Origin of the sequence: Variovorax sp. dw_954, from assembly GCF_018449755.1 — a bacterium.
Lineage (GTDB): Bacteria > Pseudomonadota > Gammaproteobacteria > Burkholderiales > Burkholderiaceae_C > Variovorax.
Genome location: NZ_JAAVVD010000002.1, coordinates 508,673 through 564,588, shown reverse-complemented (window position 1 = coordinate 564,588; position 55,916 = coordinate 508,673). Strand labels below are relative to the sequence as shown.

Genomic DNA, 55,916 nt, shown 5'->3' with positions numbered 1-55,916 from the left:
CCGAAGGCCGAGTTCGCCAGCCAGAACTGGTACGACGTGTGGTACCCCAATCTCGCGCCGTCGGCCGAGACCATGAAGCTCGGCCAGGAAGCGCAGACCCCCGCGCAATGGACCGCCTTCACCCGCGCCTACAAGCGCGAGATGGCCGAAGCCGACGCAAGCCGCAGCCTCGACCTGCTCGCCGCCCTGTCGCACCAGACGGCGCTGGCGGTCGGCTGCTATTGCGAGGACGAGTCGCGCTGCCACCGTTCGCTGCTGCGCGGCCTGCTGCAGGAACGCGGCGCGGACATCGGGACGGACTGACGCCCGCGCGCGCTTTACCCGTTTTTCCCGCGCCGCTCCAGCGCATCGAAGGACAGGATGTCGATCCTGCCGTAGCCCAGCGCGATCAGCCCCTCCCGGGCCAGCGCGCCGAGCTCCCCCGAGAGCGTCTGCCTCGTCACGCCGAGCATCATCGCCAGTGCCTCCTGCGAGAGCGTCACGCGATCTCGCGCCTCCAGCGATTGCGTCGCGTCGCCGCGCGCCAGCGTGCAAAGCCGCCGCGCCACGCGCGCACGGAGGTCGCGCAGCGTGGCGTCTTCCATCAACGCGTAGAGAAAGCGCACCCGCGCCGCAAGCAGGGCCGCCATGGCATTGGCGAACACCACGTCGCGCATCAGTTCCGCGAAAGCGTCCGGCGGCACCACCAGCAGGTCGAGCGCCGTCAGCGCCGTGGCATCGTGCGTGCGCGGCGAACCATCGATCAACGAGATCTCGCCAAACCAGTTGCCGGGCTCGATCACCGAGAGAATGGCTTCGCGCCCGTCGTGCCGCAGCGTCGAAGCCTTCACCATCCCGCGCGCAAGCCCGTACAGGCCGGTGCCCGCGACCGTGACCGGATCACCCTGCCGGAACAGCATAGCGCCGCGCTGCCAATGCGTCAGTTCGGCCGCGCCGAGCAGGGCTTCCCGCTGGGCCGCGGGCATGCTGGCAAACCAGGGATTGGCAGCCATCGTGTCGCGGTGCGCGACAGGCAGGCGCGGTTTTGGAAGCGAGGACATCAGAGGCATCAATGGCATCGGCCAAGGGTTTACGTGCATCTCACACTGTCCATTTTCAGACAGTTTGTGCGCGGCCCGAGGCCTACAGTCTCCGCACCCCACGCAAAGGAGATCCATCCCATGAACGCCAACACCCAATCCGAAATCCAGAAGCTCGTGTCCGCCGAGGAATGGCAACTGCGCGTCGACCTCGCCGCCTGCTACCGCCTCGTCGCGATGTACGGCTGGAGCGACCTGGTCTTCACGCACATCAGCGCACGCGTGCCCGGCCCGGAGCATCACTTCCTCATCAACCCCTACGGCCTGATGTTCGACGAGATCACCGCGTCCAGCCTGGTCAAGGTCGACAAGGACTGCAACAAGGTCATCGACTCGCCCTACCCGGTGAACCCGGCCGGCTTCGTGATCCACAGCGCCATCCACGAAGTGCGCGAGGACATCCAGTGCGTGCTGCACACACACACCATGGCCGGCGTCGCCGTCAGCGCACAGAAGAACGGCGTGCTGCCGATCAGCCAGCAATCCACCTTCGTGCTGGCCTCGCTGGCCTACCACGGCTATGAAGGTGTGGCGATCCGCGACGACGAGAAGGCACGCCTCCAGAAGGACCTCGGCGACGCCAACTTCTACATGCTGCGCAACCACGGCCTGCTGACCTGCGGCAAGACCATCGCAGATGCCTTCCTCTCGATGTACACCTTCGAGAACACCTGCAAGATCCAGATCGCGGCGCAGGCCGGCGGTGGCGAGCTGACGCAGGTCGACCCACGCATCGTCGAAGGCGTGGGCCATGCGATGAAGGTGCAGACGGGCGGCATGGGCGGCAGCTTCGTCTGGCCGTCGCTGATCCGCAAGCTGGATCGCGTCGATCCGAGCTACAAGGACTGACGGGCACGCGGACGGTACCCTCATCGTCACGCACTGAGCCTGGCGAGCGGCTACAAGCGCATTGCCGCTGCCATCTCCTCGGTGGTGACCCTGAGCCCGTTGAAGGCGGATTGACAGCTTGGGGCCATAGGATCTGTCTTCACACATTCAAGGAGACAAGATCATGGCCCCGCGCAGTTTCAATCTCACCCGCCGTGCGGCGCTTCTTGGCGCGGCCCTCGCGCTCGCTGGCTGCGCCGGCCTCGGCGCCGGCCAGTCCGGCGCCGGCAGGACGATCAATGTCATGACCTCCGGCGGCTTCACCGCCGCCTACAACGAACTCACGCCGGCCTTCGAGAAATCCACCGGCTACAAGGTGCAGACAGCCTATGGCGCATCGATGGGTGCGGCGAGCGACTCCATTCCCAGCCGGCTCTCGCGCGGCGAGCCGGCCGACATCGTCATCCTCGCGCGGCCCGCGCTGGATGCGCTGGTCGCGCAGGGCAAGGTGATCGGCGGCAGCCAGGTCGACCTGGTGCGTTCGTCGATCGGCTTCGCAGTGCGCAAGGGTGCGCCCAGGCCGGACATCAGCACCGTCGACGCGCTCAAGCGCACCCTGATCGCAGCGCCGTCGATCGCCTACTCGGCCAGCGCCAGCGGCACCTACTACGAAACCGAGATGCTGAAGAACCTTGGCATCGAAGAACAGGTCAAGCCCAAGAGCAAGCGCATCCTGAGCGAGCGCGTCGGCACCATCGTGGCGCGCGGCGATGCGGCGCTGGGGCTGCAGCAAGTCAGCGAACTGCTGCCGATCGAGGGCATCGACTTCATCGGCGTCCTGCCGCCCGCGGCGCAGCGGGTGACCGTGTTCTCGGCTGGCGTCTCGACCAGCAGCAAGGATCCGGCGGCGGCGCGCCAGCTCATCGGCTTCTTCACCAGCCCGGGGGCGGCGCCGACGATCCGCGAGACGGGGCTGGAGCCCATCGCTGCGGCACCCTGAGCCCGCGCGGCCCGGCCCCACTCCGGCGCACGGGTTTGCGTCGAGATGGCCATGCAGCATCGACTCGAAGGGCTAAACTCGCCGGCCCTGCTCCGCATGGAGCCCGCACCAAGCGACGCATGACAGACCCAGAACTCGCCCTCGCCTTCGCACCCGGCGGCGCGCTGCGCGCCTCCATCAACCTCGGCAACCCGATCCTGGCGAACCGCGACAAGTCGACCGGCGAGCCGGTGGGCGTGTCGATCGACCTGGCGCATGCGCTCGGCGAGCGGCTTGGCGTGAAGGTCGAGCTGGTGGTGTTCGAAAAGGCCGCGCAGTCCGTCGACGCCGTGCGCAATGGCAAGGCCGACATCGGCTTCTTCGCCGTCGACCCGGCGCGCAGCGAAGGCCTGAGCTTCACCGCGCCCTATGTGCTGATCGAGGGCAGCTACCTCGTCCGGCAGGACTCCGCGCTGCAGGACAACGCACAGGTCGACCACGACGGCCTGCGCGTGGCGGTCGGCACCGGCAGCGCCTACGACCTGTTCCTCACGCGCGAACTGAAGCACGCGGCCATCGAACGTATCGTTCACGTCCCGGATTGCCTGGCGGCATTGCAGGAGGGTCGGGTCGATGTCGCGGCCGGCATCCGCACCATGCTGGAGGGATGGGCGACACAGCAAGCGGACCTGCGCCTGTTGCCGGGCCGCTTCATGGTCATCCAGCAGGCCATGGGCATGCCGGCCAACCGCGGTTCGGGCGCCGCATCGGCGCTTGCCGCCTTTGTCGAGCAGATGAAGGCGAGCGGCTTCGTGGCTGAATCCCTGAAGCGGCACGGCATCGTCGGCGGCACGGTCGCACCGCCTGCGCCCTGACCCCTTCGAAAGCCACGGCAACGCGCGCGTCCTGGTCCGCGCGTAATCCCTGATTTTCTTGACGGCTGAATGTCAGCTTGGGTTTCTACGATGGACCCAAACCACTCCAACAGCCCGAAAGAGAGCCATGTCCACCACCACCCTCGCCCGCGGCGCTCCACAGACCGTTTCGACGTCGAAGCTGGGCGCCGTGCTGCGCGTCACAAGCGGCAACTTCCTCGAACAGTTCGACTTCTTCCTGTTCGGCTTCTACGCCACCTACATCTCGAAGTCCTTCTTCCCGGCCAGCAGCGACTTCGCCTCCCTGATGCTGACCTTCGCGGTGTTCGGCGCCGGCTTCCTGATGCGGCCGCTGGGCGCGATCATCCTGGGCGCCTACATCGATGAAGTCGGCCGGCGCAAGGGCCTGATCGTGACGCTGGGCATCATGGCCTGCGGCACGGTGCTGATCGCCTTCGTACCCGGCTACGCGACGATCGGCCTGCTGGCGCCGGCGCTCGTGCTGCTCGGGCGGCTGCTGCAAGGCTTCTCCGCCGGGGCCGAACTCGGCGGCGTGTCGGTCTACCTGGCCGAGATGGCGACGCCGGGCCACAAGGGCTTCTACACCTCGTGGCAGTCGGCCAGCCAGCAGGTCGCGATCGTGCTGGCCGCGGCGCTCGGCTTCGCGCTGAACGAGTCGATGTCGCCCGAGACGCTGGCCGACTGGGGCTGGCGCGTTCCCTTCTTCGTCGGTTGCATGATCATCCCGTGCATCTTCGTGCTGCGCCGCTCGCTGCAGGAGACCGAGGCCTTCCAGGCGCAGAAGCACCATCCGGGCACGCGCGAAGTGTTCCAGTCGATGGCGCAGAACTGGCGCATCGTGCTCTGCGGCATGCTGCTGGTGGCCATGACCACGACCACCTTCTACCTGATCACCGTCTACACGCCGACCTTCGGCAAGACCGTGCTGCACATCAGCGCCCGCGACGCGCTGATCGTCACATTGCTGGTCGCCGTCTCCAACTTCATCTGGCTGCCGATCGGCGGCGCGATCTCCGACCGTATCGGCCGCAAGCCGCCGCTGTTGGGCGTGACGGTGCTGGCCATCCTGACCGCCTATCCGGCGATGCACTGGCTCGCCGCAGCGCCCAGCTTCGGCCGCATGCTGGACGTGCTGCTGTGGTTCTCGTTCCTGTTCGGCATGTACAACGGTGCGATGGTGGTGGCGCTTACGGAGGTGATGCCGGTGCAGGTGCGCGTGGTCGGCTTCTCGCTGGCCTACAGCCTGGCCACGGCCGTGTTCGGCGGCTTCACCCCGGCCATCTCGACCTACCTGATCGACGCCTTGCAGGACAAGGCCGCGCCGGCCATCTGGCTCAGCGTGGCTGCGGCCTGCGGGCTGGCGGCGACGCTGATGCTGTACCGCAAGGGTGGCCACACCGACTGAGGAGACCTGACGGATGGCCTTGGCTCAGATGCCCAGTGCATCGCACATCGCGTCGGGCGACAAGCGTGCGGGCGGCTTCGGCCAACCACTGTCCAGCAACTCGACCATCTTCGCGTTGCGGGGCGCCGTGCGGCCATGGGCCTGCGCGAGGCGCACCACTTCGCCGCACAGGGCATCGACCTCGGTGCGCCGGCCCAGTGCCAGGTCGTCCGCCATGCTGGAACGCGCCTTGGCATCGATCTTGAGCATCCGTGCCGCGACGATGCGGAACAGCCAGTTCGGCAACCGCAGCAGCGTGGGCAAGCGCCGCGCGGGCACCGCAGCCACCTGCGCCGGCTCGATGCCCGCCGCCTCCAGCGCGCTGATCGCTTCCTCCATCAGCGCCGCAAAGCAACGACGGTAGCCGTGCTGCAACAACTCGTCGCGCAGCGGCAGGCCCGACAGCGCGTTGACCGGGTTGTTGAGGTTGATCAGCAGCTTGCCCCACTGGACCGCGCGCAGGTCGGCCAGCAGGTCCAGCGGCACGCCGGCCTTCTCGAAGGTGGCCAGCCAGGGCCTCAGCGCGGCATCTTCGACCGACATGAGCCGGCCGGTCGTCCCGCGATGGAAAGCGCCGGGCGCGAGTTCCGCGATGTTGTAGGGCACCATGGAAGGCAGGACCGTCAGCCGCGGCGCTGCCTTCGACGCGATGGCCGCATTGGAGATACCGTTCTGCAGCGAAAGCACCATGATGCCAGCCGGCAGCGCAGCGCCGAGTTCTGCGGCCGCCTCCGCCGTCGCGCCGCTCTTCACGCACAGCAGCACGATCGAAGGTGTCGCGCCCACTGGCACGGCTTGCGCGAGTTGTATCGCGCCGGCCTCGACCTTGCGCGTGTTGCCTTCCAGATCGGTGAGCGTCAGCCCATGCTGCGCCACGGCGTCCAGCACACGCGCACGCCCGACCAGCGTCACCGGAACGCCCGCCGCCGCCAGGCAACCACCGACATAGCAACCGATGCTGCCGGCGCCCATCACGAGCACCGAACCTGCGGGCGCGCCAGACACACCCATCGTGGCTGCGGATTGCGGGCCCCCAGCCCGGTCCGAGGCGATCACGCAGCGCGCTCGGCCACCCAGCCCTGCACCGACTTCAGGGCCGCCGCGAGGCCGCTGGGATCGGTGCCGCCGGCCATCGCCATGTCGGGCTTGCCGCCGCCCTTGCCGCCGACTTGCTGGGCCACAAAGTTGACCAGTTCGCCCGCCTTGACGCGGCCCATCGTGTCGGCCGTGACGCCGGCCGCGAGCTGCACCTTGGCGCCGTCGACGGCGGCCAGCACGATGGCAGCGGTCTTCAGCTTGTCCTTGAGCTTGTCCATGGTGTCGCGCAGCGTCTTGGCATCGGCGCCGTCGAGCTTGGCGGCGAGCACCTTGATGCCGTTGACGTCCACGGCTTGCAGCACGAGTTCATCGCCCTTCGACGATGCCAGCTTGCCCTTCAGCGCGCCGACTTCGCGCTCCAGCGCGCGCACCTGGTCGAGCACCTGGGTGAGCCGGCCTTGCAGGTCCGTCGTCGGCGTCTTGAGGGTCTGCGCCACCGTGTTGACGGTCGACTCCAGGTCTTGCAGATAGCTCAGCGCATTGGCGCCGGTGATGGCTTCGACGCGGCGGATGCCGGCTGCGACGCCGCCTTCCCTGGTGATCTTGAACAGGCCGATGTCGCCGGTGCGGCTCACATGCGTGCCACCGCACAGTTCGCGGCTCGTGCCGATGTCGAGCACGCGCACGGTCTCGCCGTACTTCTCGCCGAACAGCATCATCGCGCCGGTCTTCTGGGCCGACTCGATGTCCATCACCCGCGCCTGCGTGGCGACGTTGGCGAGGATCTCGGCGTTCACGCGCTTCTCGATCTCGAGGATCTGGGCTTGCGTGACCGCTGCGCCGTGCGTGAAGTCGAAGCGCGTCTTGTCGGCATCGACCAGCGAGCCCTTCTGCGTCACATGCTCGCCGAGCACTTCGCGCAGCGCCTTGTGCATCAGGTGGGTCACGCTGTGGTTGCGCATGGTCGCGGCCCGGCGCGCGCCGTCGACCGCGGCCTTGACCGTGTCGCCGACCTTCAGCGTGCCCTGCGTCTGCGTACCGTGGTGGCCGAACACGTCGGCCTTGATCTTCTGCGTGTCGTCGACGCCGAACTGCACGCCTTCCGCACTCAGCACACCCTGGTCGCCGACCTGGCCGCCGCTCTCGGAATAGAACGGCGTGTTGTCGAGCACGACGATGCCGGGCTGGCCTTCCGTCAGTTCATTGACCGAGGCGCCTTCGAGGTACAGCGCGACGACCTTGGCCTGTTCTTCCAGATGCTCGTAGCCGGTGAAGACGTTGCCCGCGCCGGCGTACTCGACGTTGCGGTCCATCTTGAACTTGCCCGCCGCGCGGCCCGCGGCCTTCTGCTTTTCCATCGCGGCTTTGAAGCCGGCTTCGTCGACTGCCACGTCGCGTTCGCGGCACACGTCGGCCGACAGGTCGAGCGGAAAGCCGAAGGTGTCATGCAGCTTGAACGCCACTTCGCCCGGCAGCACCTTGGCGCCGCCAGCCAGCGCCGCGTCGAGGATCTCCATGCCATTGGCCAGCGTCTCGAAGAAGCGCTCTTCCTCTGCCTTGAGCGTCTCGGTGATGCGCTTCTCGTCCGCCACCAGCTTCGGATAGGCCTCGCCCATCAGCGCCACCAGGTCCGGCACCAGCTTGTGGAAGAACGGCTTCTTCTGCCCCAGCTTGTAGCCATGGCGGATCGCGCGGCGGATGATGCGGCGCTGCACATAGCCGCGGCCTTCGTTCGACGGGATCACGCCGTCGGCCACGAGGAATGCGGTGGCACGGATGTGGTCGGCAATGACGCGCAGGCTCTTGTTGTCGAGGTCCGTCGTGTGGGTCTCGCGCGCCGCAGCCTTCACCAGCTTGTCGAAGATGTCGATCTCGTAGTTGCTGTGCACGTGCTGCAGGATCGCAGCCAGGCGCTCCAGGCCCATGCCGGTGTCGACGCAGGGCGCGGGCAGCTTCTTCACGCTGCCGTCGGGCTGCATGTCGAACTGCATGAACACGTGGTTCCAGATCTCGATGAAGCGGTCGCCGTCTTCATCGGGGCTGCCCGGGGGGCCGCCGGGGATGTGCGGGCCGTGGTCGTAGAAGATCTCGGAGCACGGTCCGCAGGGGCCGGTGTCGGCCATCATCCAGAAGTTATCGGAGGCGTACCTGGCGCCCTTGTTGTCGCCGATGCGGATCACGCGTTCGGGCGGCAGGCCGATCTCTTTCGTCCAGATGTCGTAGGCCTCGTCGTCCTCGTGGTAGACGGTGGCCAGCAGGCGCTCGGCCGGCAGCTTGTAGACCTGCGTCAGCAACTCCCAGCCCCACTTGAGCGACTCGCGCTTGAAGTAGTCACCGAAGCTCCAGTTGCCCAGCATCTCGAAGAAGGTGTGGTGGCGCGCGGTGTAGCCCACGTTCTCCAGGTCGTTGTGCTTGCCGCCGGCGCGCAGACACGCCTGCACCGAGGCCGCGCGCTTGTAGGGGCGCTTGTCTTCGCCGAGGAAAACGTCCTTGAACTGGACCATGCCCGAGTTGGTGAACATCAGGGTCGGGTCGTTGCCGGGCACCAGCGGGCTGGATGCCACGACCGTGTGGCCCTTCGAGGCGAAGAAGTCGAGGAATGACTTGCGGATGTCGGCGACAGAAAAAGTGGTCTGGGTCATCGGGACTTGCTTCCGACGTCAGGCGCAGGATTTGCGCCTAACTGGTTGATTTTTTTGAACATTCGATTATAGGTTTCGCCCCCTTGGCAGGCCGCCCGCGACCCTGGGTAGGGGCATTGCCGCAAGAGCCGGGCCCGGGCTTCGACCTCTGTCGGGACTTCTTAACACTTTCAGCGTATTGCGAACGTTGAGAAACCAGTATTGGCGTTCATTCGCTACGATCCCACCCTATGTCTCAAAACTCGCCCGATCCGGGCGCCCAATACAGCGTGCGGCCCGTCGACGAGGCGGGCTTCACAACCAGTCGGGTCGCCAGGCTGCAACACAACTTCCATGAACACCCGATGCTGCAATTGCCGGCATTGGCCCAGTTGGCGAAGTCCCTGGAGCCCTTGAAGCAGTGCCGCTTCGTGCGTCGGAACATCACGCAGGGCTCGAGCTTCAAGCACGACTACCAGCATCCGGACGGCCTGAGCATCGACGAGGTGTTCGAACGCATCCATGAGCCGCACTCCTGGATCGCGCTCTACAACATCGAGGCCAACCCCGACTACGCCCACCTGCTCGGGCAGATCGTTGACACGGTGCGTCCGCAGATCGAGCGCGAGCAGCCGGGGATCTTCCTGATCAACGGCTTCATGTTCATCTCCGCGCCGCCATCGGTCACGCCCTTCCACATCGACCGCGAGAACAACTTCTGGCTCCAGCTGCATGGCCGCAAGACCATGAACGTGTGGGACCACACCGACCGCGAAGTGGTGGATGCCGCGACGGTGGAAGACTTCATCGTCGACAAGACGCTGAGCCGGGTGCGCCTGAAGGAGGAGTTCCGCCCGCGCAGCCATGAGTTCGACACGGGGCCAGGCGACGGCGTCTACTTTCCCAGCCTGTCGCCGCACATGACCCGCTCGGAGCCCGACTGGGTGACGCCCGGCAACGGCGTTTCCGTGTCGCTGGGAGTCACGTTCTACACCTCGGTCACGCGCCAGCATGCCCGCGTCTACCAGGTCAATCGCCTGATGCGCAACGCCCTGAAGCTGCAACCGCGCGAACCCGGCGAGTCGGCCTTGCGCGACGGCCTCAAGGCCAGCCTGGGCGGCCTGGTCGGCGCGGCGCACTACCGCCGCACCGGCGCCGAGGCGCCACCCGGCGTCTACTGAGCCTTCCGGGCAGGACTTGGCGCGGCCTGGGCCCGCGCAATCAAGCTGGTCGGGATGGCAAGACCACTTCGCCCGGGGACCGGCCCCACTGCGGCATCAAAAACTCGCTGCCAGCCCGAGCGATACGCCCGAGACGTTGTTCCCGAACACATAGCGCACCACCGCGCGCAGCCGCGTGACGAAGACATCGTGCGCGCTGGTGTCCAGTTCGAGCCCGAGACCCAGCGTGGTCAGGCGGTCGAAGCCCAGGATATCGGCCTGGCTGCCGAGGTAGCGCGAGTGCGAAAACTCCAGCACATAGCGCAACGGCCGGTCCAGCGCCATCAGCCCGGTGGGTGCGCGGTAGCGGGCCCAGACATTGGCGGTGCGCGCCGAGGCGCTGCCCTGCAAGGACGGGTTGTCGACACCGTAGGTTTTCAGGCGGATGTCGGTGTAGCGCAGCTCCACGTCGACCTCGTAGTCCTCCCGGTAATGCTCCCAGTCGAGCATGACGGCGCCGCCCAGGCCATAGACATCGAGACGTCCGCCGTTGATGAACTCGATCTGCCGGTCGGTGACATGGTTCACGTAGGCCTGCGCAACGCGCAGGTCGCTGGCCACGGTGCCGAGCGAAAAATTGAAGATCGGCCTGAAGGCGAGCTCCGACGTGATCGGGAAATCCCAGCCAATGCCGCCGGTTCCGCTCAGGGTGTTCCATCGGGTCGGCAAGCGGCGCGATTCGGTGCCGTCGCTGGCGACGAAGACCGGGTCATAGCGGCTGTAGGCCGCCGCGCCCTCCAGGTAAAGGGGAAACGACTTGCTGAAGGTGAAGCCCCCGCCCAGCTGCGTCATGAAGATGCCGTTGCTATCGCTGCTGGCGTTCTTGATCGACAGGTTGCTGGAGGTGAGGTCGGGCACCACTGAATACGACATCAGCGCCAGCACCCCATTGGCCTGGTCCTGCACCCTGGGCCCCAGGATGTTGAGGTTCTGAGCCCACACGCCTGCGGGCGACACCGCGCACGCAACCATTGCCAGGCCGCACCAGAAACGAGCAGACATTCTTCGATTGCCCTCGAGCGTTGTTGTTGGTTGTAAGACCGGCATGCTAATGGCAAGGCGCATGCCAAGCCAAGCCTCCCCAAAGACTAGTTGACCTTGCCGAGCTGCTTCGACAGCTCGTGCAGCGTCTGGCGCAATTCCTCGAAGCGCTCCTTGCCGAGCAGCGCGGCCCACTCTCCCTCGACGGTGGCCACGCACTCGCGGATTTGCTCGATCAGGCGCCAGCCTCTGGCGGTGAGGTGAACGACACGCGTGGCCACGTCGGCCCCGTCGCGCCGCTCGATCAGGTCCTGCCGCTCCAGGCTCGCAAGCACGTAGTTCATGGCTTGGCGCGTCATGTCGCACCGGCGCGAAAGCTCGGCCGGACGCAGGCCGTCCGGTCCTGGAAACAGGAACACGCGCAGCTCCGTCATCGTGACCTGGAAGCCATGTGCCTGCAGCGATTCGAGCATGCGGCCGACCATCACCTCGTGCGGCAGGCGCAGCAGCGAACCGATCATCGGGGTGATGACCAACGGCTTCACGTTGCGCACGCGGGTCGTCTTTCTGGTGGTTGACATTTGCGTAAAGTATTTGTACTGTTGCGTACAGATTTTTTACACGAGGAGTGTGCCATGAGTGAAGCCATTGCGTCCACGGAACAGGAAGTCATTCACGTCGGCCAGATCGAGATCCGCTACCTGCACGAGGCCGGCAGCGGCCGCCAGATCGGCTGCTTCGAAATGCTCGTTCCACCGGGTTCCAACGTGCCGCCGCCCCACAGCCATTCGGCCAACGAGGAGTTGGTCTATGCGCTGGAGGGGATCCTGCGCTACTCCGTGGGCGGCGAGACCCGCGACCTTCGGCCCGGCGACTCGATGACGACACCGCGCGGCGTGGTCCATGCCTTCAGCAATCCGCATGCCGCCCCGGCGCGTGCGCTGGTGATCAACACGCCGGACATCGGCGCGGCGTACTTTCGCGAAGTCGGCGCGATCATCGGCGCCGGCGGGCCGCCGGACAAGGCAAAGCTGATGGCGACGATGCAGCGCTTCGGGCTGGTGCCCGCCGCGCCGCCGGGCTGAGGAGCCGCAACTTGCAGGAAGAACGGCCTGCGCAGCAGGAATTCCACGACCTCGATTCGGGCCCGGCGCCTTCTGCATGGCCAACGAAAAAGCCCCTTGCGGGGCCTTGGCGCGGATTCGATTGGAGCGGGTGAAGGGAATCGAACCCTCGTATGAAGCTTGGGAAGCTGCCGTTCTACCATTGAACTACACCCGCGTTGGCCACAATTCTAGCGGCTGTCCCGAAGGTCACCTCGACGTCGTGGCGGTTGCGTTTGCACAGGGCTGTCGATTGACCGCACGCTGGTCCAGGGACTCGCCGGCATGCTGCTCATCGGTGCGGCGTCGTGCTGCCTGCTGCGCCGCGACAGGCCGCGCACGCCCGTCACCCGTGCGCCGGCAACGCGGGCATCGCGCTCTGCGCTCTGGTCCCTGCGGCCTCGCCTGCTGGGCGTCAAGCTCCGGCGCCGGGCCTGGACCGCGGCGCTGGCCGTGACCGGCGTCCAGCTGATGACGGTCCGGTAGCGATGCGCCGGCATCGCCGGAACGACGCCAGCACGCCCCGCCTCGTTTCAGTGCACTGCTACGCGGGGACCTGACAGCGCCGGCCGCTTGCTGCCGACCACCACGAACATCAGGATGGCGGCGAGGACGTAGCAGGCCGCCACCACATACATGCTCATGTTCCCGTTGCCGGTCGCCTTGGTCAGGGCGGCGTTCATCGACGGGGCGACCGACGGGCCGAAGGCGCCGAGGCTGCTGATGAGCGCGATGCCGCCGGCGGCCGACGCCTTTGGCAGGTATTCGGTCGCGGCGGCCCAGAACAGCGGGGTGGTCGCGGCATAGACCGCCGTCAGCGACAGGCCGGCCATCGAAAGTTGCAGGTTGCCTTGCGTCATGGTCATCATCCAGAGGCCGCACGCAGCCAGCAGCGCCGCGACGCCGAAGTGCAGGCGACGGTCCCTGAGCTTGTCGGAACTGCGGCCGAACAGCACCATGCTGAACACGCCGACCATGTTCGGAATGGCCGACAGAAGGCCCACCGTGAAGAGGTCAGCGACGCCCCCGCTCTGGATGAGCGTGGGCTTCCAGAAGACGATCGTGTAGGCGCATCCCATCAGCAGGAAATAGACCAACGCGAAGGCGTAGACCTTCGGGTCCCGCAGCAGCTGCCCGAACGAATGCCCCTTGTTGTCACCGGTGCTGGCATCCTGTTCCAAGTTGTAGTTCAGGAGCGCCTTTTCGCTGTCGCTCAGCCATTTTGCGCCGGCAGGCCTGTCGTCCAGCCAGACATAGATGATCACGCCGAGAATCGTGGCGGGCAGCCCCTGGACAAGGAACAGCCACTGCCAGCCATGCCAGCCGTTCATGCCTTCCATGTACTTGAGGGTCGCGCCCGAGAGGGGCCCTGCGGCAATGCTGATCAGGCTGGTGGCCGTCATGAAAATGGCGATCACCTGTCCACGCCGCACTGACGGATACCAGAAGGTGAAGTACAGGATCACGCCCGGAAAGAAGCCCGCTTCGCAGGCACCCAGCAGGAAGCGCACGATGTAGAACTGCGTGGGCGTGGTCACGAACATCATGCCCGCCGCCATCAAGCCCCAGAGGACCATGATGCGCAGCAAGGTCTTGCGTGCTCCGATCTTGACCAGCAACAGGTTGCTGGGCACCTCGAAGATCAGGTAGCCGACGAAGAAAATTCCGGCGCCCAGCGCGTAGACCTCGTCGCCCCAGGGCAGGGACTTCTTCATGCCGAGCTGGGCATACCCGATGTTGACGCGATCGAGGTAGGCGATCATGTACCCGAACAGAAGAACGGGAATGAGCCGCCAGCCTATCTTTCTGTACAGGGCTTCCTGCCGGCTGGGATCGGCCGTCGAGGATGCCCTGCCGTCGGCACCGTGGTGGATATGGTGCTCAATTTTTCCTCCTCCTGATGAAAGCCGCCTCTCCGGGCGGCGAATGAAGGGCGCCTGCGACGACGCCCGGAACTACATGAGCGGGATGTGCCCGAGTGCGGCGGCAAGCGGCGCCGTCCGCGCGCTCGCGGTCAGTGGGATTGGGGCGGGAGGTGGGATCGAGCTTGCCGCAGGCACCCCGAAGGCGCGCGGGCCGACCCGGCGCAAAGACACCGGTCGCTGTTCCTGACGATGAATTTCATGCAATGCCTCCTCTTGCGCCGTGCCGATCAAGTCGACCAGTGCCGTGTTCTTGGTGTCGTGATTTCGACGAGACGAGCGTCTCGAAAACCGCAACCTCTGTCAAGAAGGCCGAGCCTAGGACCTCGCGTTCAGCCTTTTGTGACTTCCACCTGACTCACGACCGCCTTCGCGCACAGGGCGCTCCTTCGTTCGAAGGATGCAAGCGTCGGCGGGGCGGATCGCGCTGCGGTGCGCGACTCCCGCGATTGGAACTCACGTACAGCTGGGACCAGAACAAGTGCGCCGGCCTGTCCAGCGACAGGGCGTGACCAACCGAGCGCCGCTTCCACCGCCGCGGCACACATCAGCGGACACACCCCACGCCACCGACTCACTCGGCCATTCGGCCAGTTGACCCGCCGCGAGCGAAGTGACAGATTGTGACTTGCGGGCACAAACTGTTGAACAACGCGTGCAAACGTGGCCGGTGTGTTCGCCATAGGAGTCAAACATGCTGGGTGAATTCGTTCCAAGGAGCGTGGCTGCAAAACTGGCAGAGCGGGGACGCGGCCTGCCGGAACACTTGATCGATTTCTCGCCGGACACGGTCAGGGCGTCCTACAACCGGCAACCCTTCCTGGTCAGCCATCACCTCGACGAGCATCCCGCCTTCAGGCTGCCGTCCCTGTTCGCGCTGTGCCGGCGCCTGCCGCCGAGCGAAGTGAAGTACCGGGTCGGCGTGATCCCGGCTACCGCGGATTTCGACTCCTCCTACGCGCGCTTCAGCAAGGGCCTTTCACTGGACGATGTGCTCGACCGTTTCGAGCAATCCAGGGCCTACATCTGCATCTACAACCCGGAGCGCGACCCGGCGTACCGGCCGATCCTGGAGGGCCTCCTGTCCGAGGTGGCGGCAGCCATCGACGAATGTGATCCGGTCATCACCTGGTATTCGACCTACATCTTCATCTCGACACAGGATTCGGTCACGCCCTATCACATGGACCGCGAGATGAACTTCCTGATGCAGGTGCGCGGCACGAAGACAGTGGCGCTGTGGGACCCCGCCGACGACGAAGTCATGAGTCCGGCGGACAAGGACCGGCTGCTCTCGATGTTCGGCAGCCAGCGGGCCACCTATTCGCCCTCCTTCGAATCGAAGGCGATGACCTACGAATTGCGGCCGGGGCTCGGCGTGCACCATCCCTTCATCGCGCCGCATCGGGTGACCACGGGCGCCGAGTTGTCGATATCGCTGGCCTTCACCTTCCGCACCCAGAAATCCGACAAGCTGACCAGCGCGCACGCGTTCAATTACATGTTGCGCCGTTGCGGCTGGCTACCAGCGGAAGTGGGGCACAGCGCGGTCGCCGACGAGATCAAGGTGGTGGCCTCGAATGCCGCGAAGGTGCCGATCAGCCTGCTGCAAAGGGCCTGGCGCGCGCGGCGCATGGCCACCTGAACGCAAGACCTACTTGTCGAGCCAGGGAGCGTCGGGCCCCGCTGAAGGATCGGGCCTCGCGAACAGCGACAGCTGGGCCCGCTTCTGCCACTCGAGCATGCGCGTACGGGCCTGCGCGAGTTCGTCCGCCGGCACGTTCTGCACCGGCGTCGCTTCGACCGGGTCCTTGTCGAGATCGAAGGTCAGCATCGGCGTGCCGTCCAGCGGGTAGAGGTATTTGCGTGTGCCACGGCGCGTGCCCAGCATGGAGCCGGTGATGCTGCTGGTGAAGTAAAGATCCCGATTCGCATCCACTGGCACCAGCAGCGACTGCCCTGGAAGCCGCGCCCCTTCGATCTGGTAGCCGAGCAGTTGGGCGATCGTGGGAAGAATGTCGATCTGCTGCCGCGCGCCCTGCACTCTCGTCCCCTTCAACCCGGGCACGCCGGGCGCATAGACCACGAAAGGAATGCGCACGCCTTCCTCATAGAGGATGTTGAACGATTGCTTGGCGTCGTGCTCCTCGAGCATCACGCCGTGGTCCCCCAGGAACACGAAGATCGTGTCATCGAGGACGCCGAGTTTCGCGTAGCCGTCCATCAGTTGGGCCAGCACGCTGTCGATGTAGGCCAGGCAGTTGTAGTAGGCCTGCAGAGAGGGCTTGTCCACGCCCTCGAAGTGGATCTTCTTCCACGTCGACGGAGTCCTGAAATCATGGTGGCCGACGTTCGTCATGATGGTTGTCATGAACGGTCGCTTCGCCTGCACCTGCGTCGCCGTCCAGGCCATGATCGGATCGACTATCTTCTCGTCGGCGATCCCGAAATAGGTCGGCCATTCATCGCCCGGCTTGGCAAGGTCGCGCTCTGATTGGACGTGCTCGAAGCCAATGGACCGGATGACTTGCGGGTCGCTCAGGAACTGAATGTCGGTCGGCGTGAAGAAGCTCGTGGCATACCCCGCCTCGCGCAGTGCCGACGGCAGCGACCGGATGCGCGGATGATTCTCGTTGGCGGCCGCCCATCGCGCCGTGCCTTGGTTGGCCAGCGGGTACTGCCCATCGAGCACCGCCACCCAGGCCATCGTCGTGCGCGGCGATACGACGCTCATGTCCTCGACCATCAGGCCTTGATCGGCCAGCCGCTTCAGGAACGGCATGGTGGGAAGCTGCGGCGTAGTCACGGTGCTCGACTGCGCGCGGATCGATTCCATCATCACGACGACCACGTTCTTCCGCTGCGTCTTGTCGGTGGCCTTGAACGTCATGCCCGCGCTATACCAGGGCGGCCTGCCGGTACGCTGGAATTCCTTTTCCACGTTGACTTCGGCTTCCGATGCTGCCGACGGCATGGCCGTCCTGGCCAGGGTGACCAGCGTCCCCTCGGCATAGCGGTGTACCTCCATCACAGCGGGAGAAGGCGCCGGAAGCAGGAGCGCCAGCGTCCCGACCAGCGCAATGGCGCCGCCAACGTACGCCTGCGGCCCGGTGACCACCGGTTGGCGCACGAGCGCACGTTGGCGCCAGGTCCAGGCCAGCGCGAGGACGACGCCGCCCACCAGCCCCACCACGCGGAAAGAGGTCACCTCCGACTTGACCAGGGGCACCATGTCTTGCGCGTTCTGCAACGCAAAAAGCAGCACCATCGTGTTGGCCGGCTGGCCCGTGGCGAACTGATAGGCCAGGTCGATACCCACCAGCGCGCACAGCGCGATGACGATGACCTGCAGCAGGGTGATCGTGGCCGTGTGCGCGATGCGCGGGGCGAGCCGGATCACGGCGCCGAACACCAGCACCGTGGCGGCAATCGACAAGGCATCGCGCCAAAGACAGACCGCCAAGGCCCAGCATTGGACGACAGCGGTGCTCGCCCACCTTGCCAACACGGGCAGCACACTCGTTCCCGGTTGACGCAAGGTAAAGGCAAGCGCGAGCCCGAGCATCACGACAAGAGCGACAGGCGGGATGACCCAGCGCTGGCGCCGGAAGAACAAGCGCTGAATACACCAGCCCACGAACAAGGCGGCCAGGAAGCGCAGTGGCTGGAACCACGCCAGCCAACCCGCGATGGCCATCGGGCCAAGGTCTCCCTTCGGCACCCCGTAGAGCCCGTCCATGACAAGGAGGGTCTTGGCAAAGGCCAGCCATGCGGCCAACGGAATGACCAGAAGAAATGCGAGCTTCCACGGTCCCATGCGTTGCGCGGTGCTATTTGCCAGTTCCCCGCCCGTCGAAGGCGGACGAACGTGCGCACCCGGCTGCGAAATACTCATTCCTGTTTACTCATTCCTGTTGCTCCCGAACAGCGCGGCACACGCCGATCGGAGCGTTGACGAGACGGGCCGGCAATCCTACAGGCGAAGTGTCAACAGAAAGTTCACAGAGGTAACGACGCCGGTAACCATCGCGCAATAACGCACGAGCTGGCTCCGCCCTTGCCTCGCTGATGCATCCAGCCGGTTCGACAGCTCGAAGGGGCAGCCGTTGTCGTGATTTTGACCACAGACCGGGCAGCGTTTTCACCTAACTGTCGCCACCGTTCGCATCAGGTGCTTGCGCACTGCATAGAGTGCTTGCCAATGCGTGCGATCAGACACGCCGTGAACAGGGGGGAACCAATGTATTCAATCGACACCGCCTCGGCAGAGGCACGAGCCCATGTATCCGACGGAATCGAGCTGGCGTATCAGGAGTTCGGCAGGCGTTCTGCCATGCCTCTGCTTTTGGTCATGGGGCTTGGCGGATCGATGGTCGCGTGGGACGACGAGTTCTGCCAGGCGTTGGCTGGACGTGGCTTCCGGGTGATCCGCTTCGACAACCGTGACTGTGGCCACTCCACCCGGCTCGATGACTGCGGCGTTCCCGACATGGCCTGCATGTTTGGCCAATTGGCAGCCGGCTTGCCCGTGCAGGCTCCCTACCTGCTCCCGGACATGGCCGATGACGCCGTTGGCCTGCTCGATGCGCTGGGAATCGACAGCGCGCATGTGGCGGGTGTGTCGATGGGCGGGATGATCGCCCAGGAGATGGCCATCCGGCACCCGCGGCGCGTCAGCACGCTGACGTCCATCATGTCGTCCACCGGCAAGCCCGGCCTGCCCCCGGCGCGGCCGGAGGCGATGGCGGCATTGATGACGCCCACACCGTCGGACTGGCCCGGCTACCTCGCGCGCCACCGGCGGGTCTGGTCGGTGCTTTGCGGCTACAAGTACCCGCTCGACCCCGTGCGCAGCGAGGCCATGGCGCAGCGTCTCTTCGCGCGCGGTCCCCATCCCGCAGGCACCGCGCGCCAGTTGGCTGCCGTGCTGGCGTCCGGAAACCGCAAGCCGGCGCTGGCCGAGGTGCGCATTCCCACGCTGGTCATGCACGGCAGCGACGACGCGCTGGTGCCCATGGCCTGCGGCATCGACACTGCGGAGGCCATTCCCAAGGCGCGGCTGCGCATCCTCGAAGGCATGGGACACAACCTGCCCTTCGAATTGTGGCCAGCCATCATCGACGCCATCGCGGAACAGGCGGGCGCGCCCGGGACGCCGGCGCCGCACATGACGAATCAACAGGTACTCCAGGACTGAAGAGAAAATGATCCCGATGATCGGACAACCCAGGTTCCAGCAACTCAACGGCGAGGACGCGCGGCTGCTTGCATCGGAAGCGCCGCATGCGCGCGCCCATGCCACGCTGGTCCACATCTACGACCCTTCGACGGCGCCGGGCGGCATGGTCCGATTCAAGGCCGTCTTGGCGCAGATCGAGAGCCGGCTGCATTGCGCACCGGTGTTCCGGCAGAAGCTGCTGCACATGCCGATGGAAGTCGACCGGCCGTACTGGGTGGACGACGAGAGCTTCGACATCGAATCGCACGTCAGCCATTCGGCACTTCCCAAGCCGGGCGACTGGCGCCAGTTCTGCATCATGGCCTCGCGCATCCATGCACGCGTGCTCGACATGGACCGCTCGCCCTGGGAGATCCATGTCATCGAAGGGCTCGACACGCTGCCCGGACTGCCGCCCGGCTGCTTCGCGCTGCTCACCAAGCTGCACCACACCCTCATCGGCATGGACGGCACCGACGGCATCACCGCGCTGATCCACGATCACACGGCCCAGGTCGCGGTCGCCCCGCCGCCGGTGCCGTGGTTTCCGCGGCCCGCGCCACGCAGCGGATCGCTGTACCTGCGCCCCCGCCTCGGCACGCTCAAGGACCCGGCTGCCTTCGCGTGGCCCGTGATGCGCGCGTTCGAAGGACTGAGTTCGATGTCGCGCGTGATGGTGCACGGCATGCTGGAAGCGCCGGCAGCGAACGCCGTGTCACGGTTCAATGCCGTCGTGTCCGCGCGCCGCGTCTTCGAGACCCGGCTGTTCGAACTCGAGACTTTCCGCCAGATGCGCGGACTGGCACGCGACGCGGCCGTCAACGATTGCGTGCTCGCGGTGTGCGGCGGCGCATTGCGGCGCTACCTGGACCAGCACGGCGAACTGCCTGAACTGAGCATGTCGGCGGTCGTCCCCTATCTCAACATGAACGCGACCTACGCCCAGTCGCAGCGCTACAAGATCGGCCGGGTGCGGGTCGACCTGGGCACCACCATCGACGATCCGGCCGAGCGCCTGGCGCATATCTGTGCACAGACCTCCAGCTTGCGCGCTCGCGCGGTGGGCGCACGCGACCTGATCGATGGCGACAAGCATTCGTCGTCGGCCACGCTGGCCCTGTCGGGCAAGGTGCTGAGCATGGCGCAGTCGGACCAGCGCCAACTGGCGCCGCTGGCCAACTGCTCGATCATCAATGTGCCGGGGCCTTCCACGCCGCTGTACCTGGTCGGCGCCCGCCTCGCACGCTTCACCGGCCTGATGCCGATCTGCGACGGCATGGGCCTGGTGCTGGCGGCCACCAGCTACGACGGCGGGATGAACATCTCCGTCACCTCGTGCCGCGAGCAGTTGACCGATCCGGCGGCTTTCGCGCAATGCCTGCAGGAGAGCTTCGACGAGTACGCGGCGGCGGTCGAGACAAGGCGCGCGCAGGCCGGGAAGAAGCGCCCGGCCCGTGCCGTGTCAAAGTGAGGTGACGCCGATGTCCGCAAAGAACCAAACCCAGCACTTGCCCATCATGAACAACCCGGATCAAGTCACCCCCGGCCGCCACAAGGTCCGCCTCTGGCATACCGCCCTCGAAGGTGTTCGCGCCATGGCGGAAGCGACCGTGTCGGCATGCTCCTGGCCCGTGCTGTCCACTGCACCCAAGGGCGACGGCCATCCGGTGCTCCTGGTGCCTGGCTTCATGGCGCCCGAGTCGACGATGGTGCCGCTCAAGGCCTTTTTGTCGAATCGCGGATATGCGGTGGAGAGCTGGGGCTTCGGCCGCAATGTCGGCTTCCAGGCAAAGCACGCCGCAGCCCTCGAGCACAAGCTCGAGTACATGCGCCACCAGCATGGCCGCAAGGTCAGCATGGTCGGCTGGAGCCTGGGCGGGGTGTTCGGCCTCTATGCCTCGCATCGTGCGCCGGATTGCGTGCGCTCGCTGATCACGCTCGGCAGCCCGGTGACGCCCAACGCCGCTGGCACCGGTGCCGCGCCCAGCGTGGTTGCGATGTACCGCGCGGTCGCGCACCGCCTCGGGCCGGATGCGCACTTGATGCAGCCCCATGTGCGCAAGGCCCTGTCGCATTCGCCCGCCCACCCGATGAGTTGCCTGTGGTCGCGCTCGGACGGCGTGGTGCCGCCAATGGAAGCGCAAGTCGACGATGACTCGCCGGTGCATGAAAACATCCTCGTGCCTGGCAGCCACTGCGGCCTGGCCTTCAATGCGCTGGTGCTCTGGATCATCGCGGAGCGCCTGTCACAGCCCGAGGACAACTGGCAGCCTTTTGCGCCGACGGGCATGCCCGGCGCGACCTATCGCGCGCTCTCCGCCACTTTCTGAAGCCCACCCCGAATGCGCCCGCGGCGCCTCGGGGTTCAGAGCGCGTCTTGCGCCTCTTCGTCGAAGCCCTGAACGGGCTGCGCCTTGGCCAGCGCCATCCAGACGCTGAACGGAATGCGTTGCACCGGGCGATGCAGGGCTGCGCGCGCAACTGACAACCGCCCCGCTTCGAGCACGAGCACACCACATGCTTCGGGGATTTCGTCAGGCGAGGCGATGCAGCGGCCTCGGGCGTCATTGCCCAGCACGTACCAGCATTGGCCGCCCAGGTCGAGATAGGCCGCCCGCTTGTCGGGCTTGCGCAGGTCGCCGAGCAGGTCGGCCCGGCTGACCTTGACCTCGTGCACGACGGGGTGTGCATAGGCTTCGACGGTGGTGTTGCGGATCGAGAAGACATCGGGCCGGGCAATGCACCAGCGCGGCTTGCCGCCCTCCTCCAACGGCTCCAGCCGCGCCCGCAGGCTCAGGCCGCGCCAGGCGATGCGGCCGCCGCGCGTCATCTCTCGCGCGACCTGATCGACCAGGGCTTCGTGCATCGACAAGGCCGAGCGGTTGACCACGAGCGAGGTTGCGACGTGGGCAATGCCGCGGTCGGTGAGGCGCAGGGTTTCGTGGCCATGCGTCGAGCGCACGCGTTCGAGCAGACCCGCGGCCAGCAACTCGATCTCGATCACGTCGCAGCAGGGCCAGCCTGCCGAGCGATGGATGTCGCGCAGGCGCCGGGCGTGCGCGCGGCCGAGTACGATGGTGTTGAGGAGCGGGTCCTTGACGGGTGGCGCGGTGCCCGGGTCGGTAATGGGCGGAACGACAGGCGGCGGGTCGCCCTCGGGCGGCGGACCTGGCGGCATGTAGGGCGGAGGCATCGGCGGCACGCCGGTGGGCGGCGGGTCGACAGGCACCTCGTGGGCGGCGATTGCGGCTGACATTTCGCGAAGCGTAATGACTAATGAAAGTCCCGGCTACTGTGGTTGGCGGCCAGCCGACCCATCAGCGGGGTCAAATCCCGAAAGCCCGTCGCGACCACGTGGCAGACCTTGCCACCGGTGTCGACGTCGCGCTGCCAGGTGCCCTGCACGGCGAGCAGATGCGACTGCAAGAGCGGGCCGCGCCAAGCCTCGACGATGGAACTCCAGACGATCACGTTGACGTTGCCGGTCTCGTCCTCCAGCGTGACGAAGATGGTGCCGTTGGCGGTCTGCGGGCGCTGCCGGCCCATGACGATGCCGCAGGCACGCACGGTGCGGCCATTGGGCAGGTCATGCAACTGCCGGGCGCTGAGAAGCTTCATGCGGGCGAGGCGCGGGCGCAGCAGTTCGAGGGGGTGGCGGCGCAGCGTGAGGCGCAGCGAGGCGTAGTCGCCGACGATCTCCTCGCCTTCCGGGGCGGGGGGCAGTTCCAGCTTGGGTTCGTGGATCGGCACGCCCTTGAGCAGCGCGGGAGAGCGGCGCTGGGCGGTGGCGTCCCAGACCTGCTGGCGGCGGTGGCCCGAGAGCGCCATGAGCGCGTCGGCGCCGGCCAGGGCGGCCATGTCCTTTGCATCGAGTTCGGCGCGCAGGGCGAGGTCTTCGGTGCTGGTGAAGGGTTGTTGTGCGCGGGCTTCCAGCAAGCGCTTGGCGCCCGCTTCGCTGAGGCCGACGATGCGGCGCAGGCCTAGTCTCACGGCGGGTTGGTGGGGGTTGGCGCCCTCACCCCAGCCCTCTCCCGCTGGCGGGAGAGGGAGTGATTGGCCTTTCCCGCGCGCGGGAAGGGGCGAAGGCCCCCCGCCCTCACCCCGGCCCTCTCCCGGAAGCGGGAGCGGGAGTGGGGACTCCAGGGTGCAGTCGTTGTGGCTCACCATGACGTCTACCGGGCGCACTTCCACGCCGTGGCGGCGGGCGTCCTGCACGAGCTGCGAGGGCGAATAGAAACCCATCGGCTGCGAGTCGAGCATGGCCGCGAGGAAGCAGGCCGGCTCGTAGTGCTTGAGCCAGCAGCTCGCGACCACCAGCAGCGCGAAGCTCGCGGCATGGCTCTCCGGGAATCCGTATTCGCCGAAGCCCTGGATCTGCTTGAAGATGGCTTCGGCAAAGCCGCGGTCGTAACCGCGCTCGACCATGCCGTTCACCAGCCGGTCGTAGAAATGGCCGACACCGCCCTTGCGCTTCCACGCGGCCATGGAGCGGCGCAGCTTGTCGGCTTCATCGGGCGTGAACTCGGCGGCGATCATCGCGATCTGCATCACCTGCTCCTGGAAGATCGGCACGCCCAGCGTGCGACCGAGCGCCTGCTCAAGGCCCTTGGGATAGTCGACGAGCTTCGGGTTCTGGCGACGCTTGAGGTACGGATGCACCATGCCACCCTGGATCGGCCCGGGCCGCACGATCGCGACCTCGATCACCAGGTCGTAGTAGCAGCGCGGCTTGAGGCGCGGCAGCATCGACATCTGCGCGCGGCTCTCGATCTGGAACACGCCGATGGTGTCGGCCTCGCAGATCATGTCGTAGACCTTGTCGTCGTCGTTCGGGATCTGGTGCATCTCCAGCGAGGTGCCGCGCCACTGGTTGACGAAGTCGAGCGCGCGGCGGATGGCGCTCAGCATGCCGAGCGCCAGCACGTCGACCTTGAGCATGCCCATGGCTTCCAGGTCGTCCTTCTCCCACTGGATGACGGATCGGTCTTTCATCGACGCCTTCTCGACCGGCACCAGCCGCGTGAGCTTGCTCTGCGTGAGCACGAAGCCGCCGACGTGCTGGCTCAGGTGGCGCGGAAAGCCCTTGAGCTGCTGCGTGAGTTCGAGCCACTGGCGCAGCTTGAGCGTGCTCTCGCGCACGCCGGCCGTGAGCATCGCCTGCTCGATGCGCTCGTCCTGCACGTCGTGGTCGAACCAGTGATGGTCCTTGGCGAAGGCCTCGATGAGACGTTCGTCGATGGCCAGCGCCTTGCCCACGTCGCGCAGGGCGCTGCGCGTGCGCCAGCAGATGACGACGGCGGCGATGGCGGCGCGGTCGCGGCCGTATTTCTCGTAGATGTACTGGATGACCTCCTCGCGCCGCTGGTGCTCGAAGTCGACGTCGATGTCGGGCGGCTCTCGGCGCTCGCGGCTCAGGAAGCGCTCGAACAGCAGGTTGCCAGTCTCCGGGTTGATGGCGGTGATCTGCAGGCAAAAGCAGACGGCCGAATTGGCCGAGGAGCCGCGGCCCTGGCACAGGATGTGCCGCTCGCGGGCGAAGCGCACGATGTCCTCGACGGTGAGGAAGAACATCTCGTACTTCAGCTCGACGATGAGGTCGAGCTCGCGCTGGATCTGGTGGCGGATCTTGTCGTCCATGCCATTCGGGTAGCGCACGCGGGCGCCCTCCCAGGTCTTGCGCACCAGCGTCTGCGTGGGCGTCTCCCCGCCGCCGACGAGTTCGAGCGGGTACTTGTAATGCTCGCGGATCAGTTCGAGGTCGAAGCGGCAGCGCTCCATCACGACCAGGGTGTTGGCCAGCAAGTCCGGCGGATAGAGATCGGCCAGGCGCATGCGCGAGCGCATGTGGCGCTCTGCATTGGCCTGCAACGCAAAGCCGCATTCGGCCACCGACTTGCCTTCGCGGATGGCGGTGACCACGTCCTGCAGGGGCTTGCGCGAACGCTTGTGCATGTGCACGTCGCCGGCGGCCACGAGGGGCACGCCGGCCTGATTGGCGAGTTGCTGCAGCGAGGCGAGCCAGAGGTCGTCGTCGAGGTTGTTGAGCAGTTCGACGGCGATCCACAGGTTGGCACCGAACAACTCGAAAGCGCTCGCCACATCCGCGCCGGCCACCGCCAAGTCCATCGCCTCGCCGGGCACGCGCCGGGGCACCCACAGCACTTCGCAATGCTGCAGCGACGCCACCTCGCTGGTGGCCCAATCCACGCGGTATTCGCCCTTGGGCGCCGAGGTGTTGCGCGCGGCGGTGATGAACTCGCAGAGATTGCCCCAGCCTTCGAGGTCATGGGCGATCACCACGAGCCTGAAGCGCCCGAAGGCGAACTCGCTGCCGAACAGCACGCGAAAGCCAGGGTTGCGCGGCAGCGGCGCCTCGTCGGGATGGGTGCGCTCGTATTCGGTGAGCGCTTCCAGGTGATCGCGCAGGCCGACATGCGCGCGCACCACGCCGGCCACCGAGCATTCGTCGGTGAGGGCCAGCGCGCGATAGCCGAGTTGATAGGCGCGCTCAACCAGTTCCTCCGGGTTCGATGCGCCGCGCTGGAAGCTGAAGTTGCTCAAGGCATGCAGCTCGGCATAGTCGGGCAGGCCCGGCACGATGGCGCGCCTTGGCGGCTCGCGCAGCGGATGCGGCTTGCGTGCCTGCAATTGCTTGTCGCTGAGTTCAGGCATAGAGGCCTTGCAGGTACCAGCGCGGCGCCTGGTCCAGGGCCAGCGGGGCGGAGAGCCGCTCGCGGTAGACCCACACCAGTCCGGCCTCCGGGCTTTCGGCGATGTAGTAGTCGCGCACCGCCGGATGGCCGCCCTCTTCCTCCTTGCCACCCCACCAGCCGGCCTCCAGGCGCTGCGGGCCGCTGAGGCGACGCAGCTTGCCGCGGTAGTACGGATGGCCGCCGCGCATTTCGAGCGGCAAGGGCTGGCGCAACAGCCAGGGGGGATACAGGCCGTCGGGCTGCAAGGCGGGCACGGCGGCGCTGGTTCTGGCCAGCGCCGGCTGCCAGCCCTGCATGGCCTCGGGCCGATGGTCGGCCTGCGTCACCGGCACGACCACCTGCTGCGCCCCGAGCCGCGCGCTGAGGCGCTCGACCAACTCATGCAGCTTGTCGCCCTTGCGGGAATCCTCGGGCAGGAAGCTGGTGCTGGCGCCGGCCCACGGCGAAGTCTCGACCGTGCGCAGGCGCAGCCAGCTGGCGGGCGCTGCCAGTTGGGTGAGCGCCAGTTTCTCGCTCATCAGGCGGCGCAGGTGCGCCATGTCCTGCGTGGGCTGGGCCGTGCGTACGGTGACGCTTTGGTGCGGCGGCAGGTTGACGCCGTTGAAGCGCTTGAGGTCGAGCGTCCATTGCAGTTCCAGCGCCACCGCGCCGCGCTGGCGTGCGCGCAGCCAGACCTGCAGTGCGGACAACAGGCGGTTGGCCGACCACATGAGCTCGGGCGCGGTTTCGGCGAGCGCGGGCAACTCCAGTTTTTGCTCGAACACGTCGGGCAGCGTGAGCCAGGTGTACTGGTCGGGGCGCAGGCCCCAGGCGACATCCAGCGTTTCCCTCAAGGCCGTATCGAAGCGCCGCGCCAGCCCGCCACGCGGCAGCGCCGCGACATCGCCCCAGGTCTGGCAGCCGAGGCGGGCCAGCACGTCGAGGTGCGGCAGGGCCGCCGTGAGGGTGTCCAGCGGCAAGGCCGCCGGCACATCGGCGGGTGGCTTCTGGCCGCGGGCGAACAGGCGCAGGCGGGCCAGCGCGATCAGGCTGGTCGCGCCTTGCGCCCGCTGCACGCGCCCCTCTGACGGGTTTGCAGCGGAAATCTGGCGCATCAACGAAAGCCGGCCACCCCACAAGCGTTCGCAAGCCGAGACATCGAGGAGCAAGCCCTCGTCGAGCCAGGCCACCCGCGGCGTGAACTGCAGCGCCCACCAGCCGAGTGCCTCGCGCGGGAGTTCGGGTTCAGGCTGCCACCGGAGCGCGACCCAATGCACCTTGTGCTCCTTTCCATGTGTCGATCCGGACCACGACAGGGCCCAGCTCGAGGGGCGCGCCTTGCGGGTGCAGGCGCGCCTTGCGACGCATCTGGCTGGCGGCCAGCAGCGCGCTCATGCGACCGTTGCGCGCGGGCAGCGTGAGCGGCATGGCCAGCGGCGGGCCGCGGCGCTTGAGCAGGTGGACCTGCATATGGGCCTCGTCACGCACCACCTGCAAGCGCAGCCGCGCCGGGGAAGCCGTTTGCGCGACCGATTCGGGCCGGAACACGAACAACAGCGCCTCGTGCTGCGCCGCCGCGAGTTGCAATCGACGCAGTTCGCCCACGCGCGCCTGCGGCAGCCAGGCGAGAACGGCGGCCACGTCGGCGCAGCGCAGTGCCTGCTCGCAGGCCCAGAGGCAGGCGCCGGACGCCTGGCCCCGAATCCACATCAAGGCCTCCACCGGCAACCCTCCCGCCGCCAGCGCCGGACCAAAAGGCTCGTGCGGCGCACCGACCATCACCACCGGCCCGCCCCGGTCCTGCACCGCCTGCGCCAGGGCCGGCAACAGCAACTGCCAGACATGCGCCTCGGGCGTGGATTGCAGCACCTCCGTCATGGCGCCGACGGGCCAGCCGCCGCCGGGCAGTTCGGCATCCAGCGCGGCATGGCCGGTGGCGACGACCTGCGCGTCGGCACCGCCCAGCTCGTCGCCGCGCCACACGTTGTGGCGCCCGGAAGCGAGGAAAGAGTCGAGGGAAAGAAGGCCCATGATGGAATCGATGACTGTATTTTTATACAGTATTTTGATGCCATGGTTTTTTCTTTTTCAAGCGGGGCCTAGCGCTTGTCCCGCACAGGTACGTCTCGATCCTGAAAGGCTGTCAATGGGCCGGAGAGCCAATGGAAGGTCGTCAGGCAACTGCATAAACTGACCTCCAGCAGCACCCTAATGACCGGCGAGTCAGTTCTGGCACACTTCCTGCACGTTTTGTTTCATCTCCTTTCCCAACCTTTCCCGACCGTGTTCCCCATGAAATCCAAAGCAGCGAATGGGTTCGCTGGCGTTGCAATCGCCGCCCTCGCCTTCGCCAGTTCCTTCGCCCACGCCGACTTCCTCGACTGGAGCGACACCTCCGTCGGCTACCGCTACGGCACCCAGTTCCGCGAGCCCTTCAACAAGCAGGACATCGCGAAGAACGTCGTCAACTTCACCCACGCGGATGGCTTCAAGTACGGCACCAACTACCTGAACATCGACGTGCTCAAGTCCGACAGCAAGGACAGCGACGCGACGGAAACGTACATCGTCTATCGCAACACGCTCGATCTCGGCAAGATCACCGGCAACAGCCTTGCCCTGGGACCGGTGCGCGGACTGGGCATCACCAGCGGCCTCGACTGGAACCACAAGAACGATCCCGGCTACGCCTCGCGCAAGCAGATGCTCGTCCTCGGCCCGACCTTCATGATGGACGTGCCAGGCTTCCTCAACGTCAGCGTGCTGGCCCTGTGGGAAAGCAACGAACCCAACAGCATCGACAAGCGCTATTACTACAAGACGCACCCGGCACTGAGCCTGGCCTGGGCAATCCCCCTGGGCGACACCAACCTGTCGTTCGAGGGCTACCTGAACTGGATCGCACCCAAGGGCAAGGACGAGTTCGGCGTGAACACCGCCACCGAAACCAACTTCGACGGCATACTCTGGTACGACGCGGGCGTGCCGCTCAACTGGGGCAAGAACAAGTTCCGGGTGGGCCTGGAATACCAGTACTGGCGCAACAAGTTCGGCAACCCCAGCAGCGTCCCGGGCTCGCTCGCGAAGACGCCGCAGATCCGCGCCGAATACCACTTCTGACGCTGGTCGGCCGATGCGCGGCGGCCGCATTTCCGCATGCCGCATCGGTTGCGACCCTGATGGAAGAGTGCGACCCGCCTCCTAAAATCCGTCGCGAAAATCGGTTCAATCCCGCTGCGGCGGCACCCAGTGCGAAGGGCACTTCATGGAAGCGTGGTTCAGTTCGGAAATGCAGCCGATTTGCCAGTCGCCGATGTTCGTCTCCACCGACCCCGACGTGGTCAAGCTGCAGACCACCGGCGCCTTCAAGGCGCACGACCTGTTCTGGGGCAAAGGCAAGGTCGATGCGGCGCTGTATGGCGCGCATGTCGGCTCGCTCTCATTCTTCGTCCTCCAGTATGGTGCGGCGGTGCGCATCGAGCCGGGGCAACTCGACGGCTTCGTGCTGTTCCAGGTGCCGCTCGCGGGCTCGGCGGAGATCCGGGTGGACGGCAGGCCCGTGGCCGCTTCGCCCAGCACCGGCGCGGTGATCTCGCCCAACCTTGGCCTGGAACTCGACTGGCATGAAGGCTGCCGCCAGCTGCTCGTGAAGATTCCGCGCGAGCGTGTGGAAAACACCTGCCGCGGCCTCCTCGACGACGACCTGTCCCGGCCCATCGAATTCGACCCGGAACTGCAGCTCGACAACGACGCGGGCCGCAGCTGGCAGCATCAACTGGCCAGCCACTTCTGCAACCTGCACATGCCCTCGCCGGCCTTCGCACCGCAACTGTTGCCGGTGCAGGAGGAAGCCCTCATCCACCATCTCCTGCTGCGCCAGGGCAGCAACTATTCGCAGCGCCTGTCGCAGTCACAGCGGGCCGCCGCGCCCCGCGCGGTGCGGGCCGCGCAGCACTTCATCCGCGCGCACCTGTACGAGACCCTCACGCTCGACATGATTGCGAAGGCAAGCGGCGCCAGCGTCCGCAGCCTGTGCCTGGCCTTCCAGAAGCACCTGCAGGAATCGCCGATGGCCTATGTGCGCACCGCCCGGCTGGAACGCGCGCGGCAGGACCTGGTGAGCGCGCCACCCGGCGCCCAGGTCACCGACATTGCCCTGCGCTGGGGCTTCAACCATGTCGGAAGGTTCAGCACGGCCTATCGCAAGCGCTACGGCGAATCGCCGTTGCAGACGCTGCGGGCAGCGTAGCCAGCTTCGCGCCTTCGACCCTTCAGGCGAGCTCTGCCGAATAGTCGATGAGGTAGCCGAGCAGGTAGGCCATGTCGCGCTGCACCTCGAGCAGGCCCGCCGTGGGCTCCAGCGACTGCTCGTCCATGAACAACCGCCGATTGATATCGATCTGCAGCGAGTGCCGCCGCTCCTTCGGCGCGCCCAGCTTGCGCACCAGTTCTATGCCCTTGTACGGATCGTTCAACCCGACGTAGTACCCCCTGCGCTCCAGCAACCGCTGGACACAGCGCGTGACCAGTTTGCCCGCGGTGGTGCCGTCGCGATTGCCGATGACGATGTCGTAGGGCATCTCGCCACCCATCTCCGGCGGATACACCCTTGACCGCGAAGGCATGGAGAGACAGCTCAGATGAATGCCGAAGCCGCAGCGCCTGATGACGCGAAACCAGGCTTCGTCCAGCGCGCAGTGGTACGGCATCCAGTAGTTGGCGATGCGAGCTTCCACTTCTTCGAGCGACAGCGACCGGTCATAGATAGGCATGCCATCGATCGCGCGCCAGACCAGGCCCATGCCAAGACGCGACTGCGCCGGCGCATCGGGGGCAGGCGTAGCGCCTGGCACCACCTCAGGATCGAGGTCCGTGGCGCTGCGATTGACGTCGATGTAGGTGCGCGGGAATGCGGCCTGGACCAGTGTCGCGCCCATGGCGGGGGCGAAGGAGAAGATGCTGTCGATGTACATGCCCTCGGCCTGCCGCAGGTGTTCGAAGTTGCATCCGAATCGAAAATCGTGGGGGTAGATGTCGCCGCTGTGCGGGGAATCGATCAGGACTGCGCTCTCGCGTACGCCGCGCGTTACGGAGACTGGAGGCCTCATGGCTTCAGTCCAGGCTGATGCGAGCGCCGCGCGCGATTCGCCGCAGCGCGACGATGTCGCTGGCGACGCGCGACGCAAATTGATCGGGTGAGGAGGCGCTCGGGTACAGCCCCACGGGTTCCATGCGCTGCCGCACATGCGGCGTCTCGAGAATCCGGTTGACCGATGCGTTCAGCTTGTCGCGCAAGCCCTGGGCCATCCTCGCCGGACCGACCAGGCCGAACCACGTCGGCCCGTTGTTGTCGGGAAGCGAAACCTCCGCGAAGGTCGGGACCTCGGGCAATTCGGGCAGCCGCGCCGGCCAGGTCACCGCAAGAGCGCGCAGGCGGCCCGCGCGAACATGAGGGAGCGCCGTCGCGACCTGATCGAAACCCATGTCGAGATGCCCGGCGACCAGGTCGTTGACCAGGCCGGCACCGCCGCGATAGGGAATGTGGACGATGAAGGTTCGCGTCGATACCTTGAAGATCTCTGCCCCAAAGTGTCCGGCCGAACCGATACCCGGCGAGCCATAGGAAAGCTGCCCCGGACGTGCCCTCGCATACCGGATGAACTCAGCCATGTTGTTCACCGGCAAGGACGACCGTACGAGGAGGACTGCGGGGGCCAGGGCCAGTTCGCCGATATAGGTGAAATCGCTGGCCGGGTTGTAGGGAGGCTTCTTGTAGGCGACCGGTATGGCCACCTGCGTCGACAGGTTCGCAATACCCAGCGTCAGGCCATCCGGCGCAGCCTTCGCCAGTTCTCCCATGCCGATGGCGCCGCCGGCGCCGGCCTTGTTCTGCACCACGACGGGTGTGTCCAACACCTTGGACAAGGCCTCGCTGACGATGCGGCCCACCAGGTCGGTGGTCCCGCCCGCGGAAAACGGCACGATGACCTTGATCGAGGCTTGCAACTGCGCAAGGGAAGGCTTGGCCATGGCCAGGAGCGGCATGGCCGAAAGCACGGTACGACGATGAAGCATGGGTGTGACAGCATGGTGGTTTCAGGAACTTTTTCTTATGTGAGCTATTGTGTATGTGCACCCCGCCGGGGAACAGCGACAAATTCGCTGCAACTCATTCCATTTGGTCACCTTGAAAAGGTTCGTTCCTCCTCACCATCTCCTTCAGGCGCTGCTGGCGACAGCCAGGTTCGGGAGCATGGCGCGCGCGGCCACTCACCTGGATCTCACAGCCAGCGCCGTCAGCAAGCAGGTGCTCGAACTCGAGAACCTGCTGGGCGTGGCGCTGTTCGAGCGCATCCGCAAGCAGCTTCGGCTGACGCCCGCCGGACAGCGTTATGTGGCACGCATCGAACCGCTGATCAGCGAACTCGAAGAGGCCACGAAGTCCGTGGTGGTGGGCGCGGCGCAAGGCATGACGCTGGGCATTTCGAGCGTCCCGTCTTTCGGCGACAAGCATGTGGTCCCGCACCTCAGGGAGTTCAGTGAGCGCCATCCCGATATCGAATTGCGTTTCGTGCCCTACGTGCGCTCGTACGACTTCTCGGTGCCGGAACTCGATTGCGCGATCCGCTTCGGCGAAGGTTCCTGGCCCGGCGCCCGCGCCCACTACCTTGCTGGCAGCCACAACGTCGTGATCGCGCCATCGAAGCGGGCGCACGGGTCCCCGCCGTTGGCCAAACCGGCCGATGTCCTTCACTACCCGTTGTTGCGCCACCTGAGCGTGCCGAACGCCTGGCGCGACTGGTGCCGCGTCCACGGCGTGGACGATGCGAAGTCGCTGTCGGGTCCCTGCCTCGACATGTGCAGCACGATCGTCCAGGCCGTCGCCAGCGGCATGGGTCTGGGCCTGCTGCCAGCGTGCATCGTGCAGCAGGATCTGGATGCCGGGGTTGTGCACAGTCCGCTTCCCGTGTGGCGCATCATGCCCTGGGGCTACTATCTTTGCTACCCCGAGGAAAAGGCGGGCCTGCCTGCACTCGTCGCGTTCCGGGACTGGCTGCTGGAGCGCTGCGGCGCGCTCGAGCCCGATGCCGGTTCACGACCCCTGCATTCGACAGGCAACTGAGGCCGAGCTCAGGCCGGCGTCGCGTGCGCCATGTCGCGCTCGTCCAGCAGGCCCTGCCTGCCCAGGCGGTCCAGCACCCGATCCATCGCCGCGACCAGTTGGTCCACGTGCTCCCGCTGATGCGGGTAGGCGAAGAACACCGTCCCGCGCCCGCCGATGTCCACGCCTTCCAGGATCAGGCCCATGCGCAATGCGGCCGCCAGTTCCGCGGACGGCTTTGCGATCTCCCCGCGCGTGATTGCAAAGGGATCGGAGCCCCGCGGCGACAGGCCGGGCATGAGATGCAGGCCCGAGTAGCGTCCGTAGGCGAGCCAGCGCACGCCCTTGCGATCGAACATGTCGTTAAGGCTCTCGCGTGCGTAGTCGCCCAAGGCGTTGATGTGCGCGCAGACGTCCTTCTCGCTGATCTCGTCGATGGCCGCGATGGCCGCAGCAGCGGTGACCGGATTGCCGGTGAAGGTGCCCTGGTGCAGCACCTTGCGTGACGACGACGACTCCAGCATGCCCATGACAGCCTCGCTGCCCGCGACCACGCCGCCCGGCATGCCGCCCGTGGCCGCCTTGCCGAGGCAAGTGAGGTCCGGCCGCAGGCCCAGCAGGCTCTGGATGCCTCCGGGCGCAATGCGGAAGCCGGACACCACTTCGTCGAGGATGAACAGCGCCCCGTGCGCGCGTGCCAGGTCGGCGCATCGCTGCAGGTACGCGTCTGCGAGGGGCACCAGCCCGAAATGCGAACCCAGCGGCTCGACGATGACGCCCGCGATGGCAGCGCCGTGTTGGGCGAACACCTGGTCCAGCGCCGCGATGTCGTCGGGCGGCACGAGCAGGGTCTTGGCCGCCACCTCGCCCAGCACCCCGGGCGCCGGCGAGCCGTCGAAGTGCGCGTTGTAGCCGGAGGTCGCGAAGTCATGCCAGCCGTGGTAATGCGTGGCCACCCGCACGATGCACTCGCGCCCCGTGCGCGCGCGCGCCAGGCGCATGGCCAGCATCGTGGCCTCGGTGCCGCTGCCGGTGAATCGCACCTTCGCGGCGCCTGGAATGTGCTTGATGATGCGTTCGGCCCAGCCGACTTCGAGCGGATGGCATGCGGCGTACTGGACGCCGCGCCCCATCGCCTCGGTCGCCGCCGCGGTGACGCGCGGATGGCAGTGCCCCAGCACCATGGCGCCATGGCCGCCGAAGAAGTCCAGCAGCACGTTGCCGTCCACATCGGTCTTGTGCACGCCGGATGCGTGTGCCACGTACAGGCTGTACGGGTTGAACACGCGCGTGTCGACCGTGACGCCGTCGGGCATGCTCTTGCGGGCACGTTGCGACCACTGCGCGGAAGTGGGGGTCTTGCGAAGGTAGTCGTCAAGGATCATGTTGTGGCGGCTGAACGTTCTGGGGCTCAGAAGGTGTGAAGATTTCGTAGCGAGGGCGCCGAGGTCGGGTTGAGGACCGGAACCGCACTCTCGTGCGGTGAGGACCGCAGACCCGAGATCGGTGGCCGCAGTAGAAAGATTCACACCTTCTCAGTCGTAGAGCGGTGTCTTGACGCCGTCCTGGTAGTTGTACAGCGTGAACTGCGGGTTCTTCAGGTCGCCCTTGCTGTCGAACTGCACGCGCGTCGACAGGCCGCGGTAGTTGGTGTTGGCGAGTTCCGCCGTGTACTTGGCCGGGTCCGTCGAATTGGCCCGCTTCATTGCGTCGGCCATCACCATGACGCCGTCGTACGCATAGGGCGCGAACAGCACGTACTCCTTGGGAAAGCGCTGGTCGTAGCGGGCTTTCCAGGCCTTGCCGTTGTTCATCTTCTCGACGGCGAGTCCACCTTCGGCGCACAGGACGTTGGCCAGCGGCTTGGCGTTCTGGGCCAGCTTTCCAAGCTGCGTGGTGCAGATGCCGTCGCCGCCCATGAGGCGCACGTCGCTCATGCCCAGTTGCTCCATCTGGCGCAGCATCGGGCCGGCCTGCGCGTCATTGCCGCCAAAGAAGATGGCGGGCGCGTTCTTCGCCTTGATGCTGGTCAGGATCGACTGGAAGTCCGACGCCTTGTCGGTGGTGAACTCATGCGAAATGATCTGGATGTGCGCAGCGCGCGCCTCGCGCTCGAACACCTCGGAGACGCCCTGGCCGTAGGCGGAGCGATCGTCGATGACCACCACGCGCTTGACCTTCAACTGCTCGGCCGCGTAACGCGCCAGGCCCGTGGCAAGCGCATTGTCGTTGGCCACCAGGCGGAACACGTTCTTGTAGCCGGGCTTGGTGAACTGCGGGTTGGTGGCGCCCGGGGAGATCAGGGGAATGCCGCATTCGTTGTAGATGCGCGCGGCAGGAATCGCGCTGCCCGAGTTGATGTGGCCCACCACGCCGGAGACCTTGGCGTCGCAGAGCTTCTGCGCGGCGATGGTGCCTTGCTTGGGGTCGCCCGCGTCATCCTCCGCAGCCAGCTTGAACTCGATTCGCTTGCCGTCGATCACCAGGGCCTGCTGGTTGAGGTCGTCGATGGCCAGCGTGATGGCGTTGCGGGCATCGACGCCGTAGTGGGCCATGGAACCGGAGGTAGGACCGACGTAGCCGATGGTGACGGCCTGGACCGGTTGCTGCGCCCAGGCGGTGGCTGCGCAAGTCGTGGCAAGACTGGCAAGGAGAATGAAACGGGAAGACTTCATGCGATGGACTCCAGGAATTTGTTTGATGCGAGCCCGCCGAAAAAGCAATTCCTCCGCTCAGTTGACTCGCGGTAATTATCGTAAATGAGAATTCTCGAAAGAGAGAACATGGTTTCCACCAATGCCGCGCGGAGGCATACTGAATGAATCGTGACCCAGAAATCTCACTCCACGCAGGCTCCAACCAGGAAGGCCCCGGCAACGAATGCCCGCGCCGCCAAGGCCCGGCCGGCACCCGCCAGGTCGACCGCGAAAGCACGGGCCGCGGCGCCGGCGCAGGCCACGCAGATCGACCGCCAGGCCATGGGCCATCGCATTCGCGAGGTCCGCAAGAGCTGCGACCTCACGCTCAAGCAGCTTTCCGAGAAGTCCGGCGTAAGCCTGCCGACGCTCTCCAAGATGGAACTCGGCCAGGTGTCCATCAGCTACGAGAAGTTCGCCGCCGTGGCGCTCTCGCTGGGCATCGACATCGCCCAGCTGTTCCAGCCCGAGCCCAAGGCCAGGGCGGCCCGCAAGGTCAGCAAGCCGACGATCTACAGCCGCTCGTCGCTGGAGTCCACGCCCAACTACACCAGCGACCACTACGACCACCACCTGCTCGCCAATGACTTCCTGGACAAGCGCATGACGCCGGCCTACAGCCGGATCAGGGCGCGCAGCCTGGACGAGTTCGACGACTACGGCTCCCATCCGGGGCAGGAGTTCCTGCTGGTGTTGTCGGGCGCCATCCAGCTCTGCTTCGAGAGCGGGGAGACGGTGTCGCTGAAGAAGTCGGAGTGGATCTATTTCGACAGCGGCATCGGCCATGCCTACCTGTCCACCAGCAGGAAGGACGCGCAGATCCTGCTGGTCATGACGAGGCTTCAGACACCCACGTAGCGATGCCAGATGTCCGGCGCCTCGCGCAGTTGCGCGCTGCTGCCGGTCCACACGACACGGCCCTTCTCCACCACGGTGTGGTGGTCGGCCAGTGACAGCAGGCGCTCCACGTACTTGTCGATGACCAGGGCGGTCTGGCCCTGCGCGCGGAGCTGCCGCAGGCAGGCCCAGATCTCCTCGCGGATCAGCGGCGAGAGCCCCTCCGTGACTTCGTCCAGGATCAGCAGCGCCGGATTGGTCATGAGCGCCCTGCCGATCGCGAGCATCTGCTGTTCGCCGCCCGAGAGCTGGTTGCCCATGTTGCGGGCACGCTCCTTCAGGCGGGGGAACAGCGCATGCACGCGACCGAGCGTCCAGGGGTCCTTGGCGCCTCTGCGATTGGCGGCGAAGGCGATCAGGTTCTCGGTGACCGACAGGTTCGGAAAGATCTGCCGACCTTCCGGCACCAGCGCGACGCCCAGGCGCGCGATGCGATCGGTGGCCCATGCATCGACGCGTTGGCCCTCGAAGTGGATGCTGCCCTTGCCCGGTGACGCAAGCCCGAGGATCGCGCGCACCGTCGTGGTCTTGCCGGCGCCATTGCGGCCGAGCAGCGTGGCCGTCTCGCCCTCGCGGATGGCCAGGTGCATGCCGAACAGCACCTGGCTCTGGCCATAGCTGGCGTCGATCGCATCGACGCGGAGGACTTCCCGGGGCCCGCTCATGGGGTGACCTCATCACCCAGGTAGGCCTTCTTCACGGCGGCATTGGCGCGGATCTGTTCAGGCGTTCCGGTGGCCATCACCTGCCCCGCCACGAGCACCGAGATGCAATCGGCCAGCTGGAACACGGCATCCATGTCGTGCTCGATCAGCACCACGGTGTGTTGCCGGCCGAGTTCCTTGATCAACGGAATCAGCCGCGCCGATTCCTCGGGGCCCATGCCGGCCATCGGCTCGTCCAGCAACAGCAGTTGCGGGGCACTGGCCAATGCCAGGCCCAGTTCCAGCTGGCGCTGCTCCCCGTGCGAGAGGCTCGCGGCAATGACCTGCAGCCGGTCCGCCAGGCCCACGCGCCCGGCGATACCGGCGGCTTCCCTGAACAGCGCCGCCTCGTCGATCGCACGCCGCCAGAAGCGCATGCTGCTGCCGCTGCGCGCCTGCACCGACAGCGCCAGGTTGTCGAGCACCGAGCAGGTCTTGAACACGTTCGTGATCTGGTAGGAGCGCGCCAGCCCCAGCGCGACGCGCTCATGCATGGCCAGCGCCGTGATGTCGCGCCCACCCAGCACGATGCGCCCGCTGTTCGGCTTCAGCGCTCCGGCGATGAGCTGGATCAGCGTGGTCTTGCCCGCGCCGTTCGGACCGATGATGGCGTGCACCTGCCGCGGCATGACGGCGAGGTTCAGCCTGTCGGTGACGGTCAGCCCACCGTAGCGCTTGACCAGATCGTGCAGTTGCAGGATCGGCTCGGTCATGCGCCGCCCTTGCCGGACTTGCCGGCGAAGATGCGTTCCAGCATTCCCGCCAGCCCCTTCGGAAAGGCGATCACCGCGCACAGCAGGATGATGCCGAGCGCGAACTGCCAGTACGTGGTGTACGCCGAGAGGATCTCCTCCAGCCCCAGCATCACGACCGCGCCGAGCACGCCGCCGGAGAGATAGCCCATGCCGCCCAGAATCACCATCACCATGAGCGTGCCCGACTGCGACCAGTGCAACAGCGCGGGTGTGACCATCATGTTCTGGTTGGCGATCAGCGCACCGGCCAGGCCCGCCAGCGATCCGGCAATGGCCAGGCAGGCGAGCTTGTAGCGAAACACCGGATAACCCAGCGCCTGCATGCGCACCTCGTTCTCGCGGATGGCCTGGATCACGCGGCCGAAGCGGGAATTGATGAGCCGGTACAGCAGATACGACGCGGCCGCGGTCACGGCCAGCACGACCCAGTAGAAGACCGGCTCCGAGCTCAGGTCCAGTGCCGATGTGCCCAGCGTCGAACGCCCTGCGAGGCTCATCCCGTCGTCGCCGCCATAGGCCTTCAGCGACGTCATCACGTAGTACATCATCTGCGCGAAGGCCAGCGTGATCATGATGAAGTGCACGCCCTTGGTCCGCAGCGACACCACGCCGATGACCAGCGCCAGCACGCCGCTGGCGATCATCACGACGGGCCACGCGATCCATGCCGACGCAATGCCTTGCTGCATGAGGATGCCGACCAGGTACGCGCCAAAGCCGAAGTACGCGGCATGCCCCAGGCTCACCATGCCACCGAAGCCGAGGATGAGGTTGAGGCTCGTCGCCGCCAGCGAGAAGATGAGCAGCCGCGTGGCAAAGCCGACGTAGAAATCCAGCCCCGTAGCCTGCGCGACGATGGGAACCGCCGCCAGCAGCGCCAGCAAGGCCAGGGCCAGCGGCGCGGAGACCGCGTGGTGCAGGGTGCTTTTCATGCTTGCTTTCATCGACCTCAACCCCGCGCGGGGAACAGGCCCTCGGGCTTGAAGAACAGCACCGTCGCCATCAGCACGTAGATGAGGATGGAGGCCAGCGTCGGCCCGAGGCTGGACGCGATGTCCGCGGGCGCGATCGCCTTCAGCGCCGCGGGCAGCAGGCTGCGGCTCAGCGTGTCCACCACCCCCACCAGGATGGCGCCGAACAGCGCGCCGCGGACCGACCCGATGCCGCCGATCACGATCACGACGAAGGCCAGGATGAGGATGCTTTCGCCCATGCCCACCTGCACCGACAGCACCGACCCCAGCAGCGCGCCGGCCACCGCGCACAGGGCTGCACCGAGCGCCACCAGCAGCGTGAAGATGCGCTGGATGTTCACGCCCATGACGCGCACCATGTCGCGGTTGGAGGCGCCGGCGCGCACCTGCATGCCGAGCCGCGTCTTCACCACCAGCAGGTACAGCAGGCCCGCCACCGCCAGGCCCGCACCGATGATGAACAGGCGGAACGACGGGTACGAGAAGCCGGGCAGCAGTTCCACCGGATTCGACAGCGAGGGCGGCGTGTTCAGCATCAGGGGTTGCGGCCCCCAGATCATCCGGGCGGCATCGTTGAAGATCAGGATCAGCGCGAAGGTCGCGAGCACATGCGACATGTGGTCGCGCTTGTAGAGCCGCCGGAAGATGACCAGTTCCAGCAGCGCACCCAGGATGGCCGTGGCGACCACCGCGCCCAGCAGGCCCAGCCAGAAGGAACCGCTCATCTCGGTGAAGGTCGCCGCGAAATACGCACCCGCCATGTACAGCGAGCCATGCGCCAGGTTGATGAAATCCATGATGCCGAAGATCAGCGTCAGGCCCGCCGCGAGCAGGAACAGCATCAGCCCGAACTGCAGCCCGTTGAGGGCATGCTCCAGCAGCAGCGTCGCGTTCACTTCTGCTCGTTCGCCCGTGCAAACCAGACGCGTGGCCCAAGGCCCTGGTCCGGACCGAGCACCGAATAGCCGCCGTCCACCGGGATGTCCACGCCCGTAATCCACGAGGCCGCGTCGGAGCAGACGAAGGCCACCACGTTGCCTACCTCCGCGCCATCGCCCACGCGTCCGAGCGGATGCAATGGCGCGGCCACGGCATCGGCATGCTCTCGCGAGCCTTCGCTCAGCGATTCGACCGATGGCGACCAGGTCCAGGCCGGCGACACGGCCACGACACGGATGCCTTGCGGCGCCACGGTCACGGCCATGCTCTTCGTGAGTTGCAGCATCGCGGCCTTGGAGGCCGGATACAACGCCCGCCCCGCCGAGCCGAACTTGCCGCCGACGCTGCCCAGGTTGACGATCACGCTGCCCCGCTGCATGTGGGGCAGCACCTTCTGCGAGAAGATCGCCGCCGACACGAGGTTGACGCCCAAGGTCTGGTGCCACTGCGCACGGCTGGAGGCAATGCCTTCGTCGGTATAGATGCAGGCGTTGTTGACCAGGATGTCGATGCGGCCAAAGCGCTCCAGCGTGGTCTTCACGCATTGGTCGATGTGCGCGTCCTGCTCGATGTCCATGCCGCAGAAGATGGCCTGCACGCCCGGGCGCTCGGTGAGTTCCCACACGAGTTCATGGCCCGCCTCCTTGGTGCGCCCGACGATCACGACGTGCGCGCCCGATGCAGACAACACGCGCGCGATATCGGCGCCCACGCCTTGCGTGCTGCCGGTGACGATGGCGACCTTGCCTGTGAGGTCCGCGCTCATTTCTTGAAAACCTCCGTGCTGCGCACTGCCGTGCGAGCGCCTTCGGTCGGCCGGGCGGCGCTCATGAAAACACCGCCTCGCCCCGCGCGATCCGCGCGATCAGGTCCATGCTGCGCAGCGACGCCTCGTGCTCGGCCGGCTGCGCCGATGCGCAGGCATCCGCCGCCACGGTCACCTCGTAGCCCATGTCCACCGCATGGCGCACCGTGCTCTCGACCACCGAATGCGTGGCCACGCCGGCGATGACCAGCCGCCGCGCATCCACGATGCGCAGCAGGTCCTCGAGCTGCGTGCCATAGAAGGCATTCACGCGCCGATGCCGCACCACGTACTCATTGGCGCGGCCCGCGTCTGGCGCCAGCGACTCGTAGAACGCCGCGCCCCACGTTCCCTCCACCACCGCGCCGATGGCCGCGACGTTGCGAAAGATCGGCGCGTTCTGGATCAGGTCGCCGAAGTCCGGCCGGAAGGCAATGCGCACATGCATGATGGGCCACTGCCGTTGCCGTGCGCCCTGCAGGAGCGCCTGGGCCGCGGCGATGACCGCGCCGCGCACCGGGCTGTCGGCGCTCAGGCCGACGCGGATCTTCCCCTCCGGATGCAGCACGTCGTTTTGATAGTGAAGCGCGAGGACCGCGCCTTTGGATTGCACGTCCATCAAATGAAGATTTCCAGGTTCTCGTGCGCCGCGTCGCAATTGACCAGGTTCACGCGCTTCATGCGGATGCGCCAGCCATTCCCTTCGGCAGCGAGCTTGTAGAGGTAGTCGCCGGCCAACTGGCGCGTCTGCCGCTTGCGCCATTCGGTCATCTGGAACACGGCGCGCACAACCAGGTTGCCGGCGGCATCGGTGCCGTCCACGCTCACGTTGCCCACCAGCCGCGTCGCGTAGGTGGGCGGCTGCTGCGACCAGTTGCGCGCATGCTCCACGCGGCGCACGCGCACCTCGCGCAGCATCTTGTCTTCCCATGCCAGCGAGATGTGGTCGTAGGGACTGACCTGGCCGTGCTGTTGCGGCAGCCAGTACATGCCGTCGTCGGTCCACAGGGCGAGCCATTCGTCCCAGCGCCGCTCGTCGAGCAGGCGGGCCTCGCGGTAGACAAACTGCTGCAGGCGCAGCCAGGTCTCCATTGGCACGTCCACCGGACTCAGCCGGTCGACGGAGACATCGAAGTCGAGGTCAAGCAGCATGGACCGGCTCCTTTGCAGGCTCGGCTTGCGGGAAGGCGCTGTCGCTCATCATGAACTGCTTCCAGGCCTTGAACTGGTTGCGCATCGGCAGCTCGCTCGTGCCGTTGGTCGACACCATGCCGCCCTCCATCGCGCGGTCGGTGCCGTGGTAGCGGTGCATGCTGACCCAGTCGCCGCCGTGGTTGAGGTTGCCGTCCTGGCAGCGGCCGTAGACCTCGACATCGTCGGGCATGACGTTCGACGAGGGCGAGTTGATGAGGTTGGCATAGACCAGCGCGCGCTTGAACAATGCGGGCGGCGCGTCCTTCAGGCGGAACACCTGGATCTCGACCAGCGTGCGGTCCACCGAGATCGGCCGGATCACGCGAAACTGCTGGAACACCGTGTGCGGCGAGCCGCTGCCGTAGATGATGGTGTTGTGGCGGTTCATGCCGAGGATCTCGCGGGCGCGTTCCTCGCCGTAGGCCTGCTTGAGCGACTCGAAGTGCGAGCGGGTGACCGGGTCCTTGTCGGCGGCGCCGGGGTCGAAGATGCCTTCCATGTAGCCGTGGCCGTTGTCGTAGGCGCAGAGGTCGAGCTTCTCCCAGAACTCATAGGGCTCGCCGTTGCCGTCCATGATGTGCAGTTCCAGCGGCATGTTGCCAATGGCTTTGGCCTCGTCGCGCGCGGCCATGAAGGAAGACTCGTGCGTCACGCGCGCATGCATCGTGTCGTGCAGGTTCTCGTAGAACACCTTCCAGTTCGACGGTTGCAGCACGCGGAACACGCCGCCCGCCACCTCCACTTCGCCGGATGGCGAGCGGTCGCAGAGGTTGTCGATGGAGCTGATCACGCCGCCGAGGAAATCCTTGAGGCCGGGCCCTTCGGCGCACTGGTTGGCGAACACGAAGCCGCGGTAGTTCTCGACCCGCGCGAGCTGGCGCATCGAGAAGTCCGGATGCTTCGGGTCGAAGCAGGTGCCCTCGAAGCCGAGCTTCATCGGCGCGGCCAGGTGCTGGCCGTCGAGCTTGAAGGTCCACGCGTGGTACGGGCAGCGGAAGAACTTGCCGACGTTGTGGTCGCCCTCGGCCACCAGCTTCGCGCCCTTGTGCGGGCAACGGTTGTAGAGCACGTGCACCTGCCTGTCGGCGGCGCGCACCATCACCACGTCCTGGTTGCCGATGCGCGTGGTGTGCGTGTCGCCGGGGTTGGGCACCTGGCTTTCATGGCCGACGTAGATCCACACCCGGCCGTAGATGCGCTGCATCTCCAGTTCGAACAGGGCCGGGTCGGTGTAGACCGACTTGTGCACGCTGTCGCCCCGCACCAGGGCGGCGATCTGCGCGTCGGATGGCTGTTGCCGCAGCTGTTGTTGTTGCATCGTTTCTTCCCCTTGTTGTCTTGTCCCGAGTGGCTTGCTCACTGCATCTTGCAGGTGGACGCGAACGGATCGTGGTAGTCCACCAGGATGGTCTTCATGGTCCTGTTGACGATGCGGCCCTGCTTGTCGCGGCCGACCACCCGCAGGTAGTAGTTCTGGATCGGATACTGGTTGACGTTGAACTTGAAGTTGCCGCGCACCGACTTGAAGTTGGCCGCGCGCAGTGCCTTGCGAAAGGCGTTCTTGTCCTCGATCTTGCCCTTGATGTCGCGCACCGCGCCATCGAGCAGCATCGCGGCGTCGTAGCCTTGCGAGGCATAGAGCGTGGGGATGCGGCCGTATTCCTTCTCGAAGTCGGCGACGAACTTCTGGTTGGCCTCGCCCGGCAGGTCGGCGGCCCACTGCGAAGAATTGAACATTCCGAGCATCGGCTCGCCGACGGCCTTGATGGTGTCCTGGTCGCCCGAGAAGCCCGGCGCGTAGAGCGTCACATCCTTGGTCAGCCCCGAGGCGACCAGTTGCTTGATGAAGCTGATGCCCATGCCGCCCGGGAGGAAGAAGAAGGCCGCGTCAGCGCCCGATGCGCGCAGTTGCGCCAGCTCGGACGAGAAGTCGAGTTGACCCATCTTCACGTAGACCTCCTCGGCGATCTTGCCCTTGTAGAGCCGCTTGAAGCCGCCGATGGACTCACGCCCGCCGGGGTAGTTGGGCGCGATGAGGAACACGCTCTTGTGGCCCTTCTCGGACACGTACTGACCCATGGCCGCGGGGATGTCCTCGTTCTGCCAGGCGACGGCGAAGAAATTCTTGTTGCACTTGTCGCCGGCGTATTCGGCGGGGCCGGTGTTGGTCGAGAGGTAGACGGTGTCGTTGCCGAGGATGCCGGGCATGATCGGCAGCAGCACGTTGGAGAAGACCATGCCGGTCATGACATCCACCTTGTCGCGCTTGAGCATTCGTTCGGCGGCCTGGCGGCCGGTGTCTGCGCTTTGCTGGTCGTCGACGATGCTCAGCTCGACAGGCAGGCCGCCGAGCTTGTCGCCGCGGTGCTTGAGCGCCAGCTGGAAGCCGTCACGGATGTCGACGCCGAGTGCGCCGCCGGGGCCCGAGAGCGTGGACAGGAAGCCCACCTTGATCTTGTCCGCCGCACAGGCCGGTGCCATGGCGGCAGCAACGGCCAGCGCGGCCGCAATCGATCGAAACTTCATCGGGGAGCTCCAGTTGTGGGTCTTCGTATCGTGCAACCCAAGGGGGCGGCAACGCAAGCCGGTTCCGGCAGGATTTGGTCGAATCCGGCATCCGTTCTCTGGAGAGGACCGCCCCCTCACCCCTGCCCTCTCCCCGAGGGGAGAGGGAGCAAGAGGGATGCGCCGCCGCCGACGCCGCGCCCGCGTCAAACTGCTCGCAGCGCGATCAGGCCTTCCACTCCGGCATCAACGTGTTCGACGGCAAGGTCTCGTCCAGAAGCTTCTTGCCCGTCTCCACGCCAGCCGCCGGCACCAACTTGGGATCCAGCAGCCCGACCTGCACCAGCACGCTCGCCTGGTCCCAGTAGATGTGCTCGTGGTAGAGCTTGTCGCCGCGGAACTTGATCACCGCGAGCAAGGGCACTTCGACGCGCTTGCCCGTCGGTTTCACGCCTGGCAGCATCCACGGGATCTCGGTCGTATGGGTGAAGGTGAACAGCATCTCGTCGACCACCTGCGTCGCGCCCACGGTGCGCGAGATCGGGACCAGCGCCGTGTCCGGCGGGTTGCTGTTGACGAAATGGTCGCTGTAGAAGCGGTGCAACTGCTTGTAGCCCACGCCGCCCGTCATGGTCGGGATGTGGTTCACGTACGGCTCGGCGACCATCGTGCTCATCGTGTCGTCCACATTGCGCGTGCCGAACTCGTATTCGCAGTGCTTGTCCCACAGCGCCGACAGGTCGTAGTGCGGGCCCATCGCGCCCTTCAACGCGCCGATGCTGCGCTCGTGCGCCATCAGCGCGGACGGCTTGTGATAGTGCTCGCCGCCGGCGCGCACGAAAGCGTGGTCCTGGCCGGGGTACTGGTAGACCGTGACGTTCGGACGGCCGCTCAGCGCCTTCACGATCTTGTCGCGCGCCTCGGGCGGGCAGAACTTGTCGAGTTCGGCAACGTGCAGCACCAGCGGCTTCGTGATGTTGTCGGCCTCGACCAGCGCGGCGTCGATGCCCACGCCGTAGTAGCCCACCGACACGTCGGCATCGGTGCGCGTGGCTGCCAGGTACGCCAGCTTGCCCCCCAGGCAGAAGCCCAGCACGCCCACCTTCTTGTTGCTCACTTCGGGCCGGCCCCGCAGCGCCGTGATCGCGGTCTGGATGTCTTCGACGCCCTTGGCTTCGTCGAAGCCCTGGTAGAAGCCGAAGGCGCGCTGCCAGTCGGCCTCGGTATAGCCCAGTTCGACATTCGGCTCCTGGCGCCAGAAGATGTCCGGCACGAGAACGACGTAGCCTTCCTCGGCGTAGTAGTCGGCCACGTCGCGCATGGTCTTGTTGACGCCGAATATCTCCTGCGCGATCACCAGGCCCGGGCCCTTGCCCGATGCAGGTAACGCGAGATAGCCTCGGAACGTGCCGCTGCCGTCAGCGGCCTTCATGTCGATGTACTGACCTGCCATGTAGGGTTCTCCAGAGTGGGGTGGCAAACATTACGCTCATATAGTTTAGGTGTAAAGCAGTTTGCTGGCGCGGAAGCTGCTTGCCGAATTGTCAGTCGGCTCAAAACGGAAGACAACGAGATGAAACGCAAAGCACATCGCCTGCAGGCGGCATTGGAAAAGAGTGGCGCTTCCGGCGCACCCGCCGCATCGCGTGGCATCCCGAGCCTGCGCGGGCATGACCACACTGGCATCACGGTGCCCGACCTCGAGGCTGCCATCCGCTTCTTCGTCGACGTGGTCGGCTGCGAGCTGATCACCACCTTCGGTCCGTTCCGCGACGACAGCGGCAGCTTCATGGCCGACACGCTCAATGTGCATCCGCGCGCCGTCATCGAGCAGATCGCCCTGCTGCGGTGCGGCATGGGCTCGAACATCGAGCTCTTCCAGTACAGCGCACCCGACCAGCGCAACGACATCCCGAAGAACAGCGACATCGGCGGCCACCACCTGGCGTTCTACGTCGATGACATCGACACCGCCGTCGCCTACCTGAAGGCGCAAGGCGTGCGTGTGCTGGCCGGCCCGCTGCCGGTGACAGAAGGGCCGGCCGCGGGCCAGACCATCAACTACTTCCTCGCGCCCTGGGGCTTGCAGCTGGAACTCATCAGCTACCCGCGCGGCATGGCCTACGAGGCAACGGCTCGCACGGTACTCTGGTCGCCCAAGGCACCAGACAAGTAAGCAGACGCCGCGAAGCGCCCTCTTCCCGCCGACACCGGCATCTTTTCCCAACCGCCCGTCTCCACAACCACCGAGGTGCTTCCATGTTCGAATTCGATCGCCGCCGCTTCATCCAGGCCGGAGCCGGGGCCGCCCTCGGCGCCAGCCCGCTCACTGGCATCCTCCTGTCCTCGGCCCATGCGCAGCAGGCCGACACGCTCACCATCGCCTACAACGTCGGCCTGCCCAGCTGGGACCCGACCACCGGCCCCTCGGCAGTGAACCCGTCGATCCAGGGCATCTGGAAGGCCGTGTTCGACCAGTACATCGACCAGGCAGCCGACCTGTCCTTCAAGCCCGGCCTCATCAGCAAGTGGGGCTGGAACGCCGACAAGACGAAGATCGAGATCGAGCTGCGCCAGGGCGCGCTGTGGCACGACGGCACGCCCGTCACCGCCGCCGACGTGGTGTGGAACCTCAAGCGCGCCGGCGACCCGAAGGCGGGCAACCCGGTGGCCGGGATCATCTGGTCGAGCGTCGACAACTTCCAGGTCTCCGGCAACAAGATCACCGCCGACGTGAAGCAGTACGTGGCCGACTACTTCAAGTGGATGGCCTTCCTCACCGGCTTCATGATCCCGCAGGCGCACTACGAGAAGGTGGGCGCGGCCGGCTTCGAAAAGCAGCCGATCGGCTCGGGCCCTTACATGATCGACGAGTTCGTGCAAGGCTCGTATGTCAAGCTCAAGGCCTTCGACAAGTACTGGGGCCCGAAGCCCGCGTTCAGGAGCGTGATGATCAAGTTCGTGACCGATCCGAGCGCGCGCGTGGCCGAGATCGAGAGCGGCAAGTCGGACGTGACGCTCGGCGTGCCCTTCGAGGAGTTCGACCGGCTCCGGAAGCTGCCGCACCTCAGCGGCGTGAGTTCACCGATCACCGACATCGCGATGCTGTTCATCACCGATGTCGAGCCGCTGACCGATGCCAACGTGCGCATGGCCGCCGTGCACGCGGTCGACAAGCAGGCCATCGTCAAGCAGTTGCTGCGCGGCTACGGCGTAGCCATCGACACCCTGCAGGTGCCGCAGTACGCCGCATTCGACCCGAGCACCAAGGTCAAGTACGACCCCGAGCTGGCCAAGCAACTGCTCGCCAAGTCCGGCTACAGCGTCGCCAAGCCGGTCAAGTTCAAGATCCAGACCACGCGCGGCTACCTGCCGAAGGACTACGAGACGGTGCAGGCCATCGTCGGCATGTGGCGCAAGGTCGGCATCGAGGCGGAGATCGAGGTCTACGAGATCGCCAAGCACTTCGAGCTGCGCCTGAGCCACAAGCTCGCGCCGATGGCCTTCTACAACTGGGGCGACGCCATCGGCGACCCCAACGACTCGACCGGCTTCGCGATGTTCGGCCCCAGCCCGCATTCCGGCTGGAAGTCGAAGGACGTCGACGCGATGATCGGCCCGCTGTGGGGCGAGAAGGACGAGTCCAAGCGTATCGCCGGCTGGAAAAAGGTCGACAAGTTCATCGCGGAGAACGCGCTGGTGCTTCCGCTCTACCAGCAGGTGCAGACCATCCTGTTCAAGAAGTCGGTCGCAGTGAAGCCGCACCTGGCCGGGTACCTGCTGGCGCAGTCGGTGACCAAGGGGTCGAAGGCGTGATTGCATGCCGTTGATTCCGTCACCGGGTCAAGGCGGCGCGGCAAGCTATCGGGTCGGAGCGGCGGCGGAATGAGGCGCCTGCTGTGGGCGCTGCCTACCTTGCTGGGCGTGCTGGTGGTGGTGTTCGTGCTGCTGCGCGTGGCGCCCGGAGACCCGATCGCGATGATGATCGGGCCGGGCGCCTCGCCGGACGACATCCGGGCACTGCGCGCCCTGTACGGCTTCGACAAGAGCCTGCCGGCGCAGTTCTTCATCTACCTGGGGCAGGCTTCTGTCGGGCACTTCGGCCAGTCGATCACCTTGAAGCGCGACGTGCTGGACCTGGTGCGCGAGCACCTTCCGCTGACGCTGGAGCTGTCGATGCTCGCGCTGCTGCTCGCGGTGCTGATCGGTGGCGCGGCGGCGTTGGCGGCGATCACCTGGCGCGGCACCCTCATCGAACGCGGCGTCGACGTGTGGACCGGTTTCGTGACGGCTATTCCCGATTTCCTCTGGGGCCTGGCCGGCATCCTGTTCCTGGGCGTGCTGCTGCCGGTGCTGCCGGTGTTCGGCTTGCTCGATGCGGACCTGCGCTTCGATTCGGCGACCGGCTTTGTGCTGTTCGAAAGCCTCCTGCGCGGGCGCTTCGATGTCTTTGGCTCGGCCCTCTATCACATGCTGTGGCCGGCACTGTCGCTGGCCTTGCCGCTGGCCGCGATGATCTCGCGCGTGCTCAAGGCCTCGCTGCTGGAGGTGCTGGCGCAGGACTACATCCTCATCGCCCGCGTCAAGGGCTTCAGTCCGTGGCAGGTGCTGTGGCGCGAGGCCTTGCGCAACGCGCTCGGGCCGGCCTTGACGCTCACAGGCGTGCAGTTCACGTTCCTGATCGGCGGCACGGTGCTGATCGAAAAGCTGTTCGGCCTGCCGGGACTGGGCAACATGGCCATCGACGCCGTCATCAACCGCGACCTGCCGCTGATCCAGGGCATCGTCCTGACCTTCGCGGTGCTGTTCATCGTGGTGAATCTCGCGGTCGACCTGATCAACATCCGCCTGAATCCGAAGCTGCGCCGATGAAGGTTCATTTGCAGAAGCGCGTGTGGTTCGGCCTCGTGGTGATCGGGCTGGTGCTGTGCTGCGCCGTGTTGGCGAAATGGATCGCGCCGCATGATCCGCTGGACCAGGACTTGATGGCCGCCAGCCTGCCGCCTGCGTGGAGCGCGGACGGCGACGCGACGCACATCTTCGGCACCGACAGCCTCGGCCGCGACATCCTCTCGCGCCTCATCTACGGCGCGCGGCCCGCGATGATCGTGGCTTTCGCGGGCGCGACGTTTGCAGCGCTGATCGGCACGGCACTGGGGCTGTGGGCCGGCTTTCACGGCGGCCTCGTCGACGCCGGCATCTCGCGCCTGGTCGACGTCTGGATGTCCTTCCCGGCGGTGCTGCTGTCGATCGTGCTGGTCGCCGTCGTCGGCACAGGACTCGGGTCGGTGGTGCTCGCCATCGCCGTGATCGACTGGACCCGCTTCTGCCGCGTCGTGCGTGCGGAAACCCAGGTGCAAGCCAGCCTCGACTACGTCACCTCCGCGCGCACCATCGGCCAGTCGCGCAGCGCCACCCTGTGGCGCGAGGTGCTGCCCAACGTCGTGCCGCTGCTGCTCACGCTGTTCACGCTGGAGATGGGCGTGGCGGTGGTGGTGGAAGCCATCCTCTCCTTCGTGGGCCTGTCGGTGTCGAGCGACATGCCGACCTGGGGCGGCCTGGTGCAGGAAGGCCGCCTGTACGTCAACCAGACGCCGTGGCTGCTGGGCCTGCCCATCGGCGCCATCGCGCTCACGGTGCTGGCCTGCAATGCCTTGGGCGACGGCCTGCGCGAGTCGCTCGATCCGCTGATGGCGAAGCGGCCATGACATGAGCACCACGCTGCAGATCGACAACCTGCACCTCGCGTTGCGCGCCACGCGCGGTCGCGCCGAACGCCTGATCCTGCGCGGCATCGACCTGGACATCGGCGCCGGCGAAGTGCATGCACTCGTGGGCGAATCCGGTGCGGGCAAGAGCATGGTCGGACGCACGGTGCTCGGCATCACGCCACCGGAAATGCGGGTCGTTGCGGGCAGCATCCGCTTCCTGGGGCTGGACTGGCTGGGCATGCGCCCGTCGGCCCGGCGCGAATACCTCGGCCGCGACATCGCGCTGATCCCGCAGGATCCGCTGACCGCACTGAACCCCGGCCACACGATCGGCGCCCAACTCGGCGACGTGCTGCGCCTGCACCTGAAGCTCGACGCGAGGCAGGCCATGGCGCGCGCCGTGGAACTGCTGGACTCGGTGCAAGTGCGCTCGCCCGCCATCGTGGTGCGCCAGTACCCGCACGAGTTGTCCGGCGGGATGCGCCAGCGCGTCCTGATCGCAATGGCCTTCGCCTGCAAGCCGAAGCTCATCATTGCCGACGAGCCGACCACCGCGCTCGACGTCACCGTGCAGCGCCAGGTGCTGCGCCTGCTGCGCGACCTGCAACGCGACGAGGGGGCAGCCGTGCTGTTCATCACCCACAACCTCGGGCTGGTTGCCAAGCTGTGCGACACCGTGAGCGTCATCCATTCGGGCAGGATCGTCGAGCACGGCACCGTGCGCGCCATCATCGAGTCGCCGCGCACCGACTACACGCGCGCCCTCTTCGCTGCGACGCCACGGTACGACCGCCCGGCGGAAGCGCTGCGGCCGATCGACCCGGGCGTCACCGATGCCCTCTGGGCAAGGGCCCGGAGCTACGACCTCGCATTCCACGCCCGCATGAAAGCGGACCCGCATGGCTGAGGCGCTGCTGGACGTGCGCGGTCTCTCGCTGGCGCTGGCCGACATGGCGATGCGCCCGCTGTTCGGCAAGCCGCCGCTGCGACCGATCCTGCACGAGATCGACCTGACGGTTGCGCGTGGCGAGTGCGTCGCGCTGGTGGGCGAATCGGGCTCGGGCAAGACGACGCTCGCGCGCACGGTGCTGCGCCTCTACGAGCCGCAGCAAGGCGAGATCGTCTTCGCCGGCCGCGAGGTCACGCACATGGGCGAGGTCGAATTGCGGCCCTTGCGCGCCCGCATGCAGATGATCTTCCAGGACCCGCTCTCGGCATTGAATCCCCGGCGCCGCATCGGCGAGATCGTGGTGCAACCCTTGCTGAGCTATGGCGCGCTCGGCCCGTCGCCGACCCGGGCCGCGCTCGAGCACAAGGCCGCGGCCCTGCTGGAACAGGTCAGCCTGCCCGCCGAATTTGCCCGCCGCTATCCGCATGAGCTGTCGGGCGGCCAGCGCCAGCGCGTCGGCATCGCGCGCGCCATCGCGCTGGAGCCCGACCTGATCGTCGCCGACGAGATCGTCTCGGGCCTCGACGTGTCGACGCAGGCGCGCATCCTCCTGCTGCTGCGCGAGTTGCGCGCGCGCCTGGGCATGGGCATGATCTTCGTGACCCATGACCTGTCGGTGGTGCGCGTGCTCTGCGACCGCGTGGTCGTGATGCGCGAAGGCCGCATCCTCGAGCACGGCCCTACCGAATCCGTCTTCGCCCATCCGCAGCATCCGTACACGCAGGCATTGCTCGACGCCATTCCCCTGCCCGAAATCGACGACGACTGGTTGTCGTCGACGCATCCCGTTTCACTGAAGAAAGAGACCGCCACCATGAAGATCCAGAACGCCATCGCCCTCGTCACCGGCGCCAACCGCGGCATCGGCCTCGAACTGGTACAGCAACTGCTGGCCGCGGGCGCCAGGAAGGTCTATGCGACCGCGCGCAACACCGCATCGCTCGATGCGCTGGCCAAGGCGCATCCGGGCCGGCTCGAACTGCTGACCCTCGACATCACGCGCGCCGAACAGATCGACGCCGCGAAGGCGCGCTGCACCGACGTCAACCTGCTGGTCAACAACGCCGGTATCAACCGCCACCAGGGCTTCCTTTCGGCGGGCTCGCTCGACGACGCGCAGGCCGAGGTCACGACCAACTACCTGGGCACGCTGGCCATGTGCCGCGCCTTCGCGCCGCAGTTGGACGGCAACGGCGCCATCGTCAACATGATGTCGATCCTCGCGAAGGTCACGATCCCGGGCATGGGCTCGCTGTGCGCCGCCAAGGCCGCCGGCCTGCGCATGACCGAAGGCGTGCGCGCCGAACTCGCGGCCAAGGGCACGCTGGTCGTGGCCGTGATGCCGGGTGCGGTCGATACCGAGATGAGCAAGGACTTCCAGGGGCCGATGTCCTCTCCTGCGGAAGTCGCCAAGGCCGTGCTGGCCGGACTCGAGAACGGCGACGAGGAGGTCTACGTCGGCGACTTCGCCGGCTGGATCAACGCAGGGATGAAGGACGACCCGAAGGTGATCGAGCGGGAACTGGCGAAGTACCTGCCGGGTTGACGAGGTAGAGGCGCAGTGGGTACGCGGCGTCGCGTCAGTCCAGCTTCCCGACACTGCAAGTCATTTCCTTGCCGCCCGGCAGCTGCACGATGGCCTCGGGCCCCTTCTGCCAGAACGTGGCTTCTCCCTGCGGGTACTTGCCTGTGTACCTCGCACCCGAGCCTGACTGGGCGATCGTCATCACGAGGCTGTTGTCGCCGCCGGCGAGGTAGGCCAGCGGCGGGTCGACGTTGACGAAGGTCGCGTTCATGGCGACCGTGCCCGGGCACTTGATAGCCACGGGGCCGATACCGACGCCGCCTTTCGTGCGCGCCGCCGCATAGCCAGCGCGCAATTCCGCGATGCGTATCACATACTGATCGCGGATGCAGGCCTTCGCATCCTCCGACTTCCAGCAGTCGTTTCGCCCCTTGATCCAGCCGCGCTGCGTCGCGATGAGCGCGTTCTTCTTCACGTAACTCAGGCCGGATGCGCCGCGCACGAGGCCGTAGACGCGTGCGTTCTCGCGGTCCAGTGCCGCCAGGGCATCGTCCTTGCAGATGGCTTCTTCCGCGGCGCCATCGGGCTTGGCACAGCTGAAGCTGGGCGACGCGGCGAACGCCTGCGCGCTTGCCAGCAGCACGATGGGCAGCGCGGCGGCCGACACGGTACGGGTGCGTGCAATCGTCATGGCATGGTCCTTTGGGGAAAGCCACCGAGTGTTGCGGAGGTCGGCCGTCGATGCAACGCCAGGCGATGTTTCCCAACGCGACGTTCTGATCCTCGAATGTACGGAACAGTCGCCATGAAGGGCGCGGCTGACTAAACTCTGCGCACCTCGACAGGATGGCAGGTCAACCGATGTACGCGCAAAGAACTCTCCAAGGGGCCTTTTTCCTCCTGCTCGCAGCGGTCGTCTGCCTGCTGGACGCCTGTGCGACCAAGCCGCCTGCGATATCGCAGGACCGGATCGCCGCCATCCTCTCGAGCCCCGACCGCACCGGCCCCGATCGCATCAACGATCTGCGCCGCAAGCCCGACCAGATGCTCGCCTTCATCGGCGTCCGTCCGGGCATGGTGGCGCTGGATGTGAGCGCGGCCGGCGGCTACACCACCGAGTTGCTGGCACGCGCGATCGGGCCGACGGGCGTGGTCTACGGCCAGATGCCACAGCGCGACCCCAACCGCGTGGCCCCGGCACCCGCCGCCCCGGAGGGCATGTCGGGCGGCGCGGCGCCAGCGCCAAACCCGCCACCCGTTGCGGGCGCGCCGGCCGGACCGCGCCCTTCCGCCGTCGCGCTGGCCGAACGCAATGCCAGGCTGAAGGATGCCAACGCCCTCGCCGCGCCCATCATGGCCGTGCCGCAACGCTTCGAGGACCCGGTGCCGTCCGCGGTCGCTAACGGCGGACTCGACCTGGTCACGCTGATGTTCAACTACCACGACCTGGGCTTCATGGGCGTGGACCGTGCGCAGATGAACCGCGCCATCTTTCGCGCCTTGAAGCCGGGCGGGGTGTTCGTGATCGCGGACCACGCAGGCCGCCCGGGCACCGGCATCTCCGAATCTGGCACGCTGCACCGGGTCGAGGAATCGTTCCTGCGCAGCGAAGTGGAAAGCGCCGGCTTCAGGCTGGTGGCCGAAGGACAGTTCCTGCGAAACCCGAACGACCCGCGCGACAAGAACACGCCCGAGCCCTTGCAACCCAAGGACGAGTTCGTCCTCAAGTTCGTCAGGCCATGACCATCGAGATCCCGCGCGAGGCGCGCCAGCAGGCTGTCGCCTCCATCGAACGCTACTTCAACGAACACATGGAGGAGCGCATCGGCAACATCGCGGCCGGCGCGCTGCTGGGCTTCTTCCTCGAGGAGGTCGGGCCCCTCATCTACAACCAAGCCGTCGCGGAAGTGCAGGAGCGCCTGCAGGCCCGCATCAGCGAGATCGACATCGAAGTGCACGAGGAACCGTTCCTGTACTGGCAGAAGTACGAGAAGGCGAAGAAGGCGCGATAGGCGCGTTGAAGGATGCGGGAAGGGAACGGGAACCGAACGCAGAAGTCGCAAAAGAAATCCAAAGGGGTTTCTTCTGGATTTTTTTGCGACCTTTGCGTAGTTTTTGTATTCGTTCTGCGTTCGGTACCCGTACCCGTACCCGTACCCGTATTCAGAGCCAACGCAGCAACAACGCATTGATCTCTGCGGCCCGCTCGTACTGCGTCCAGTGGCCGGCGCCGTCGATCACCACGCCCTCGCGGTTCGGGTGGCCTGCCACCAACGCTGCCACCACGGGCCGCGGATCGGCCGTCACGTCGAACTCGCCCCACACCAGCAACTGCGGGCACGCGAGCGCATCGAGCGCCGCCTGCAAGCCGCCCGAGAGCGATACGTCCTTGCTGCGAAAGCGCGTGCCGTGGCAGGAGATGTCGTGGATCTCGAAGGCCAGAGGGTCGAAGGCCTTGTCGTGCAGCATCAGCGCGCCAAGGTTGTGTTGAAGGGCGGCGCGCTCCGCCTCGCGATTCACGGACTTCTTCCAGTTGATCATCTCGATGCTCAACCGCCGCAACGTGGCATGGCCGCCGCTGCCGATCAGGAACAGGCGCTCGACCGCACCGCGCTTCACCGCGAACTTGGCCGCCGTCAGGCCACCGAACGAGAAGCCGCCGAGGCAGATCGGCGTGCGGGCGCCGATGAGCGCATCGAGCGTGCCACCCAAGGCCTTCAGCAACGGATCGATCGCGGCCTCGCCGGGCGCGGGCGCCGGGGGCGTGCCGGACTCTGCAAAGCCCGGCATGTCCGGCACCCACACGGCCCGCGCCGCCGACAGCGCCTCCACATTGCGCAGCCAATGCATCCAGCTGCCATGGCCGCCATGCAGCAGCACCAGTGGCGCCTTGCCGGCGTCGCTGCCAAATCGCCGCCAGCGCACGCGCACGCCTTCGTGCACCGGGTCGTGGTGAGTGGAGAGCGCATCGATGCGCTCGATGACAGCGCGCGCGCCCGCGTCGGAATCGGGTGAGAAAGTCATCATGGCAACATGCGTTGGAGTTCTTTTTCGCGGTCGAGGAATTGATGCTTCAGCGCGCCCAGCACATGCAGCGCGAACATCACGTAGAGCACGTTGCCGATCCACATGTGGGCCG

At 66.4% G+C, this 55,916-nt stretch carries 52 protein-coding genes and 1 tRNA gene (2 of these 53 running past the window's edge); 24 read left to right on the top strand and 29 right to left on the bottom strand.

Translation table 11 applies throughout. The annotated features are described in order from the left end of the window. Positions 1–303, top strand: the 3' portion of a protein-coding gene (locus HB681_RS05745) for a DUF488 family protein (protein ID WP_213953803.1). It extends 90 nt beyond the left edge of the window; only the last 303 of its 393 coding nucleotides appear in the window; its start codon lies beyond the left edge, outside the window; its stop codon occupies positions 301–303. Between the two features lie 14 nt (positions 304–317). Here HB681_RS05745 and HB681_RS05740 read toward each other — a convergent pair whose 3' ends face one another. Further along, complete coding sequence (locus tag HB681_RS05740) at positions 318–1,040, bottom strand: Crp/Fnr family transcriptional regulator (RefSeq protein WP_213953802.1); 723 nt, start codon at positions 1,038–1,040, stop codon at positions 318–320. A gap of 120 nt (positions 1,041–1,160) precedes the next feature. Between HB681_RS05740 and HB681_RS05735 the strand changes: the two genes are divergently transcribed. The 4 genes from HB681_RS05735 to HB681_RS05720 all read left to right on the top strand — a co-directional run bounded on the left by HB681_RS05735 (position 1,161) and on the right by HB681_RS05720 (position 5,187). Further along, positions 1,161–1,928, top strand: a complete 768-nt coding sequence (locus HB681_RS05735) for a class II aldolase/adducin family protein (protein WP_213953801.1) — start codon at positions 1,161–1,163, stop codon at positions 1,926–1,928. A gap of 163 nt (positions 1,929–2,091) precedes the next feature. After that, positions 2,092–2,907, top strand: a complete 816-nt coding sequence (locus HB681_RS05730; protein ID WP_213953800.1) for a substrate-binding domain-containing protein — start codon at positions 2,092–2,094, stop codon at positions 2,905–2,907. Between the two features lie 119 nt (positions 2,908–3,026). Further along, the gene (locus HB681_RS05725; RefSeq protein ID WP_213953799.1) at positions 3,027–3,761 is read left to right on the top strand and encodes a transporter substrate-binding domain-containing protein; all 735 of its coding nucleotides are present in this window, start codon (positions 3,027–3,029) and stop codon (positions 3,759–3,761) included. A gap of 127 nt (positions 3,762–3,888) precedes the next feature. Then, entirely contained in the window at positions 3,889–5,187 is a 1,299-nt protein-coding gene (locus tag HB681_RS05720) for an MFS transporter (RefSeq protein ID WP_213953798.1), read from the top strand. Positions 5,188–5,211: 24 nt separating this feature from the next. Here the strand turns inward: HB681_RS05720 and HB681_RS05715 are convergent, their stop codons facing one another. Then, positions 5,212–6,237: a 2-dehydropantoate 2-reductase gene (locus HB681_RS05715; protein WP_213953797.1), complete on the bottom strand. Its 1,026-nt coding sequence runs from the start codon at positions 6,235–6,237 to the stop codon at positions 5,212–5,214. Positions 6,238–6,278: 41 nt separating this feature from the next. Next, positions 6,279–8,906, bottom strand: a complete 2,628-nt coding sequence (gene alaS / locus HB681_RS05710; protein ID WP_213953796.1) for an alanine--tRNA ligase — start codon at positions 8,904–8,906, stop codon at positions 6,279–6,281. Positions 8,907–9,136: 230 nt separating this feature from the next. Here alaS and HB681_RS05705 point away from each other — a divergent pair, with 230 nt between their 5' ends. After that, positions 9,137–10,066, top strand: coding sequence for a cupin domain-containing protein (locus HB681_RS05705; RefSeq protein ID WP_213953795.1), 930 nt, complete (start codon positions 9,137–9,139; stop codon positions 10,064–10,066). 96 nt (positions 10,067–10,162) lie between these two features. Here the strand turns inward: HB681_RS05705 and HB681_RS05700 are convergent, their stop codons facing one another. Both HB681_RS05700 and HB681_RS05695 read right to left on the bottom strand, forming a co-directional pair. Continuing rightward, positions 10,163–11,077, bottom strand: coding sequence for a hypothetical protein (locus HB681_RS05700; protein ID WP_213953895.1), 915 nt, complete (start codon positions 11,075–11,077; stop codon positions 10,163–10,165). A gap of 116 nt (positions 11,078–11,193) precedes the next feature. Continuing rightward, complete coding sequence (locus HB681_RS05695; protein WP_213953794.1) at positions 11,194–11,667, bottom strand: MarR family transcriptional regulator; 474 nt, start codon at positions 11,665–11,667, stop codon at positions 11,194–11,196. A gap of 54 nt (positions 11,668–11,721) precedes the next feature. Between HB681_RS05695 and HB681_RS05690 the strand changes: the two genes are divergently transcribed. After that, complete coding sequence (locus tag HB681_RS05690; RefSeq protein ID WP_213953793.1) at positions 11,722–12,171, top strand: cupin domain-containing protein; 450 nt, start codon at positions 11,722–11,724, stop codon at positions 12,169–12,171. A gap of 122 nt (positions 12,172–12,293) precedes the next feature. On the opposite strand, the gene HB681_RS05685 is transcribed toward HB681_RS05690, so the two are convergent. Beyond that, positions 12,294–12,367, bottom strand: a tRNA-Gly gene (locus HB681_RS05685). A gap of 107 nt (positions 12,368–12,474) precedes the next feature. Here HB681_RS05685 and HB681_RS05680 point away from each other — a divergent pair. Next, on the top strand, positions 12,475–12,675 hold the full coding sequence (locus tag HB681_RS05680; RefSeq protein WP_213953792.1) for a hypothetical protein: 201 nt from the start codon (positions 12,475–12,477) through the stop codon (positions 12,673–12,675). A gap of 47 nt (positions 12,676–12,722) precedes the next feature. On the opposite strand, the gene HB681_RS05675 is transcribed toward HB681_RS05680, so the two are convergent. After that, positions 12,723–14,003: an MFS transporter gene (locus HB681_RS05675; protein ID WP_256354148.1), complete on the bottom strand. Its 1,281-nt coding sequence runs from the start codon at positions 14,001–14,003 to the stop codon at positions 12,723–12,725. An 802-nt stretch (positions 14,004–14,805) separates the two neighbouring features. On the opposite strand from HB681_RS05675, the gene HB681_RS05670 reads away from it, so the two are divergent. Further along, positions 14,806–15,756 carry a cupin-like domain-containing protein gene (locus tag HB681_RS05670; protein ID WP_213953790.1) on the top strand — a complete coding sequence of 317 codons (951 nt, stop codon included), beginning with the start codon at positions 14,806–14,808 and terminating at the stop codon, positions 15,754–15,756. 9 nt (positions 15,757–15,765) lie between these two features. Here the strand turns inward: HB681_RS05670 and HB681_RS05665 are convergent, their stop codons facing one another. After that, positions 15,766–18,006 (bottom strand): sulfatase-like hydrolase/transferase, encoded by a 2,241-nt coding sequence (locus tag HB681_RS05665; RefSeq protein ID WP_213953789.1) that lies wholly within the window; start codon positions 18,004–18,006, stop codon positions 15,766–15,768. Positions 18,007–18,444: 438 nt separating this feature from the next. On the opposite strand from HB681_RS05665, the gene HB681_RS05660 reads away from it, so the two are divergent. The 3 genes from HB681_RS05660 to HB681_RS05650 are packed head-to-tail and all read left to right on the top strand — an operon-like array spanning position 18,445 to position 21,659. Beyond that, positions 18,445–19,308, top strand: a complete 864-nt coding sequence (locus tag HB681_RS05660; protein WP_256354128.1) for an alpha/beta hydrolase — start codon at positions 18,445–18,447, stop codon at positions 19,306–19,308. A 16-nt stretch (positions 19,309–19,324) separates the two neighbouring features. Continuing rightward, positions 19,325–20,800: a wax ester/triacylglycerol synthase family O-acyltransferase gene (locus HB681_RS05655; RefSeq protein ID WP_213953787.1), complete on the top strand. Its 1,476-nt coding sequence runs from the start codon at positions 19,325–19,327 to the stop codon at positions 20,798–20,800. Between the two features lie 10 nt (positions 20,801–20,810). Beyond that, positions 20,811–21,659 carry an alpha/beta fold hydrolase gene (locus HB681_RS05650; RefSeq protein WP_256354127.1) on the top strand — a complete coding sequence of 283 codons (849 nt, stop codon included), beginning with the start codon at positions 20,811–20,813 and terminating at the stop codon, positions 21,657–21,659. A 35-nt stretch (positions 21,660–21,694) separates the two neighbouring features. Here the strand turns inward: HB681_RS05650 and HB681_RS05645 are convergent, their stop codons facing one another. From HB681_RS05645 to imuA, 4 genes are read right to left on the bottom strand one after another with little or no spacing between them, the layout of a single operon-like run. After that, a complete protein-coding gene (locus tag HB681_RS05645) occupies positions 21,695–22,585 on the bottom strand; it encodes a hypothetical protein (protein ID WP_213953786.1) in 891 nt (296 codons plus the stop codon). A 17-nt stretch (positions 22,586–22,602) separates the two neighbouring features. Next, the gene (locus HB681_RS05640) at positions 22,603–26,001 is read right to left on the bottom strand and encodes an error-prone DNA polymerase (RefSeq protein ID WP_213953785.1); all 3,399 of its coding nucleotides are present in this window, start codon (positions 25,999–26,001) and stop codon (positions 22,603–22,605) included. Continuing rightward, complete coding sequence (locus HB681_RS05635) at positions 25,994–27,298, bottom strand: DNA polymerase Y family protein (protein WP_213953784.1); 1,305 nt, start codon at positions 27,296–27,298, stop codon at positions 25,994–25,996. Before HB681_RS05635 ends, HB681_RS05640 begins: the two co-directional genes overlap by 8 nt. Next, positions 27,267–28,052: a translesion DNA synthesis-associated protein ImuA gene (imuA, locus tag HB681_RS05630; protein ID WP_213953783.1), complete on the bottom strand. Its 786-nt coding sequence runs from the start codon at positions 28,050–28,052 to the stop codon at positions 27,267–27,269. Before imuA ends, HB681_RS05635 begins: the two co-directional genes overlap by 32 nt. A gap of 261 nt (positions 28,053–28,313) precedes the next feature. Between imuA and HB681_RS05625 the strand changes: the two genes are divergently transcribed. Further along, on the top strand, positions 28,314–29,141 hold the full coding sequence (locus HB681_RS05625; RefSeq protein WP_213953782.1) for an outer envelope protein: 828 nt from the start codon (positions 28,314–28,316) through the stop codon (positions 29,139–29,141). Positions 29,142–29,286: 145 nt separating this feature from the next. After that, positions 29,287–30,270 (top strand): AraC family transcriptional regulator, encoded by a 984-nt coding sequence (locus tag HB681_RS05620; protein WP_213953781.1) that lies wholly within the window; start codon positions 29,287–29,289, stop codon positions 30,268–30,270. A 22-nt stretch (positions 30,271–30,292) separates the two neighbouring features. On the opposite strand, the gene HB681_RS05615 is transcribed toward HB681_RS05620, so the two are convergent. Beyond that, entirely contained in the window at positions 30,293–31,129 is an 837-nt protein-coding gene (locus HB681_RS05615; RefSeq protein ID WP_213953780.1) for an N-formylglutamate amidohydrolase, read from the bottom strand. Positions 31,130–31,133: 4 nt separating this feature from the next. Next, entirely contained in the window at positions 31,134–32,096 is a 963-nt protein-coding gene (locus HB681_RS05610) for a tripartite tricarboxylate transporter substrate binding protein (protein ID WP_213953779.1), read from the bottom strand. Between the two features lie 49 nt (positions 32,097–32,145). Here HB681_RS05610 and HB681_RS05605 point away from each other — a divergent pair, with 49 nt between their 5' ends. Further along, positions 32,146–33,144: a LysR substrate-binding domain-containing protein gene (locus HB681_RS05605; RefSeq protein ID WP_345944628.1), complete on the top strand. Its 999-nt coding sequence runs from the start codon at positions 32,146–32,148 to the stop codon at positions 33,142–33,144. Positions 33,145–33,152: 8 nt separating this feature from the next. On the opposite strand, the gene HB681_RS05600 is transcribed toward HB681_RS05605, so the two are convergent. Together HB681_RS05600 and HB681_RS05595 are read right to left on the bottom strand one after the other, a co-directional pair. Next, on the bottom strand, positions 33,153–34,508 hold the full coding sequence (locus tag HB681_RS05600) for an aminotransferase class III-fold pyridoxal phosphate-dependent enzyme (protein WP_213953777.1): 1,356 nt from the start codon (positions 34,506–34,508) through the stop codon (positions 33,153–33,155). A 150-nt stretch (positions 34,509–34,658) separates the two neighbouring features. After that, positions 34,659–35,798 (bottom strand): branched-chain amino acid ABC transporter substrate-binding protein, encoded by a 1,140-nt coding sequence (locus HB681_RS05595; protein WP_213953776.1) that lies wholly within the window; start codon positions 35,796–35,798, stop codon positions 34,659–34,661. A gap of 150 nt (positions 35,799–35,948) precedes the next feature. On the opposite strand from HB681_RS05595, the gene HB681_RS05590 reads away from it, so the two are divergent. Further along, positions 35,949–36,677, top strand: coding sequence for an XRE family transcriptional regulator (locus HB681_RS05590; RefSeq protein WP_345944627.1), 729 nt, complete (start codon positions 35,949–35,951; stop codon positions 36,675–36,677). On the opposite strand, the gene HB681_RS05585 is transcribed toward HB681_RS05590, so the two are convergent. The 10 genes from HB681_RS05585 to HB681_RS05540 form a co-directional block, all read right to left on the bottom strand. After that, a complete protein-coding gene (locus tag HB681_RS05585) occupies positions 36,662–37,381 on the bottom strand; it encodes an ABC transporter ATP-binding protein (RefSeq protein WP_213953775.1) in 720 nt (239 codons plus the stop codon). The genes HB681_RS05590 and HB681_RS05585 overlap by 16 nt on opposite strands. After that, on the bottom strand, positions 37,378–38,133 hold the full coding sequence (locus tag HB681_RS05580) for an ABC transporter ATP-binding protein (protein ID WP_213953774.1): 756 nt from the start codon (positions 38,131–38,133) through the stop codon (positions 37,378–37,380). Before HB681_RS05580 ends, HB681_RS05585 begins: the two co-directional genes overlap by 4 nt. Further along, complete coding sequence (locus HB681_RS05575) at positions 38,130–39,107, bottom strand: branched-chain amino acid ABC transporter permease (RefSeq protein WP_213953773.1); 978 nt, start codon at positions 39,105–39,107, stop codon at positions 38,130–38,132. Before HB681_RS05575 ends, HB681_RS05580 begins: the two co-directional genes overlap by 4 nt. Before the next feature lie 17 nt (positions 39,108–39,124). Then, positions 39,125–40,045 (bottom strand): branched-chain amino acid ABC transporter permease, encoded by a 921-nt coding sequence (locus HB681_RS05570; protein WP_213953772.1) that lies wholly within the window; start codon positions 40,043–40,045, stop codon positions 39,125–39,127. Then, positions 40,042–40,854: an SDR family oxidoreductase gene (locus tag HB681_RS05565; protein WP_213953771.1), complete on the bottom strand. Its 813-nt coding sequence runs from the start codon at positions 40,852–40,854 to the stop codon at positions 40,042–40,044. The genes HB681_RS05570 and HB681_RS05565 overlap by 4 nt, the downstream gene beginning before the upstream one ends. 61 nt (positions 40,855–40,915) lie before the next feature. Beyond that, a complete protein-coding gene (locus tag HB681_RS05560) occupies positions 40,916–41,512 on the bottom strand; it encodes an isochorismatase family cysteine hydrolase (RefSeq protein ID WP_213953770.1) in 597 nt (198 codons plus the stop codon). Further along, positions 41,512–42,045 (bottom strand): aromatic-ring-hydroxylating dioxygenase subunit beta, encoded by a 534-nt coding sequence (locus HB681_RS05555; protein WP_213953769.1) that lies wholly within the window; start codon positions 42,043–42,045, stop codon positions 41,512–41,514. Before HB681_RS05555 ends, HB681_RS05560 begins: the two co-directional genes overlap by 1 nt. Further along, positions 42,035–43,405: an aromatic ring-hydroxylating dioxygenase subunit alpha gene (locus tag HB681_RS05550; RefSeq protein WP_213953768.1), complete on the bottom strand. Its 1,371-nt coding sequence runs from the start codon at positions 43,403–43,405 to the stop codon at positions 42,035–42,037. Before HB681_RS05550 ends, HB681_RS05555 begins: the two co-directional genes overlap by 11 nt. Positions 43,406–43,443: 38 nt before the next feature. Then, a complete protein-coding gene (locus HB681_RS05545) occupies positions 43,444–44,613 on the bottom strand; it encodes an ABC transporter substrate-binding protein (RefSeq protein ID WP_213953767.1) in 1,170 nt (389 codons plus the stop codon). 205 nt (positions 44,614–44,818) lie between these two features. After that, positions 44,819–46,045 carry a dienelactone hydrolase family protein gene (locus HB681_RS05540; RefSeq protein ID WP_213953766.1) on the bottom strand — a complete coding sequence of 409 codons (1,227 nt, stop codon included), beginning with the start codon at positions 46,043–46,045 and terminating at the stop codon, positions 44,819–44,821. Positions 46,046–46,165: 120 nt separating this feature from the next. On the opposite strand from HB681_RS05540, the gene HB681_RS05535 reads away from it, so the two are divergent. The 6 genes from HB681_RS05535 (at position 46,166) to HB681_RS05510 (ending at position 52,798) form a co-directional block, all read left to right on the top strand. Next, positions 46,166–46,768 carry a VOC family protein gene (locus HB681_RS05535; RefSeq protein ID WP_213953765.1) on the top strand — a complete coding sequence of 201 codons (603 nt, stop codon included), beginning with the start codon at positions 46,166–46,168 and terminating at the stop codon, positions 46,766–46,768. Positions 46,769–46,851: 83 nt separating this feature from the next. After that, entirely contained in the window at positions 46,852–48,408 is a 1,557-nt protein-coding gene (locus HB681_RS05530; protein WP_213953764.1) for an ABC transporter substrate-binding protein, read from the top strand. Positions 48,409–48,477: 69 nt separating this feature from the next. Further along, a complete protein-coding gene (locus HB681_RS05525; RefSeq protein ID WP_213953763.1) occupies positions 48,478–49,464 on the top strand; it encodes an ABC transporter permease in 987 nt (328 codons plus the stop codon). Then, positions 49,461–50,300 (top strand): ABC transporter permease, encoded by an 840-nt coding sequence (locus tag HB681_RS05520; RefSeq protein ID WP_213953762.1) that lies wholly within the window; start codon positions 49,461–49,463, stop codon positions 50,298–50,300. Before HB681_RS05525 ends, HB681_RS05520 begins: the two co-directional genes overlap by 4 nt. Before the next feature lies 1 nt (position 50,301). Further along, positions 50,302–51,210, top strand: a complete 909-nt coding sequence (locus HB681_RS05515; protein ID WP_213953761.1) for an ABC transporter ATP-binding protein — start codon at positions 50,302–50,304, stop codon at positions 51,208–51,210. Next, complete coding sequence (locus tag HB681_RS05510; RefSeq protein WP_213953760.1) at positions 51,203–52,798, top strand: SDR family NAD(P)-dependent oxidoreductase; 1,596 nt, start codon at positions 51,203–51,205, stop codon at positions 52,796–52,798. The genes HB681_RS05515 and HB681_RS05510 overlap by 8 nt, the downstream gene beginning before the upstream one ends. A gap of 34 nt (positions 52,799–52,832) precedes the next feature. Here HB681_RS05510 and HB681_RS05505 read toward each other — a convergent pair whose 3' ends face one another. Further along, positions 52,833–53,468, bottom strand: coding sequence for an MliC family protein (locus HB681_RS05505; protein WP_213953759.1), 636 nt, complete (start codon positions 53,466–53,468; stop codon positions 52,833–52,835). 170 nt (positions 53,469–53,638) lie between these two features. Between HB681_RS05505 and HB681_RS05500 the strand changes: the two genes are divergently transcribed. Both HB681_RS05500 and HB681_RS05495 read left to right on the top strand, forming a co-directional pair. Further along, the gene (locus HB681_RS05500) at positions 53,639–54,520 is read left to right on the top strand and encodes a hypothetical protein (protein ID WP_213953758.1); all 882 of its coding nucleotides are present in this window, start codon (positions 53,639–53,641) and stop codon (positions 54,518–54,520) included. After that, entirely contained in the window at positions 54,517–54,789 is a 273-nt protein-coding gene (locus HB681_RS05495) for a DUF2164 domain-containing protein (RefSeq protein WP_213953757.1), read from the top strand. Before HB681_RS05500 ends, HB681_RS05495 begins: the two co-directional genes overlap by 4 nt. A 151-nt stretch (positions 54,790–54,940) precedes the next feature. Here the strand turns inward: HB681_RS05495 and HB681_RS05490 are convergent, their stop codons facing one another. Further along, the gene (locus tag HB681_RS05490) at positions 54,941–55,804 is read right to left on the bottom strand and encodes an alpha/beta fold hydrolase (protein ID WP_213953756.1); all 864 of its coding nucleotides are present in this window, start codon (positions 55,802–55,804) and stop codon (positions 54,941–54,943) included. Then, a protein-coding gene (locus HB681_RS05485) for a cytochrome b (protein WP_213953755.1) crosses the window boundary here: on the bottom strand, positions 55,801–55,916 show its 3' portion. It continues 448 nt past the right edge of the window; 116 of the gene's 564 nt are visible here — the last part of the coding sequence; the start codon falls outside the window, past its right edge — the gene reads right to left on this strand; it ends in the stop codon at positions 55,801–55,803. Before HB681_RS05485 ends, HB681_RS05490 begins: the two co-directional genes overlap by 4 nt.

Bases quoted from the DNA above. Each gene is read 5' to 3' on its own strand.
- HB681_RS05505 (WP_213953759.1), bottom strand. From the start codon at position 53,468: ATGACGATTGCACGCACCCGTACCGTGTCGGCCGCCGCGCTGCCCATC.
- HB681_RS05640 (WP_213953785.1), bottom strand. From the start codon at position 26,001: ATGCCTGAACTCAGCGACAAGCAATTGCAGGCACGCAAGCCGCATCCG.
- HB681_RS05625 (WP_213953782.1), top strand. From the start codon at position 28,314: ATGAAATCCAAAGCAGCGAATGGGTTCGCTGGCGTTGCAATCGCCGCC.
- HB681_RS05700 (WP_213953895.1), bottom strand. From the start codon at position 11,077: ATGGTTGCGTGCGCGGTGTCGCCCGCAGGCGTGTGGGCTCAGAACCTC.
- HB681_RS05585 (WP_213953775.1), bottom strand. From the start codon at position 37,381: ATGAGCGGGCCCCGGGAAGTCCTCCGCGTCGATGCGATCGACGCCAGC.
- HB681_RS05610 (WP_213953779.1), bottom strand. From the start codon at position 32,096: ATGCTTCATCGTCGTACCGTGCTTTCGGCCATGCCGCTCCTGGCCATG.
- HB681_RS05595 (WP_213953776.1), bottom strand. From the start codon at position 35,798: ATGAAGTCTTCCCGTTTCATTCTCCTTGCCAGTCTTGCCACGACTTGC.
- HB681_RS05725 (WP_213953799.1), top strand. From the start codon at position 3,027: ATGACAGACCCAGAACTCGCCCTCGCCTTCGCACCCGGCGGCGCGCTG.
- HB681_RS05530 (WP_213953764.1), top strand. From the start codon at position 46,852: ATGTTCGAATTCGATCGCCGCCGCTTCATCCAGGCCGGAGCCGGGGCC.
- HB681_RS05490 (WP_213953756.1), bottom strand. From the start codon at position 55,804: ATGATGACTTTCTCACCCGATTCCGACGCGGGCGCGCGCGCTGTCATC.
- HB681_RS05565 (WP_213953771.1), bottom strand. From the start codon at position 40,854: ATGAGCGCGGACCTCACAGGCAAGGTCGCCATCGTCACCGGCAGCACG.
- alaS (WP_213953796.1), bottom strand. From the start codon at position 8,906: ATGACCCAGACCACTTTTTCTGTCGCCGACATCCGCAAGTCATTCCTC.
- HB681_RS05655 (WP_213953787.1), top strand. From the start codon at position 19,325: ATGATCGGACAACCCAGGTTCCAGCAACTCAACGGCGAGGACGCGCGG.
- HB681_RS05535 (WP_213953765.1), top strand. From the start codon at position 46,166: ATGAAACGCAAAGCACATCGCCTGCAGGCGGCATTGGAAAAGAGTGGC.
- HB681_RS05650 (WP_256354127.1), top strand. From the start codon at position 20,811: ATGTCCGCAAAGAACCAAACCCAGCACTTGCCCATCATGAACAACCCG.
- HB681_RS05705 (WP_213953795.1), top strand. From the start codon at position 9,137: ATGTCTCAAAACTCGCCCGATCCGGGCGCCCAATACAGCGTGCGGCCC.
- HB681_RS05555 (WP_213953769.1), bottom strand. From the start codon at position 42,045: ATGCTGCTTGACCTCGACTTCGATGTCTCCGTCGACCGGCTGAGTCCG.
- HB681_RS05510 (WP_213953760.1), top strand. From the start codon at position 51,203: ATGGCTGAGGCGCTGCTGGACGTGCGCGGTCTCTCGCTGGCGCTGGCC.
- HB681_RS05495 (WP_213953757.1), top strand. From the start codon at position 54,517: ATGACCATCGAGATCCCGCGCGAGGCGCGCCAGCAGGCTGTCGCCTCC.
- HB681_RS05540 (WP_213953766.1), bottom strand. From the start codon at position 46,045: ATGGCAGGTCAGTACATCGACATGAAGGCCGCTGACGGCAGCGGCACG.
- HB681_RS05665 (WP_213953789.1), bottom strand. From the start codon at position 18,006: ATGAGTATTTCGCAGCCGGGTGCGCACGTTCGTCCGCCTTCGACGGGC.
- HB681_RS05730 (WP_213953800.1), top strand. From the start codon at position 2,092: ATGGCCCCGCGCAGTTTCAATCTCACCCGCCGTGCGGCGCTTCTTGGC.
- HB681_RS05670 (WP_213953790.1), top strand. From the start codon at position 14,806: ATGCTGGGTGAATTCGTTCCAAGGAGCGTGGCTGCAAAACTGGCAGAG.
- HB681_RS05515 (WP_213953761.1), top strand. From the start codon at position 50,302: ATGAGCACCACGCTGCAGATCGACAACCTGCACCTCGCGTTGCGCGCC.
- HB681_RS05550 (WP_213953768.1), bottom strand. From the start codon at position 43,405: ATGCAACAACAACAGCTGCGGCAACAGCCATCCGACGCGCAGATCGCC.
- HB681_RS05740 (WP_213953802.1), bottom strand. From the start codon at position 1,040: ATGTCCTCGCTTCCAAAACCGCGCCTGCCTGTCGCGCACCGCGACACG.
- HB681_RS05525 (WP_213953763.1), top strand. From the start codon at position 48,478: ATGAGGCGCCTGCTGTGGGCGCTGCCTACCTTGCTGGGCGTGCTGGTG.
- HB681_RS05690 (WP_213953793.1), top strand. From the start codon at position 11,722: ATGAGTGAAGCCATTGCGTCCACGGAACAGGAAGTCATTCACGTCGGC.
- HB681_RS05545 (WP_213953767.1), bottom strand. From the start codon at position 44,613: ATGAAGTTTCGATCGATTGCGGCCGCGCTGGCCGTTGCTGCCGCCATG.
- HB681_RS05560 (WP_213953770.1), bottom strand. From the start codon at position 41,512: ATGGACGTGCAATCCAAAGGCGCGGTCCTCGCGCTTCACTATCAAAAC.
- HB681_RS05695 (WP_213953794.1), bottom strand. From the start codon at position 11,667: ATGTCAACCACCAGAAAGACGACCCGCGTGCGCAACGTGAAGCCGTTG.
- HB681_RS05520 (WP_213953762.1), top strand. From the start codon at position 49,461: ATGAAGGTTCATTTGCAGAAGCGCGTGTGGTTCGGCCTCGTGGTGATC.
- HB681_RS05620 (WP_213953781.1), top strand. From the start codon at position 29,287: ATGGAAGCGTGGTTCAGTTCGGAAATGCAGCCGATTTGCCAGTCGCCG.
- HB681_RS05575 (WP_213953773.1), bottom strand. From the start codon at position 39,107: ATGAAAAGCACCCTGCACCACGCGGTCTCCGCGCCGCTGGCCCTGGCC.
- HB681_RS05615 (WP_213953780.1), bottom strand. From the start codon at position 31,129: ATGAGGCCTCCAGTCTCCGTAACGCGCGGCGTACGCGAGAGCGCAGTC.
- HB681_RS05600 (WP_213953777.1), bottom strand. From the start codon at position 34,508: ATGATCCTTGACGACTACCTTCGCAAGACCCCCACTTCCGCGCAGTGG.
- HB681_RS05720 (WP_213953798.1), top strand. From the start codon at position 3,889: ATGTCCACCACCACCCTCGCCCGCGGCGCTCCACAGACCGTTTCGACG.
- HB681_RS05500 (WP_213953758.1), top strand. From the start codon at position 53,639: ATGTACGCGCAAAGAACTCTCCAAGGGGCCTTTTTCCTCCTGCTCGCA.
- HB681_RS05660 (WP_256354128.1), top strand. From the start codon at position 18,445: ATGCCTCTGCTTTTGGTCATGGGGCTTGGCGGATCGATGGTCGCGTGG.
- HB681_RS05580 (WP_213953774.1), bottom strand. From the start codon at position 38,133: ATGACCGAGCCGATCCTGCAACTGCACGATCTGGTCAAGCGCTACGGT.
- HB681_RS05735 (WP_213953801.1), top strand. From the start codon at position 1,161: ATGAACGCCAACACCCAATCCGAAATCCAGAAGCTCGTGTCCGCCGAG.
- imuA (WP_213953783.1), bottom strand. From the start codon at position 28,052: ATGGGCCTTCTTTCCCTCGACTCTTTCCTCGCTTCCGGGCGCCACAAC.
- HB681_RS05680 (WP_213953792.1), top strand. From the start codon at position 12,475: ATGCTGCTCATCGGTGCGGCGTCGTGCTGCCTGCTGCGCCGCGACAGG.
- HB681_RS05715 (WP_213953797.1), bottom strand. From the start codon at position 6,237: ATGGGTGTGTCTGGCGCGCCCGCAGGTTCGGTGCTCGTGATGGGCGCC.
- HB681_RS05645 (WP_213953786.1), bottom strand. From the start codon at position 22,585: ATGTCAGCCGCAATCGCCGCCCACGAGGTGCCTGTCGACCCGCCGCCC.